This is a genomic window from Mesorhizobium sp. P2_C4, assembly GCF_056404575.1.
Genome location: NZ_JBFUDT010000004.1, coordinates 509449 through 564827, shown reverse-complemented (window position 1 = coordinate 564827; position 55379 = coordinate 509449). Strand labels below are relative to the sequence as shown.

54 protein-coding genes and 1 tRNA gene (2 of these 55 only partly in view) are annotated in these 55379 nt (G+C 62.9%); 19 read left to right on the top strand and 36 right to left on the bottom strand.

The window, feature by feature from the left end:
* Positions 1 to 861, top strand: the 3' portion of a protein-coding gene (locus AC1DX6_RS19095; RefSeq protein ID WP_477316074.1) for an MBL fold metallo-hydrolase. Its footprint begins 48 nt before the window's first position; the window shows 861 of its 909 coding nt (coding positions 49–909); its start codon lies beyond the left edge, outside the window; it ends in the stop codon at positions 859 to 861.
* A gap of 35 nt (positions 862 to 896) precedes the next feature.
* On the opposite strand, the gene AC1DX6_RS19090 is transcribed toward AC1DX6_RS19095, so the two are convergent.
* Genes AC1DX6_RS19090 through AC1DX6_RS19070 form a run of 5 tightly spaced genes read right to left on the bottom strand, consistent with a single transcriptional unit; the run spans position 897 to position 5617 of the window.
* Positions 897 to 1817, bottom strand: coding sequence for a phosphorylase family protein (locus AC1DX6_RS19090; protein ID WP_477316072.1), 921 nt, complete (start codon positions 1815 to 1817; stop codon positions 897 to 899).
* A gap of 14 nt (positions 1818 to 1831) precedes the next feature.
* Entirely contained in the window at positions 1832 to 2623 is a 792-nt protein-coding gene (locus AC1DX6_RS19085; protein WP_477316070.1) for an ABC transporter permease, read from the bottom strand.
* On the bottom strand, positions 2616 to 3503 hold the full coding sequence (locus AC1DX6_RS19080) for an ABC transporter permease (protein WP_477316068.1): 888 nt from the start codon (positions 3501 to 3503) through the stop codon (positions 2616 to 2618). The genes AC1DX6_RS19085 and AC1DX6_RS19080 overlap by 8 nt, the downstream gene beginning before the upstream one ends.
* Positions 3500 to 4537 (bottom strand): ABC transporter ATP-binding protein, encoded by a 1038-nt coding sequence (locus AC1DX6_RS19075; RefSeq protein ID WP_477316472.1) that lies wholly within the window; start codon positions 4535 to 4537, stop codon positions 3500 to 3502. Before AC1DX6_RS19075 ends, AC1DX6_RS19080 begins: the two co-directional genes overlap by 4 nt.
* A 36-nt stretch (positions 4538 to 4573) precedes the next feature.
* Positions 4574 to 5617, bottom strand: a complete 1044-nt coding sequence (locus AC1DX6_RS19070) for an ABC transporter substrate-binding protein (protein ID WP_477316066.1) — start codon at positions 5615 to 5617, stop codon at positions 4574 to 4576.
* A gap of 200 nt (positions 5618 to 5817) precedes the next feature.
* Between AC1DX6_RS19070 and AC1DX6_RS19065 the strand changes: the two genes are divergently transcribed.
* Complete coding sequence (locus AC1DX6_RS19065; protein ID WP_477316064.1) at positions 5818 to 6831, top strand: LacI family DNA-binding transcriptional regulator; 1014 nt, start codon at positions 5818 to 5820, stop codon at positions 6829 to 6831.
* Between the two features lie 72 nt (positions 6832 to 6903).
* On the opposite strand, the gene AC1DX6_RS19060 is transcribed toward AC1DX6_RS19065, so the two are convergent.
* Positions 6904 to 7686: a DUF1499 domain-containing protein gene (locus tag AC1DX6_RS19060; RefSeq protein WP_477316062.1), complete on the bottom strand. Its 783-nt coding sequence runs from the start codon at positions 7684 to 7686 to the stop codon at positions 6904 to 6906.
* Between the two features lie 182 nt (positions 7687 to 7868).
* A complete protein-coding gene (locus AC1DX6_RS19055) occupies positions 7869 to 9497 on the bottom strand; it encodes a fatty-acid--CoA ligase (protein ID WP_477316060.1) in 1629 nt (542 codons plus the stop codon).
* 195 nt (positions 9498 to 9692) lie between these two features.
* Here AC1DX6_RS19055 and AC1DX6_RS19050 point away from each other — a divergent pair, with 195 nt between their 5' ends.
* Entirely contained in the window at positions 9693 to 10049 is a 357-nt protein-coding gene (locus AC1DX6_RS19050) for a hypothetical protein (protein WP_477316058.1), read from the top strand.
* Positions 10050 to 10161: 112 nt separating this feature from the next.
* Positions 10162 to 10551, top strand: a complete 390-nt coding sequence (locus AC1DX6_RS19045) for a DUF427 domain-containing protein (RefSeq protein WP_477316056.1) — start codon at positions 10162 to 10164, stop codon at positions 10549 to 10551.
* 215 nt (positions 10552 to 10766) lie between these two features.
* Here the strand turns inward: AC1DX6_RS19045 and AC1DX6_RS19040 are convergent, their stop codons facing one another.
* The 3 genes from AC1DX6_RS19040 to ppdK all read right to left on the bottom strand — a co-directional run bounded on the left by AC1DX6_RS19040 (position 10767) and on the right by ppdK (position 15661).
* Positions 10767 to 11507, bottom strand: a complete 741-nt coding sequence (locus AC1DX6_RS19040) for a polysaccharide deacetylase family protein (RefSeq protein WP_477316054.1) — start codon at positions 11505 to 11507, stop codon at positions 10767 to 10769.
* 113 nt (positions 11508 to 11620) lie between these two features.
* Complete coding sequence (locus AC1DX6_RS19035) at positions 11621 to 12724, bottom strand: glycosyltransferase family 9 protein (RefSeq protein ID WP_477316052.1); 1104 nt, start codon at positions 12722 to 12724, stop codon at positions 11621 to 11623.
* A gap of 258 nt (positions 12725 to 12982) precedes the next feature.
* Complete coding sequence (ppdK, locus tag AC1DX6_RS19030; protein WP_477316050.1) at positions 12983 to 15661, bottom strand: pyruvate, phosphate dikinase; 2679 nt, start codon at positions 15659 to 15661, stop codon at positions 12983 to 12985.
* A gap of 207 nt (positions 15662 to 15868) precedes the next feature.
* Here ppdK and AC1DX6_RS19025 point away from each other — a divergent pair, with 207 nt between their 5' ends.
* Positions 15869 to 16213, top strand: a complete 345-nt coding sequence (locus tag AC1DX6_RS19025) for a VOC family protein (protein ID WP_477316048.1) — start codon at positions 15869 to 15871, stop codon at positions 16211 to 16213.
* 123 nt (positions 16214 to 16336) lie between these two features.
* A tRNA-Gln gene (locus tag AC1DX6_RS19020) sits at positions 16337 to 16411 on the top strand.
* Between the two features lie 125 nt (positions 16412 to 16536).
* Here AC1DX6_RS19020 and AC1DX6_RS19015 read toward each other — a convergent pair.
* The 6 genes from AC1DX6_RS19015 to AC1DX6_RS18990 form a co-directional block, all read right to left on the bottom strand.
* Positions 16537 to 16827, bottom strand: coding sequence for a hypothetical protein (locus tag AC1DX6_RS19015; RefSeq protein WP_477316046.1), 291 nt, complete (start codon positions 16825 to 16827; stop codon positions 16537 to 16539).
* 279 nt (positions 16828 to 17106) lie between these two features.
* A complete protein-coding gene (locus AC1DX6_RS19010; RefSeq protein WP_477316044.1) occupies positions 17107 to 17445 on the bottom strand; it encodes a hypothetical protein in 339 nt (112 codons plus the stop codon).
* 755 nt (positions 17446 to 18200) lie between these two features.
* Positions 18201 to 19175 (bottom strand): NAD-dependent epimerase/dehydratase family protein, encoded by a 975-nt coding sequence (locus AC1DX6_RS19005; RefSeq protein ID WP_477316042.1) that lies wholly within the window; start codon positions 19173 to 19175, stop codon positions 18201 to 18203.
* Positions 19176 to 19359: 184 nt separating this feature from the next.
* Positions 19360 to 22818, bottom strand: coding sequence for a chromosome segregation protein SMC (gene smc / locus AC1DX6_RS19000; RefSeq protein ID WP_477316040.1), 3459 nt, complete (start codon positions 22816 to 22818; stop codon positions 19360 to 19362).
* A gap of 60 nt (positions 22819 to 22878) precedes the next feature.
* The gene (locus tag AC1DX6_RS18995; protein ID WP_477316038.1) at positions 22879 to 23631 is read right to left on the bottom strand and encodes a DsbA family protein; all 753 of its coding nucleotides are present in this window, start codon (positions 23629 to 23631) and stop codon (positions 22879 to 22881) included.
* A gap of 133 nt (positions 23632 to 23764) precedes the next feature.
* Positions 23765 to 24262: a DUF721 domain-containing protein gene (locus tag AC1DX6_RS18990; protein WP_477316036.1), complete on the bottom strand. Its 498-nt coding sequence runs from the start codon at positions 24260 to 24262 to the stop codon at positions 23765 to 23767.
* 51 nt (positions 24263 to 24313) lie between these two features.
* Here AC1DX6_RS18990 and mutY point away from each other — a divergent pair, with 51 nt between their 5' ends.
* On the top strand, positions 24314 to 25444 hold the full coding sequence (gene mutY, locus AC1DX6_RS18985) for an A/G-specific adenine glycosylase (RefSeq protein WP_477316034.1): 1131 nt from the start codon (positions 24314 to 24316) through the stop codon (positions 25442 to 25444).
* Positions 25441 to 26052, top strand: coding sequence for an HAD family hydrolase (locus AC1DX6_RS18980; RefSeq protein WP_477316030.1), 612 nt, complete (start codon positions 25441 to 25443; stop codon positions 26050 to 26052). Before mutY ends, AC1DX6_RS18980 begins: the two co-directional genes overlap by 4 nt.
* A 25-nt stretch (positions 26053 to 26077) precedes the next feature.
* On the opposite strand, the gene AC1DX6_RS18975 is transcribed toward AC1DX6_RS18980, so the two are convergent.
* Positions 26078 to 27211: a DNA methyltransferase gene (locus AC1DX6_RS18975; RefSeq protein WP_477316028.1), complete on the bottom strand. Its 1134-nt coding sequence runs from the start codon at positions 27209 to 27211 to the stop codon at positions 26078 to 26080.
* A gap of 196 nt (positions 27212 to 27407) precedes the next feature.
* Here AC1DX6_RS18975 and AC1DX6_RS18970 point away from each other — a divergent pair, with 196 nt between their 5' ends.
* The gene (locus AC1DX6_RS18970) at positions 27408 to 28097 is read left to right on the top strand and encodes an HAD family hydrolase (protein ID WP_477316026.1); all 690 of its coding nucleotides are present in this window, start codon (positions 27408 to 27410) and stop codon (positions 28095 to 28097) included.
* Positions 28098 to 28132: 35 nt separating this feature from the next.
* On the opposite strand, the gene AC1DX6_RS18965 is transcribed toward AC1DX6_RS18970, so the two are convergent.
* Positions 28133 to 28903 (bottom strand): hypothetical protein, encoded by a 771-nt coding sequence (locus AC1DX6_RS18965; RefSeq protein ID WP_477316024.1) that lies wholly within the window; start codon positions 28901 to 28903, stop codon positions 28133 to 28135.
* A 128-nt stretch (positions 28904 to 29031) separates the two neighbouring features.
* On the opposite strand from AC1DX6_RS18965, the gene thrC reads away from it, so the two are divergent.
* The 4 genes from thrC to AC1DX6_RS18945 are packed head-to-tail and all read left to right on the top strand — an operon-like array spanning position 29032 to position 35240.
* Entirely contained in the window at positions 29032 to 30429 is a 1398-nt protein-coding gene (gene thrC, locus AC1DX6_RS18960; protein ID WP_477316022.1) for a threonine synthase, read from the top strand.
* 14 nt (positions 30430 to 30443) lie between these two features.
* The gene (locus tag AC1DX6_RS18955) at positions 30444 to 31736 is read left to right on the top strand and encodes a M16 family metallopeptidase (protein ID WP_477243579.1); all 1293 of its coding nucleotides are present in this window, start codon (positions 30444 to 30446) and stop codon (positions 31734 to 31736) included.
* Between the two features lie 15 nt (positions 31737 to 31751).
* Positions 31752 to 32348, top strand: coding sequence for a GNAT family N-acetyltransferase (locus tag AC1DX6_RS18950; protein ID WP_477316020.1), 597 nt, complete (start codon positions 31752 to 31754; stop codon positions 32346 to 32348).
* A 3-nt stretch (positions 32349 to 32351) separates the two neighbouring features.
* Positions 32352 to 35240: an EAL domain-containing protein gene (locus tag AC1DX6_RS18945; protein ID WP_477316018.1), complete on the top strand. Its 2889-nt coding sequence runs from the start codon at positions 32352 to 32354 to the stop codon at positions 35238 to 35240.
* Positions 35241 to 35243: 3 nt separating this feature from the next.
* Here the strand turns inward: AC1DX6_RS18945 and AC1DX6_RS18940 are convergent, their stop codons facing one another.
* Entirely contained in the window at positions 35244 to 35852 is a 609-nt protein-coding gene (locus AC1DX6_RS18940) for a YqgE/AlgH family protein (protein ID WP_477243574.1), read from the bottom strand.
* 149 nt (positions 35853 to 36001) lie between these two features.
* On the opposite strand from AC1DX6_RS18940, the gene AC1DX6_RS18935 reads away from it, so the two are divergent.
* The 3 genes from AC1DX6_RS18935 (at position 36002) to AC1DX6_RS18925 (ending at position 37858) form a co-directional block, all read left to right on the top strand.
* Positions 36002 to 36808, top strand: coding sequence for a protein-disulfide reductase DsbD domain-containing protein (locus tag AC1DX6_RS18935; protein WP_477316016.1), 807 nt, complete (start codon positions 36002 to 36004; stop codon positions 36806 to 36808).
* A gap of 86 nt (positions 36809 to 36894) precedes the next feature.
* Positions 36895 to 37371 carry a redoxin family protein gene (locus AC1DX6_RS18930; RefSeq protein WP_477316014.1) on the top strand — a complete coding sequence of 159 codons (477 nt, stop codon included), beginning with the start codon at positions 36895 to 36897 and terminating at the stop codon, positions 37369 to 37371.
* Positions 37372 to 37381: 10 nt separating this feature from the next.
* A complete protein-coding gene (locus tag AC1DX6_RS18925; protein WP_477316012.1) occupies positions 37382 to 37858 on the top strand; it encodes a DUF2938 domain-containing protein in 477 nt (158 codons plus the stop codon).
* Positions 37859 to 37866: 8 nt separating this feature from the next.
* Here AC1DX6_RS18925 and AC1DX6_RS18920 read toward each other — a convergent pair whose 3' ends face one another.
* The 13 genes from AC1DX6_RS18920 to coxB all read right to left on the bottom strand — a co-directional run bounded on the left by AC1DX6_RS18920 (position 37867) and on the right by coxB (position 48383).
* Positions 37867 to 38469: a hypothetical protein gene (locus AC1DX6_RS18920; RefSeq protein WP_477316010.1), complete on the bottom strand. Its 603-nt coding sequence runs from the start codon at positions 38467 to 38469 to the stop codon at positions 37867 to 37869.
* Between the two features lie 186 nt (positions 38470 to 38655).
* Entirely contained in the window at positions 38656 to 39210 is a 555-nt protein-coding gene (gene rnhA, locus AC1DX6_RS18915; RefSeq protein WP_477316008.1) for a ribonuclease HI, read from the bottom strand.
* Positions 39207 to 40169: a homoserine kinase gene (locus AC1DX6_RS18910; RefSeq protein ID WP_477316006.1), complete on the bottom strand. Its 963-nt coding sequence runs from the start codon at positions 40167 to 40169 to the stop codon at positions 39207 to 39209. Before AC1DX6_RS18910 ends, rnhA begins: the two co-directional genes overlap by 4 nt.
* Positions 40170 to 40176: 7 nt before the next feature.
* On the bottom strand, positions 40177 to 41187 hold the full coding sequence (gene ispH / locus AC1DX6_RS18905; protein WP_477316004.1) for a 4-hydroxy-3-methylbut-2-enyl diphosphate reductase: 1011 nt from the start codon (positions 41185 to 41187) through the stop codon (positions 40177 to 40179).
* Between the two features lie 156 nt (positions 41188 to 41343).
* Positions 41344 to 42099 (bottom strand): SURF1 family protein, encoded by a 756-nt coding sequence (locus AC1DX6_RS18900; RefSeq protein WP_477316002.1) that lies wholly within the window; start codon positions 42097 to 42099, stop codon positions 41344 to 41346.
* Entirely contained in the window at positions 42096 to 42482 is a 387-nt protein-coding gene (locus tag AC1DX6_RS18895) for a DUF983 domain-containing protein (protein WP_477316000.1), read from the bottom strand. The genes AC1DX6_RS18900 and AC1DX6_RS18895 overlap by 4 nt, the downstream gene beginning before the upstream one ends.
* A gap of 22 nt (positions 42483 to 42504) precedes the next feature.
* Complete coding sequence (locus AC1DX6_RS18890) at positions 42505 to 42996, bottom strand: L,D-transpeptidase family protein (RefSeq protein WP_477315998.1); 492 nt, start codon at positions 42994 to 42996, stop codon at positions 42505 to 42507.
* A 115-nt stretch (positions 42997 to 43111) separates the two neighbouring features.
* Complete coding sequence (locus AC1DX6_RS18885; RefSeq protein ID WP_477315996.1) at positions 43112 to 43993, bottom strand: cytochrome c oxidase subunit 3; 882 nt, start codon at positions 43991 to 43993, stop codon at positions 43112 to 43114.
* 1 nt (position 43994) lies between these two features.
* Positions 43995 to 44627, bottom strand: a complete 633-nt coding sequence (locus AC1DX6_RS18880) for a cytochrome c oxidase assembly protein (RefSeq protein WP_477315994.1) — start codon at positions 44625 to 44627, stop codon at positions 43995 to 43997.
* 9 nt (positions 44628 to 44636) lie between these two features.
* Positions 44637 to 44792 (bottom strand): hypothetical protein, encoded by a 156-nt coding sequence (locus AC1DX6_RS18875; protein ID WP_477316500.1) that lies wholly within the window; start codon positions 44790 to 44792, stop codon positions 44637 to 44639.
* 2 nt (positions 44793 to 44794) lie between these two features.
* Positions 44795 to 45739 carry a heme o synthase gene (locus AC1DX6_RS18870; RefSeq protein ID WP_477315992.1) on the bottom strand — a complete coding sequence of 315 codons (945 nt, stop codon included), beginning with the start codon at positions 45737 to 45739 and terminating at the stop codon, positions 44795 to 44797.
* A gap of 71 nt (positions 45740 to 45810) precedes the next feature.
* Positions 45811 to 47463: a cytochrome c oxidase subunit I gene (gene ctaD, locus AC1DX6_RS18865; protein ID WP_477315990.1), complete on the bottom strand. Its 1653-nt coding sequence runs from the start codon at positions 47461 to 47463 to the stop codon at positions 45811 to 45813.
* A gap of 38 nt (positions 47464 to 47501) precedes the next feature.
* On the bottom strand, positions 47502 to 48383 hold the full coding sequence (coxB, locus tag AC1DX6_RS18860) for a cytochrome c oxidase subunit II (protein WP_477315988.1): 882 nt from the start codon (positions 48381 to 48383) through the stop codon (positions 47502 to 47504).
* Positions 48384 to 48747: 364 nt separating this feature from the next.
* Here coxB and AC1DX6_RS18855 point away from each other — a divergent pair, with 364 nt between their 5' ends.
* The 3 genes from AC1DX6_RS18855 to tldD all read left to right on the top strand — a co-directional run bounded on the left by AC1DX6_RS18855 (position 48748) and on the right by tldD (position 51326).
* Complete coding sequence (locus AC1DX6_RS18855) at positions 48748 to 49314, top strand: invasion associated locus B family protein (RefSeq protein ID WP_477315986.1); 567 nt, start codon at positions 48748 to 48750, stop codon at positions 49312 to 49314.
* Positions 49315 to 49338: 24 nt separating this feature from the next.
* On the top strand, positions 49339 to 49830 hold the full coding sequence (locus AC1DX6_RS18850; protein WP_477315984.1) for an N-acetyltransferase family protein: 492 nt from the start codon (positions 49339 to 49341) through the stop codon (positions 49828 to 49830).
* 83 nt (positions 49831 to 49913) lie between these two features.
* Positions 49914 to 51326, top strand: coding sequence for a metalloprotease TldD (gene tldD / locus AC1DX6_RS18845; protein ID WP_477315982.1), 1413 nt, complete (start codon positions 49914 to 49916; stop codon positions 51324 to 51326).
* Positions 51327 to 51428: 102 nt separating this feature from the next.
* Here tldD and AC1DX6_RS18840 read toward each other — a convergent pair whose 3' ends face one another.
* From AC1DX6_RS18840 to dxs, 4 genes are all read right to left on the bottom strand, one after another.
* The gene (locus tag AC1DX6_RS18840; protein ID WP_477315980.1) at positions 51429 to 52670 is read right to left on the bottom strand and encodes a class I SAM-dependent RNA methyltransferase; all 1242 of its coding nucleotides are present in this window, start codon (positions 52668 to 52670) and stop codon (positions 51429 to 51431) included.
* On the bottom strand, positions 52667 to 53461 hold the full coding sequence (locus tag AC1DX6_RS18835) for a TlyA family RNA methyltransferase (protein ID WP_477315978.1): 795 nt from the start codon (positions 53459 to 53461) through the stop codon (positions 52667 to 52669). Before AC1DX6_RS18835 ends, AC1DX6_RS18840 begins: the two co-directional genes overlap by 4 nt.
* A gap of 86 nt (positions 53462 to 53547) precedes the next feature.
* Entirely contained in the window at positions 53548 to 53841 is a 294-nt protein-coding gene (locus tag AC1DX6_RS18830) for a hypothetical protein (RefSeq protein ID WP_477315977.1), read from the bottom strand.
* A gap of 149 nt (positions 53842 to 53990) precedes the next feature.
* Positions 53991 to 55379, bottom strand: the 3' portion of a protein-coding gene (dxs, locus tag AC1DX6_RS18825; protein ID WP_477315975.1) for a 1-deoxy-D-xylulose-5-phosphate synthase. 558 nt of this gene lie beyond the right edge of the window; 1389 of the gene's 1947 nt are visible here — the last part of the coding sequence; its start codon lies off the right edge, out of view — the gene reads right to left on this strand; it ends in the stop codon at positions 53991 to 53993.

The following is a 55379-nucleotide window of genomic DNA, read 5'->3' as shown; positions in this document are numbered from 1 at the left end:
GTCGCCGTTGCGCCTGACGTCCAGCGCATCACCGCCAAAAATCCGAGCCCTTTCACCTTTCACGGCACCAACAGCTACGTCGTCGGACGCGAAACGCTGGCCGTGATCGATCCGGGTCCCGATGACGACGCGCATCTTCGGACCCTGATCGAGGTGATCGCAAACCGGCCGGTCAGCCATATTTTCGTCAGCCACACGCATCGCGACCATTCTCCGCTGGCAGCGCGGCTGAAGCAGCACACCGGCGCCATTGTGCTGGCCGAAGGCCCGCATCGCCCGGCAAGACCGTTGCGCATCGGCGAGCTCAATCCGCTCGACGCCAGCGCCGACACCGCTTTTGTTCCGGATGTCGCACTCGCCGACGATACGGTGGTTGACGGCGACGGCTGGGCGCTGAGAACGGTGCTGACGCCAGGTCATACCGCCAATCATGCAGCCTTTGCGCTGGAAGGAACCGGTATCCTGTTCCCGGCCGATCATGTGATGGCGTGGGCGACCTCGATCGTCGCGCCGCCGGACGGCGCCATGGCCGACTATATGGCTTCTCTGGACCGGCTGATCGAGCGCGGCGACCGCCTGCTCTTGCCCGGCCATGGCGGGCCGGTCGGCGCGCCTCGCAGCTTCATGCGCGGCCTGAAAACCCATCGCAAGATGCGCGAGCGAGCCATCCTGGAGCGGATCCGGGGCGGCGATCGGACGATCAAGGACATGGTCGAGGCGATCTATCGCGACACCGACCCGCGCCTGCATGGCGCCGCCGGCCTGTCGGTGCTTGCCCATCTGGAGGATCTGGTGGCGCGCGGCCTGGTCATCACCGACGGCGACCCGGCCATCGACGGCATTTTCGTGCCGGTGGGTTAAGACCTCAGCACAAGTCGCACTACACTCCTGACAACTCAGAACCGGCTGGAACGTTCTTCCGGTTGAGGCGACTTCAAGCCATGGCAGGAGCATTCCGGATTGGCCGGAAGTCGTGCCGCTGTCTCCAGCGCGACCCGCGAGGCTGTCATGGAGAGGTTCGGCAACACATCCTCCTGCAGCAATGCCTGGCGATTGCGGTCCATATAGTCGTTGAAGCCAGCCGTTACGAACGCAAGAGGGACGAAACACGCGCCGATCTCGCGCGACAAAGTGGCCTCGGGGGCGATCGAATGGTTGAGCACATCCGCTCCCAGGTTTCGAAACGCCAAGGCTTCGGCCGGAGTGGTCAGCCGCGGCCCGTAACAGTGGCCAGCGACCAACTGCTGCTCGATGCCATGAACGCGGAATTCGGCTGGCCAATGACGGCGGGCGGTTTCGACCAGAACCGCCGCACATCTTGGACACACGATCTGCTTGCCCGAGCAGTCGAAGCTCTGGCGGCCGGGAAGCAATGAAAACGGGGTCTGCGTCAGTTCGATGATATCGGCGTTCACCACCATGTCGCCGGGCTTGATCGCCTTGTTGACGGCGCCAATGGTCGAGCAGGACAGGACTTGCCGTACACCCGCGCGCATCAACACCCAGAACGCGCGGCGATGGCAGGAATGGTCGATATGGTCGCGGGGATTGCCGTGCGAATACATGCACAAGGCACGTTTCGGTTTGCCTTCGGCGGTAATCGACGCATCGAATTCGAGCAGCTTCCAGTTGTCGGTGCGACCGAAGGGCGTTTCAAAACTCATATCCCGCTGCAAGGTGCGCACGCCGTCGACTTCGACATCCTCCGGGAAGGCAAGCCCCCAGTTTGCCGAGCCGGTGATGATCGCCAACCCTACCCGAGGGATCTCCGTTGAATGATCCGTCAGATCGTCGGCTGCGTGATGATTGGCAGGCATGTTTCCAGTCTCGGTCAGGATTTTTGGCGAAGGGTCACGATCAGGACGGCGACCACGACGATGGCGGTCCACAATGTCGAGATCGCCGCAATGGTCGGATCGATCTGGTCTCGCAGCGACAGGAACATAAGCTTCGGCAGCGTGCTGTTTTGACCGCTGGCGACGAAGATCGAAATCACAGACTCGTCGAGCGAGGTTAGGAAGGCCATCAGCGTGGCCGACAACAGACTGATCTGAAGCTGCGGGACAATTATTCCGCCAATGGCTCTCGCCCAGTTTGCGCCGAGGCTGCGCGCCGCCTGAACCTGGTTCCAGTCAAAGCGGGCCAGTGCGGGCAACAACACAATGCACGCGACCGGAATGGCCAGCACCACATGTCCCACCAGTACACCGAACAGCGTTCCGACCAGATGTTGCGCTGCCAGAACAAAGAAGAGACCGATCGCAAGCAGTATGCCCGGCACAATGGACGGGGTAAGCAGAACGCCCTGAATGGTCGCGGCGGCCTTTCCGCCGAGCCTGTTCATCGAGATGCAGGCCAGCAGCCCCAGCGGCACTGCGACCACCGCCGTCAACGTCCCAAGGATCAGGCTCGTCCTGAGTGCGGCCATCCATGTCGCCGAACCGAAGAAAGTCTCGTACCAGCGCAACGAGTATGCGCGCGGCGGGAACTCGAGAAGATTGGACGCCGAAAAGGAGAGCGGGACGACGACGAGCGTCGGCAGCATCAGAAACGCCATTACGAGCGCGCAGAAGCTCCACAGAAGGATGCGGGCCAGCCTGTTGTCCGGATAGGCTTCAAGCATGGGCTGCACCGATTTTGTGCCCTGCAATCAGCCGCCGCGCCGCCAGGAACATCACACCGATCAGCGCCATAAGGACGAGGAGCAGAATACCCAGGACGCTCGCCGACCCCCAATCCTGAAAGGTCGATAGCGTGCGCTCGATCCGGATGGAGAGCGGATTTACCTTGCCGCCGCCAAGCACCGCCGGCGTGATGAAGAAACCTATTGTGTAGATGAAGACGATGATCGAACCCGAGAAGATGCCGCCGGCCGAAAGCGGCAGAATAACCGTGCGGATCGCTTGCCCGAGCGTGGCTCCCATGCTGGCCGAAGCGCGAACGAGGTTGGCGTCGATATCGCGCATCGCGGCATAAACGGGCAGCAGAAAGAGCGGCAGCATGTAGTGAACCATGCCGATGAGCGTTCCGGTGAAGTTATAGACCAGCGGCAATGGCTCCGCTGTCAGGCCTGAGCCTGTCAAAGCCGCGTTGATCAGCCCATCGCGCCGCAAGAGCACGAGCCAGCCATAGGTACGCACCAGAATGGAAGTCCACAACGGCAGCATGACGAAGGCCATCAGCAGATTGGCGACCCTCGGTCTGGCGCTGGCCAGGGCGAGCGCCAGGGGGGTACCGAGAAGAATGCAGATCGCCAGCGTGCCAAGGGACAGCTCAAGGGTCGTGACGAGCGCCGACCATGTCAGTCCGCTCGAAAGCACCTTCTCGTAGTTGCCGACGGTGTATTCGCTCCCTGTGGTCAGGAAGGATTGCCGGATGATCCAGAGGATGGGCAGGATCGCCGCCAGCCCTACGATGAAAAGCGCAGGCAGTGAAAGCGAGAGGAAGAACCGCCGCTCGCGTCGTGCATCTGCGGTGAGCGCGGGATCGGCGATGACGGTCACGGCACCGCTCCCGGTATCGCATGAACTTTCGCCGCCGGCGCATAGGCGGTCAGTCGCTGACCGGTGGCAAGCTCGGCGCAGCCAGTGGCCAGCGCCGCCGGAATGCAGACAAGTATCTCTTGCCCGCCGTCAAGCGCCAGCGTCAAAAGCCAGTTCTCGCCGCGAAACGCCTTGGCGCGCAGCGTTCCCTCGAGCACCACCCCGTCTCGCCCGCCGAGCTTGGCATCGAGATAAAAGCTTTCCGCGCGGATCATCAGCGCTTCGCTGGACGCGTCGGCGCCGTCTACCCTGCGCACCGCGCCCGGGGCCACGATGTTGGCCTCACCCATGAACTCCGCGACGAAGCGGGTTGATGGACGATCATAAATCCGCTGTGGCGTGTCGATCTGCTGAATGCGGCCGGAATTCATCACCGCAACCCGGTCTGACATAATCAGTGCTTCGCGCTGGTCATGCGTCACATAGATCGTGGTGATCCCCAGATCATCGTGCAGACGCCGGATCTCGTACTGCATGGTCTCGCGCAGATTCTTGTCGAGCGCCGACAACGGCTCGTCCATCAGCATCACGCGTGGCTCGAAGACGATCGCCCGCGCCAGCGCCACCCGCTGGCGCTGGCCGCCGGACAATGCTGCAATGTTGCGTTCCGCCAGACCGTCCAACTTCACGCGGGCCAAGGTGTCAAGCGCCCGCTGACGGGCCTCCGCTTTCGGCGTCTTGCGCAGCGCCAACGGATACTCGACATTTGCCAGAACGTTCATGTGGGGAAACAGGGCGTAGTTCTGGAACACTATGCCGATGTCGCGCTTGTTGGGCGCCAGGCGGGTAATGTCGCGATCGCCCAACAGGAGTTTGCCGGAATCGGGCCGGACAAAACCGGCCAGGGCCATGAGCAGCGTGGTCTTGCCCGACCCGGACGGCCCCAGCAGCGTGAGGAATTCGCCAGCCTGAATGTCAAGCGAGACATCGTCCAACGCGACGTAGGACCCATAGGTCTTGCGCACGCTGTCGATGGTGATCGGGAGCGACTTCATCATGTGCTTCAGCCTTGGAGCTGATGAATTCGAGACTCAGCGGTTCATCATTTCATCGAAGGCCTTTTGGGCGGCCTCGCCGTTCTTGACCCACCAGTCCGCATTCGAGAACACCGAAGTGCCGGCATTTTCAGGCGCGGTCGCCAGGGTCTTCAGACGATCCGCGGGAATAAGGCCACCCGCATAGCCGGCAGGATTGACCGGGCCATAGGCTATGAAGTCGGTCAGCTTCGCCACGCGCGCGGGCTGCGTCATCGCCGCGATGAGCTTCATAGCTGCTTCCTTGTTCGGCGCCCCCTTCGGCACAGCAAGGCAGTCTGTGCCGATGACGGAACCCTTGAACGTGTAGTCAACCGTGCCGCCGTCGGCTTTGACGGTCTGCGCCCGGCCGTTCCAGGTAACGACCAGATCCGCCTCGCCGTCTTTCAGCAACTGCGCGGACTGCGCGCCCGAAGTCCACCAGACCGAGACATTCGGCTTGATCGCTTCAAGCCGCTTGATGGCTCGCTCCAGACCTTCCGGCGTGCTGAGCACGGGATAAACGTCGGCCGGCGCCACGCCATCAGAGAGCAGCGCGATCTCGATCAAGTCCTGCGCATTGGCGCGCAGCGCGCGACGGCCCGGGAATTTTGCAACGTCCCAAAACTCCGCCCAGGTCTTCGGCGGAGCCTCGCCATACGTCTTGGTGCTCCACGACATGACGGTGCCATAGGAGTCGAACGGATAGCAGTAGTCGGACTTTGCGCCGGCCGGCACCGAGTTGGGATCGATGATCTTGTAGTCGAGCGGCTCCAGCAGCGACTGTGCGGCCGCTTGCGCGCCTTCCGGTGAGCCGAGGTGGATGATGTCGGTGGTGACCGCACCCGAAGTGACCTGCATCTTCAGCGCGGCCAGGCCGTCGCTTTGCGTCTCCTCACGAACATCAAAGCCGAGTTCTTTCGCGGCGGGGGCCCACATGGCCTCCTTGATGGCGTTGCCATAGTCGCCGCCCGCGGTGGTGATGGTGACTGTCTGGGCGTAGACGGGCAAGGCAACAGAGACTGCGATCGCTGCCAGGGAAATGCTTAGTAACCGGGACATGGTTTCTCCTCCTCCAGATTCATCAAAATGCCGATAAGGTCGGCTTTTTTGTTAATCGTAACGTTACGATTGCTGAAAATAGCCCCAGAGTCAAGCTGGTGCCGGGCAAGTTCGTTCAGGTTCGCCGAGCCTGGATTTGACCCTAAGGTCGAATCCGGTAACGTTGCGACGCCCAGCAAGACCAGCCGGCGCTTTCGCAAATGAAGTCGGGCGACATGGCCAATCTGAAACAGATCGCGGCGGAACTTTCCCTGTCGGTAACCACGGTGTCGCGCGCTCTGAAGGACGGGCCGGAAGTGCTGCCGTCGACCATAGCCCGTGTCAAGGAAGTGGCGAAGCGGGTCGGTTATGTCCCAAATCAGCATGGTCGCGCGCTTAAGACCGGACAGACCCTGACGCTGACGGCAGTGCTGCCGATGGAGACACGCGACTACCTGTCCGACCTGGCGAAGCTTCCCTTGATCGAAGGCATGACGCTGGCGGCGCGGCAGGCGGGTTATAGCCTGTCCATCTATTCGACCACGCCCGATGACGATCCCGTCGAAAGCGTGCAACGCCTGCTTGAGGCGCGCAGCGCGGATGGCCTGATCATCACGCGCATGGTCGCGGGCGATCCGCGCATCAAGCTGCTGCTGGATCAACGCATCCCGTTCGTCGCGTTTGGAAGAACCGACCTGGACATCGCGTACCCCTATGTCGATATCGACAATGAGCAGATCGCCTACGAAGCGACGCAACGGCTCATGGACAAGGGCTGCCGACGCATCGCGCTGCAACTTCTTGTCCAGAAGGATCAGGCGAGCGCCATGCGCCTCGCCGGCTATCGAAGGGCGATGGCCGAGGCCGGCATTCCGATCGACCAGTCGCTGATCGGTGACGGCACGTTCACGATGGAATCGAGCGCGGCCTGGTTCGATCGCCTGCTGGGGTCGTCAGATCCGCCGACGGGCCTGGCATGCGCCAACGAACTGGGCCTTCTCGGAGCGCTGCACACGCTCGGCAGGCGGGGTCTTGAGCCGGGCCGTGACATCCATATCGTCACCCGTGACAATACACGTCTGGCGCGCTTCCTGCCGGCGAAGATCGGCGTTCATTCGGTGGACATGGCAGACGTCGGGCACAAGCTGATCGAAGTCTTGGAAAGCCGGATCGCCAATCCGCTTGGGCCGGTGGCGACTGTCTTGCTGCAAGGCAAATTCGACCCCGCCGAATAGTCTACCCGCCGACTAAATCAGCATTGTTGCGGCGCCAAGCGATTCCGATTGGCTGCAAGATGCTCTGGGATATCACTCAGCCGGCGCAGCCCCTACCTGGCCTGCAACCTCCTGGTCGAGTTCGGCGAGGAATTCGACGATGCGGGCGGCGTTGTCGCCGAGATCGTAGCGGCCGTAACGCGAGGCCGAGCGCATGTCGACGATGACCGCATCGCCGTCGTCGGTCACCCGCACGGCGACATCGGCGGGAAGACCGAGCACGAAGCCCTTGGCCACGGCGTCGATCGTCACCTCGCTTTGCCCGTCGGTTGCCGGATAGGGTCCGGCAAGCTCCCAGTCTCGCCGGTCGAGCACGGTTTCGACGGCGTCGACGACGGTTTCGAAAGGCAGATTGTAGCTGCGGCCGGTGACCAGCGGATAGGCCTCGGTCTGCAGGCGCTGCTCGCCTGGCGTGGGCGGCGAAAGCACGTTCATGGCCCTGGTGCGCTCAGTCGTGTCGAGCGCCGGCGGGTTGTCGAAATCCGTCGAGATGTCGCGCAGCGGCGGGAATGTCGCCGCCCAGTAGGCGGCAACGCCGTAGGGCGCCAGCGCCAGAAGCGCCAGCAAGGCGCCGATGGTCAGGTCGCGACCGCCGCGATCGCCGAAATTCCACAGCCTGGAGAAGGCCAGCCCGGCCAACAGCAGCGCCAAGGCGGCAAGCAGCGCGACAATCGCCAGCACCCACAGGAAAGCCGGCGTTTCGACAAGGTCGTAGCGATGGCCGACAAGAACGGTAAGCAGCAGGACAACCGCAAAAGCACCTATGCGCCGCGACCAGCCGGCCGCCTTGGCCGTTTGCCGTTCAGGAATTTCCATTGTGTTCCGTGCCACCCCAACCCGGACAGAGACTTAGAGCATGATCCCGAAAAGTGGAATCCGGTTTTCGGAAAAGATCATGCTCAAACAAAAAAAGAGCCCCATCCCGATCCAATCGGGATGGAACAGGCTCGAAAGCCTTTTGCGACTGGCTTGAAGGGCGAAAAGGCACGCCATCCCCGTCAATCCGTTGGCAGGCGATAGTCCTTGAACTGCTGGCGCAAGGTGATCTTCTGGATCTTGCCGGTCGCCGTGTGCGGAATTTCGCCAACGAAGGCGATGTCGTCGGGCATCCACCATTTGGCCACCTTGCCGTCCATGAAAGCCAATATATCGGTTTTGCTCGGCTCCTTGCCTGGCTTGCGCACGATGACCAGCAAGGGCCGCTCGCCCCATTTGGAATGGGCAACGCCGATGGCGGCAGCCTCGGCCACATCAGGATGACCGACGGCAAGATTTTCGAGGTCAATTGTCGAGATCCACTCGCCGCCCGACTTGATGACGTCCTTGGCGCGATCGGTGATCTGCATGTAGCCGCCGGCATCGATGTGGGCGACATCGCCAGTGTCGAACCAGCCGTCGGCGTCGAACTGCTCGGAGCCGACGCCACCATAGTAGGCGCGAGCGATCGCCGGTCCGCGCACCTTCAGCCGCCCGAAGGTCTTGCCGTCCCATGGCAGCGCCTTGTTGTCGTCGTCCGTCACCTTCATTTCGACGCCGAAGGGCGGATAGCCCTGCTTCTGCTGGAGGTCGAGCCGGGTATCGCCCTCGAGCCCGGTATATTCCGGCTTCAAGGTGCACAGCGTGCCGAGCGGCGACATCTCGGTCATGCCCCAGGCATGGATGACATGGACACCGTAATTGTCCTGGAATTTTTTGGTGATGGCACGCGGGCAGGACGAGCCGCCGATAACCACCTTGCCCAGATGGGGGAGCTTCTTGTCGTTCTCCTCCAGATATTGCAGCAGCATCATCCACACCGTCGGCACCGCCGCACTGAAGGTCACCTTCTCGGTGTCGAGCAATTCGTAGATCGAGGCGCCGTCCATCTTGCAGCCGGGCATGACCAGCTTGGCGCCGATCATCGGCGCGCTCTGGCCGAGGCCCCAGGCGTTGGCATGAAACATCGGCACGACGGGGAGGATCGTGTCCCGCGCGGATATGCCCATGGCGTCGGGCATGGCGGCGATCATGGCGTGCAGCACGTTCGAGCGATGGCTGTAGAGGACGCCCTTGGGATCGCCCGTGGTGCCCGAGGTGTAGCACATGCCGGCTGCGGTGTTTTCATCGAAGGTCTTCCAGGCGAAGTCACCATCGGCTTCGTCAAGCCACTCTTCATAGGCGACGACGTTGGGCAGCGCCGTTTGCGGCATGTGCGCCCTGTCGGTCAGCACGATGATTTTTTTCAGCGATTTGACCGCGCTGGCGATCTTTTCAAGCAGCGGCATGAATGTCAGGTCGACGAAGATCGCCTTGTCCTGCGCGTTGTTCATGATCCAGACGATCTGCTCGGGAAACAGCCGCGGATTGAGCGTGTGGTAAATCGCGCCAATGCCCATGATGCCGTACCAGGCCTCGATGTGGCGCGCGCTGTTCCAGGCCAGCGTGGCGATGCGGTCGCCAAGCCCAAACCCGTCACGCTCAAGCCGCTGGGCGACTTTCAGGGCGCGGCGATGGATTTCGGCGTAGGTGGTGCGGACGATCGGACCTTCGATCGATCGCGACACGATCTCGCGTTTGCCATGCTGCCTTTCTGCGTTGTCGATAAGCTTGTGGCAGAGCAGCGGCCATTCCTGCATCAGTCCGAGCATTCTTGTTCCTCCCCTACGCTTTCTGCGTCTGTTGTTTTCGTTCCATTGTGGGACGAACCGGCAGATTGTCCAGCCATACCCTCGTACAAGCGGTGCATTCATCGAAAACACCGGGGAAACCGCCACATTCCGGCCATCGTCGGCGTTAATCTTCATTAACGGGCAGGGTGCGATTGGCGACTGAAAGAGGTTCGCATGGACGCGCAGCTCGACGACAAGATTCTCGAAGATTCGCTTGCCGAAAGCCTGGCCGATTTAACGCCGGATCCCAAAACCGTTTCCGAAGATGAATTCGTCGAGGTTGTCGGTGGCGCCCTAGAGGCGGTCGGCGGCACGCTGCTGTTCAAGATGTGCGTCCAGAACGAAGGCGAAGGCCAGCATGTTGCCGCGGCATCCATCGGCAATGGCGGCAACCGCCAGTTCCTGTTGCTCACTCTGCCGACCGGCGGTGGTGCGCTGAAGGTCGAGACCGCAGCGAGAAGCACCAATCCGGTCGCCGGTATCGCTGCTGCCTATGCCGGCCTCATGGACGTGTTCAAGACTGCCGCCTGACGGTTCACCCGCAAGGTTTGACGAAAGACCAGGCCCCAGCCTGGCTTAACAGGTGGTGCCTTGCACAACGCCCTTGTCTGACACACCTAATGCCGGACAAGGAGAACCCGTCATGGATCAGATTGCAAACCCGGCGCCCGGCTTTCAACGCAACCCGGGCAAGGTCATCACTGTAGAGCCCTACCACGGCACCGTTGTCGTGCGCGCCGGCAACACGGTTGTCGCTTCGTCGACGAAGGCAAAACTGCTGTCAGAGACCCCCTACCCTGAGGTTTTCTACATTCCTTTCGAAGACATCGATTTCAGCCAACTCGGCAAGACCGAACTGTCGACCCACTGCCCCTACAAGGGCGACGCCAGCTATTGGAGCGTGCTGCCCGCCGCCGAGGCAGGCAAGGATGCAATGTGGGCCTATGAGCGGCCTTTCGACGAGATGACGGAAATCCGCAATCACGGCGCGTTCTATGCCAGCAAGGTTGCGATCGAGGCTATGCCAGGTTGAGCAGACGGCTCAGGCGCCCATCGCTTCGTCATCCACGGGCGGAGCAAGGAGCGCAGCGACGCGGCGCAGACCCGAGGATCCATGCCGTGACATCAAAGCGTTGCTACGGTGCAGGTCCTGCTCCGCGGCGCTCTCGGTCGATGTCGCGGCATGGATCCTAGGGTCTCCGCGACGGAGCTTCGCTCCTGCTCCGCCCTAGGATGACGAAGTTGCGGCTAATCAGTCGTTCCGTTGTTGCCGACACCATCGGCGTCGTCGAGCCGCACGAAGGTCAGGCCCTTGTCCTTGAGCGCCAGAAGACCTTGCACCACGCCCTCACCCGCCGCATGGGTCGGCTGGTTGATGTGGGCGATGATGACATCGCCATCCTTGGCGGCGGCAATGCGCCGCGCGGTTTCCCTGGCGCCCAGCAATGAACCGCCGTCGCCGTTTATCGAGAAGCCGGCGATCTTGAAACCAAGCTTGCGGATCATCGCGATGGCCGAGGGGCTGTATTCGGCGGTCGCGCCGCGAAACCATTTTGGCGCCGGCTCGCCGGTGCTGGCGAGGGCAGCCGCACCCGATTCGACTTCGGCCAGCACCGCATCCGGACTGCCGGCGCTGCGGATGCCATAGATCTTTTGCGGCGTGTCGACGGCCGGGATGTGACGGCCGCCATGGTTTTCCAGTTCGAACAGATCGGGATGCGCGCGCATGATCTCGACGGCGGCGGCGTTGCGCTTCAGCCAGATGCCGGTGACGAAAATGGTGGCCGGAATCTTGTTGTCGACAAGCGCCGAAAGAATGCGCGTGTCGGTCTGGCCGCCGCAGGCATCGAGCGTCAGCGCGACACGGCCAGCTCCGCCTGCACCCGGCTTGATGTGCAGCGTCGGCTCGACCAGCGGCACGGCATGGGCTGCGGACGCAGCCCATATCGACAGCGCGATGGCGCAAAAATGTTTTGGGAACAGGCGCATGTTTGGCTTCCGGATCGGCAATGTCTTAGTCGGTCATCCCAAGACCCGCAACAAGGCGGAAATCGGGATGATGGCCAAGGCAGCCGCCGTGACAAATTGACCGGCGCGTGACGTCAATGCGTGTGTTCAGTGGACATCTGTGTTCGCGCCAGGATTTCGCGCATCGCACTGACGACAGGTTCGACGTCCAGGCGCCAGACGCAGCAAGTCTTGCTCGAGTCCCGCGATCGGCACAGGTCGCTCGCCACGCAGACGCAAGGCATGGAAGGCTGCAGCGTGATGCTGGGCACGCCCACCGGACCCCACTTTGACGGGTTGGTGCGGCCGAAAAGGCCGACAACCGGAGTTCCCGCGGCGGCTGCCATATGCATCGGGCCGCTCTCGTTGCCGAGAAACAGCCGCGCCTGTTTCAGCACCGCCAGCAGCGTTTCGAGCGACAAGGCGCCGACGAGATTGACGACCGGCGCCGCGGTCCCGGCAACGATCTGTTCGGTCAGCTCGCGCTCATCGAGACCACCGACAAGCACGAAATCCAACCCGGTCTCGCGCGAAATGGTGTCGATCGCGGCGGCAAACCGTTCCGGCTGCCATCGCCGCCCCTTGAAGCTCGCTCCCGCATGCACCGCGATGAAGGCCCTTGGCCTGAGATGGTATTTGTCCAGCAACGCCAGGGCCCTCGCCGTTTCCAGGGGCAGCGGCCTGATCGACGGCACGCGCACGCGCAGATCGACGCCAAGCGTTTCGAGCGGCGAAAGATAACGGTAGAGAAAATGCCGTTCGCCGAAGCCGAACGGCTTGGCAAACACATTGGCGGGCTGACGCTCCAGCCAGCGCAAGGGCCTTTCGGGCGGATTGTAGCCGATCCGGGTCCTGGCATTGATGAAGCCGACGATGATGCGCGACGTCTTTGAATCGGTCAGGTCGATCGTCAGGTCGAAGCGAAATGCGCGCAGCTTGCGTATCGTTGCGTAGAGCTCGCGCCCCCGCTCCAGCGGGCTGCCACGCATTTTGGCACGGCGGAAGGTCACAACCTCAGAGGCGATGCCGTGCGCGGTGACGAATTTGGCGAGATGGGCCTCGCAAAGAAAAACAATCCTGACGCTGGGATATTCGAGCTGCAGGTTCCTGGCGAGTGCGGAGGCGAGAACGATATCGCCGATGAACTTGGTTTGCAGGATCAGGATCGAGCGGAAGGGTTTGGGCGAAATCTGTAACATCTGTTCTGGGCACCGGGCGGGTTCGGGGCCGTAAAACTGGGCAGAGACGATGTCGAGATTGCGCACCCTCACGCGCAACTTCGCGTGAGGTTCATTACAAATCGGTAAGCCGAGATTCGGACGGCTGGATCGCTAGAGCGGTTCATCGTTTCAGGAAAACGCCGAACCGCTCTATCTGTTTGTTTTAACGCAATTCCCAAGGGAAATCGCAACGCGATTTTCCCGGGAAAACCGTTTCACACTTTTCCTGGAATTGCTCTAGCCGCGGCCAGCCTTTGCAACCTGCACCGCCGCTTGCGCGGCGGCTAGTCTTGCGATCGGCACGCGGTAGGGCGAGCAGGAGACGTAGTCGAGGCCGACCTCTTCGCAGAAGCGGATCGAAGCCGGATCGCCGCCATGTTCGCCGCAAATGCCGAGCTTGATGTCCGGCCGCGTCGCGCGACCTTTTTGCGCCGCCATGCGCACCAACTCGCCGACGCCCTCGATATCGAGCGACACGAACGGATCCTGTTCGATGATGCCCTTCTGGCGATAGGTCTCCAGGAACGAGGCCGCGTCGTCGCGCGAGATGCCGAAAGTGGTCTGGGTCAGGTCGTTGGTGCCGAAGGAGAAGAATTCGGCCGACTCTGCGATGACATGGGCACGGATCGCCGCGCGCGGCAGTTCGATCATCGTACCGGTGAGGTACTCGATCTTGACGCCGGTCTCCTCCATGACGCTCTTGGCGACGGCATCGATGCGCGCCTTGACGTAGTCGAGCTCCTTCTTCAGTCCAACCAGCGGCACCATGATCTCGGGAACCACCAGCGCGCCGGCCTTGTGGCCGGCCTCGACGGCGGCCTCGAAAATGGCGCGCGCCTGCATCTCGGCGATCTCGGGATAGGAAACCGCAAGCCGGCAGCCGCGATGGCCGAGCATCGGGTTGAACTCGTGCAAGGCCTCGGTGCGCTGCCTGAGCTTCTCCGGCGACACCTTCATGGCGGCGGCGACTTCGGCCACCTCTTCCTCGGTCTTGGGCAGGAATTCGTGCAGCGGCGGATCGAGCAGACGGATCGTCACCGGCAGGCCGGCCATGATCTCGAACAGTTCGAGGAAATCCGAGCGCTGCATCGGCAACAGCTTGGCGAGCGCTGTGCGCCGCTCCTTCTCGGTGTCGGCCAGGATCATCTCGCGCATGGCAACGATGCGCTCGCCGTCGAAGAACATGTGCTCGGTGCGGCAAAGCCCGATGCCTTCGGCGCCGAAAGAACGCGCCATGCGTGCGTCAAGCGGCGTTTCGGCATTGGTGCGCACCTTCATGCGGCGCACCGCGTCGGCCCATTCCATGATGGCGGCGAAATCGCCTGAAAGTTCTGGCTGCAGCATCGACACGGCGCCTTTCAGCACCTGGCCATTGCTGCCGTCGATGGTGATGATATCGCCCTTGCGGAAGGTCGAGCCCATCGCCATCAGCGTGCCGGCCTTGTAGTCGACGCGCAGCGAGCCGGCGCCGGATACGCAAGGCTTGCCCATGCCGCGCGCCACCACCGCCGCGTGGCTGGTCATGCCGCCGCGCGTGGTCAGGATGCCTTCCGAGGCATGCATGCCATGGATGTCTTCGGGACTGGTTTCGATGCGCACCAGGATCGCCTTGCGGCCTTGTGTCTTCAGCTCCTCGGCATCGCCGGAGGAAAAGACAATCTCGCCGGTGGCGGCACCCGGAGAGGCCGGCAGGCCGATGCCGATGACATCGCGCGCGGCCTTCGGGTCGATGGTCGGGTGCAGCAGCTGGTCGAGCGAGGCGGGATCGATGCGGGCAACCGCCTCCTCCTTGGTGATCAGTCCGTCGCGCGCCATTTCGACAGCGATCTTGAGAGCCGCCTTGGCGGTGCGCTTGCCAGAGCGGGTCTGCAGCATCCAGAGCTTGCCGCGCTCGATGGTGAATTCGAGATCCTGCATGTCCCGGTAATGCTGTTCCAGCCGGTCGGAGATGGCGACAAAGGACTGGAACGCTTCCGGCATCAGTTTCTGCAGCGACGGCTTGTCGGAACCGGCGGCGATGCGCGCGGCCTCGGTGATGTTTTGCGGCGTGCGGATGCCGGCGACGACGTCCTCGCCCTGCGCGTTCACCAGGAACTCGCCATAGAGCATCTTTTCGCCGGTCGACGGATTGCGGGTGAAGGCGACGCCGGTGGCCGAGGTCTCGCCCATGTTGCCGAACACCATGGCCTGGACGTTGACCGCCGTGCCCCAGCTCTCGGGAATGTCGTGCAGGCGCCGGTAGGTGATGGCGCGGTTGTTCATCCAGCTCGAGAACACGGCGCCGATGGCGCCCCACAGCTGCTCGTGCGGATCTTGCGGGAACGGCTTGCCGAGTTCCTCCTCGACCTTGGCCTTGTAGAGCGCGATGACGCCTTGCCATTCGATGGCCGTCAGTTCCGTGTCGAGCTCATGGCCGAGCCCGCCCTTCTGGTCTTCGAGGATCTCCTCGAACACCTCGTGGTCGAGACCCATGACGACATCGGAATACATCTGGATGAAGCGGCGATAGCTGTCATAGGCAAAGCGGGCATCGCCGGAATCGGCAGCCAACGCCTCGACCGTCTCGTCGTTGAGGCCAAGATTGAGCACGGTGTCCATCATGCCCGGCATCGACGCGCGGGCGCCGGAGCGCACCGAGACCAGCAGCAGTTTCGCCGGATCGCCGAAGCGGCGCCCGGTCAGCCGGCCGATGTGGTCGAGAGCAACCGCCACATCCGCTTCCAACGAGCCGGGATAGGTGCGGGCATTGGCGTAATAGGCGTTGCAGACCTCTGAGGTGATGGTGAAACCGGGCGGCACCGGCAGGCCCAGGCTACACATTTCGGCCAGGTTGGCGCCTTTGCCGCCCAGCAGATTCTTGTCGCCGGCGCGACCTTCCGCCGCTCCATCGCCAAAGGTGTAAACCCACTTGGTCATGCCTGCTCTCCGGTTGCGGGAGATTTAGAGATTGGCGAGGTCCGCCCGTGTCCAGACCGAGCGATATGATGCTGCACTGCGAAAGGCAAGGCGTCGACAAAGCCGGCTGCCTTCTACAATCGATTAAGCAAAAGCTGCGTCAAAAAGACTTGCGAGATCGCAGGCAACGGAATAGAACATAACAAGAACATTGTATGGAGTGATGTCATGAAACTGACCGGAAAGCTCGATTATCTCGAATTGCCGGCCACCGGCGGCACGCTGGACAGGTTGAAAGCTTTCTACAGCGCCGCCTTCTCCTGGTCGTTCACCGATTATGGACCAACCTATTCGGCCTTTGCCGAAGGTCTCGACGGCGGTTTTCAGGCCGATGCCGCGGAAGCGCCCGCCAAACCGGTGCCGGTGCTCTATTCCCAGGATCTGGAAGAAACGGTGAGCGCCGTCGAAAGCGCCGGCGGCACCATCGTCAAGCCGATCTTTTCATTTCCTGGCGGCCGGCGGTTCCATTTCGTCGACCCGGCCGGCAATGAAATGGCGGTCTGGGGCGAGTAGAACGCCCCCTTGACCGGGCCGAGCCGACCGCGAAATCAGGCGGCCAAAAACCGCCCTCCATTGCCATTGTGCTTTTTGGCTGCTCTGCTAATAACGCGCCGCGCAAGCGACTCTTATGGCTATTGGGGCGTCGCCAAGTGGTAAGGCATCGGTTTTTGGTACCGACATTCCCAGGTTCGAATCCTGGCGCCCCAGCCAATCCCGTATGCCCTTTGAAATCCATGATTTACTGACGCCATGAATGGCTGCGTCAGGGCTATCTGACTCATTTCTAGCAGCGCGCGACCCGACTCCATCCGCAGAGCCGGGTCGTGCGAAGAGGATCAGTAATCGCTGTCTTCCCGGATGACGATGGGATGATGCCGATGATGGCGACGTTCGATCGAGCCGGTCACGATAACAGTATCCGGGCGGTGATGGCGGCGGCCGTGGTCGTAGAAGGCAACCGTGCCGTGTCTACGGTGATGAAGGCGTTGACCTTGGTCATTGATGATCTTGACGTTGTTGTGATGGTGCCGATGGTGGGTTGTGATGATTATGTCAGCTTCGGCTGCCGAAGCTATCGCCGGCATAGCCATGAACAGCGCCAAAGCGCTCACGATCATTGTTTTCATTGCAATATCTCCATCTGCTAATTATCCCTTCGCGGGGATAACCTCGTCCCATCCCTTTGGTTCCGACTGGCGTCGTCAGTTCACGCGGCGCGATCAGTGACGGCCGCTCCCGCGCAACGAGGCATGTGTCGAAAGAGGGAAATTACGACACGAGGTCTGTGTCTTGCTGGCAACTTCCGGTGAAGACACGCCCTTCAAAGTGAAGCATCTGTCTTGCGAGGAAGACCGTCCGTACGTCCTCTAAGGATTTCCGAGAGGACGACCAATCACTCAGATCCCCTAGATGAGTGCGAGGTAGACCACCGGTGCCAAGATCAGGAAAATAGCCATTCCGATAACCACTGCGATTGCCTGGCGCTCTGTTCGCCTGACAATGTCAGCGACCTTGTCATCGTCAGCCGACGATATGAGGTCAATGGCCGAAGAAACTTCCGGAGTTCGACCATCGTTGTCGTTTGCGGGTCGGGTTGCGCCGTCATGCACTGGTCTCTGGACAAAGGTCACCGTTAGCCTCGCTGTCGAAAACGCCCCGCCGTCTGGCGGTGCCAATAAAATCGGGTGCCCGCCGGTCTCTGCAGAATGGCGGGCACCCGACTGACCGCCGATGAAGGGACTCATGCTCGGCAGTCCGGCTCCAATGTATTGGGAGGGCATAGGTTGCCAGCCTTCAGACCAATGGCTGTGATGCCAGGGCTTCAGTCGTACCCTGTTCGGACCTTAGTCCGCCGGCCGACGAAAGGCGTGGGCGAGCCATTCTTTCGACAGCAGAAAATTTGGGAACATTAGTCGGCTCTAACGGTTCATTCCCAGCAACAGATTTTTGGGAGAGATATCATGAACAGCATAATTTGGCTCGTCGGAGCGGTCGTCATCGTGGTTGCGATACTGAGCTTCCTTGGCCTCCGATAAACGCGGCCTCTGTGGGAATCGGCAAGTGTGGGTTGGGGCGCCATGCGTCCCATAGTATTCAACTCCAACGTTGCGCGTTGACGCAGATGGAGACGTTCAGACATGGATGCCGCAGCCGCAGCAGTGATGATCTTGCTTTCGTGCAGCCCGGGACCTGCTTCGGTATGCCAGCCGATCCATACGGCGCCCACAGTCTATTCTTCGGTTGAAGAGTGCCGATCGTCACTGATGAATCGTCTTTCGACATCTGCCGACGAGGATGTCGTCGGCCGGTGCAGAAAGGTTGATCCGTCGGTGACGGGGTCATTGCCGGCCGGCCATACGGTGGTGATCGTAACACGCGGCGTGGGAAGCGATGCCGCTGCGACTTACGTCGTGCCGCGTGCGGCTGATCACTGTCGTGCCGCGTGCGGCTGATCACTAGCGAAACGGAGGTTCGCGCAAGCAGCAGCCATCACATGTGCTTATCCCGCCGTCCATTCCGACCGGTACCAGTCGACAAATTTCTTCAACCCGTCTTCGATCGAGACGCTCGGCCTGAAGCCGAAATCGCGTTCCAGCGCGGTCATGTCGGCAAAGGTGCGCTCGACATCGCTGTCCTGCATCGGTTCATATTGGCGGATCGCCTTTACATCGAGCAGCCTTTCCAGCGTGTCGATGAAGTCGGCGAGCCGCACCGGGCTGTTGTTGCCGACATTGTAGAGCCGGCTCGGCGGAACCTCGGTCACAGGAGGCTTGTCGAGCACGGCAACCACCGCTCGCACCACATCGTCGACATAGGTGAAATCGCGCCACATCTCGCCATCGTTGAACACCCGGATCGGCTTGCCTTCGAGCATCGCCTTGGTGAACATCCAATAGGCCATGTCGGGCCGGCCCCAGGGACCGTAGACGGTGAAAAACCGCAGGCCGGTCTGCGGCACGCCGAACAGATGAGCGTAGGTATGGCTCATCAGTTCATCGGCCTTCTTGGTCGCGGCGTAGAGCGAAACAGGGTGATCGACCTGATCTGTCTCCGAGAACGGCACCTTGGTGTTGCCGCCATAGACCGAGCTCGACGAGGCGTAGACCAGATGCTCGAAGCCGACTGTTGCGCGGCAGTATTCGAGCACTTCGAGATGGCCGACGACATTGGAGCGGACATAGAGCCGGGGATTGTCGAGCGAATGACGCACCCCTGCCTGCGCCGCCAGATGGATAACTTTGGTGATGCCCTGTCCGGCCAAGGCCATGCTCAGCGCGCCCTGTTCGGCGATGTCGAGCTGATGGAACGAGAAGCCCCTTTTGGGCTGAAGACGGGCGAGCCGCCCCTGCTTCAGCGCCAAATCGTAATAGTCGTTCATGTTGTCGACGCCGACGACCGCTTCTCCCCTGTCGAGGAGGTGATGGCAGACATGGCTTCCGATGAACCCCGCGGCTCCGGTGACGAGTACAGGCAACAGGGTTCTCCAAGCGCATAGCCAAGCCATTCCTAGGGGATTGGCCGTTTTCTGTTGGTGCTATAGTCGAAAGCCTGAATTGAGGCCACTGCCGGCCAAATCAATAGAGCATGATGTCTGGACAAACGGTGCCCGTTTTGTCCGAGAAAACCACTTCACACTTTTCGGCATCATGCTTTGCGCGTCAGCTCGCCTCGCGCATCGCCTCGGCCGCCTGCAGGTCGACCGACACCAGCTGGCTGACACCTTGCTCGGCCATGGTCACGCCGAACAGCCGGTTCATGCGCGCCATGGTGATGGGATTGTGGGTGATGATGACGAAGCGCGTCTCGGTGGTGGCGGCCATTTCGTCCATCAGATTGCAGAAGCGCTCGACATTGTGGTCGTCGAGCGGCGCGTCGACTTCGTCGAGCACGCAGATCGGCGCCGGATTGGTCAGGAACACGGCAAAGATCAGCGACATCGCCGTCAGTGCCTGCTCGCCACCGGACAGCAGCGTCATGGTCTGCGGCTTCTTGCCGGGCGGGCGGGCGAGGATTTCGAGGCCGGCCTCCAAGGGATCGTCGGATTCGATCAGCTGCAGTTCCGCCGTGCCGCCGCCGAACAGATGCGAGAACAGCCGCTGGAAATGGCCGTTGACGACGTCGAAGGCGGCCAGAAGCCGCTCGCGGCCTTCGCGGTTCAGGCTCTGGATCGCTTGCCTGAGCTTGCGGATGGCCTCGATGATATCCTCACGCTCGGAAACGATGGTCTCCAACCGGTCGGACAGTTCCTTCTGCTCTTCCTCGGCGCGCAGATTGACGGCACCGAGCCGCTCGCGCTCGATCTTCAGCCGGTCGAGCTGGCGCTCGATCTCGGCCATTTCCGGCATCGGGCTGTCGACTTCCAGCCCGGTATGGCGAATGACCAGATGCGGCGGCGTGTTCAGTGTTTCCTGGATGCGCGCCTCGACCTCCAGCCGGCGCTCGTCGGCGGCGGTCAGCCGCTCTTCGGCGCGAACGCGGGTTTCGCGGGCCTCGGCCAGCGACTGGATGGCGCCGGTAGCGGCCTTGTCCAATTCGGACTGGCGGTTTTCTGCTTCCTGCAGGCGGTCGGCCGCTGTCTGGCGCAGGCTTTCCGCCTCGGCAAGCTGCGAGAGCAAAGCGCGCCGCCTGGCATCGATCTCGTCGGGCGCGTCGGCCAGCCTTTCGCGCTCGGCCTCGGCCTCGGCCTTGCGTTCGCCAAGCGAGGCGATCTGGGTGGAAGCGTTTTCGGCCCGCTGCAGCCAGTTGCTGCGCTCGGCGCCGATGGCGTCGAGGCGACGCACGCGTGCCTCGGCTTCACGGCGCAGGCCCTCATGGACGGCGCGGGCGTCGGCCAAGGTGGCGCGGTCCCTGCCGACATTGGCGGCGGACTGTTCGAGCTGCAATTGCAGGTCGCCGAGATCGGGCGCGTCCTGCAGCAGCATTTCGGCTTCGGCAAAGGCGGCAGCCGTCTCTTCATGGCTGTCGACGACGCGCGCACGCGCTTCGTCCAAAGCGGCGCGCCGGCTTGCCAGCTCACCGCCGGCCTTTTCGGCCTCGGCCAGCGCGTTGCGGGCGGCGTCCAGGCCATGCTGGGCATCGCGGCCGGCCTGGCGGGCATTACGTTCGGCTTCGCTCGCCTGGCGCAGCGCCTGTTCGGCCTGAGCAAGGGCGGCTTCCGCCTCGCGCACGATCTGTGTTGCCTGCACCGCCTCGGCATCGAGCTCGGCCAATCGGTTTTTCTGCGCCAGCCGCTGCGCTGCCGCCGTCGGTGCGTCAGCGCTTGCCGTCAGACCGTCCCAGCGCCAAAGCGCACCGTCGCGGCTGACCAGCCGCTGGCCGGGTGCTAGCAGCGCCTGCAGGCGGCGGCCATCGGCGGCGTCGACAATGCCGATCTGCGCCAGCCTGCGGGCAAGCTGCGAAGGCGCGCTGACCACGCTAGCAAGGCTCTTGATGCCTGCAGGCAAAGCCGCATCGCCCGGCTGAACCTGGCTTTCGCCCCAATGCACCGGCGCGCTGCGGTCGAGCGGCACGTCAAGGTCTTCGCCGAGCGCCGCACCAAGGGCTGTTTCATAGCCGCGCTCGACGCTGAGCTGTTCCAGCACTGATGGGAAAAGATCGCCGCTGGCGGCATTCAAGATCTTGGTCAGCGTGCGGGCTTCAGTCTCGATCCCGGCGAGTTCTGACCGGGCGTCCTGCAGCGGCGGACGGGCGGCGCTTTCCGCCGCGCGCGCCTCAATGACCGCCTGTTCGGCCGATATCGCGCCGGCTTCGCTTTCCTCCAGTCGGGCGAGCGCATCCTCGACCAAAGCACGCTTCTCGGCGGGGTCGGGCAGGCCGGCAACCTTGGAGACGATCTCGGACAATTCGCGGTCGACATCGGCCAGTTGGCGGGCAAAGCGGTCGCGACGCTCGGCGGTGTCGCGCAGCGTGCGTTCGATCTGGTTGCGCGAGGCGGCGGCCTCCGCCCGTTCGGCGGTCAGCGCGGCGAGTTTTGCTTCACTCTGGGCGAGTGTCGCACCAGCCTGCTCGAAGGCCGCGCGCGTGGTGGCCTCGCGCTCGGCGGCGCCGGCATTTTCGGAATTGAGTGTGGCTTCTTCCGTGCGCAGGCGCTCGAGAATATCCGCATTGTCGCGGACCATGCGTTCCTCACGGGCGATGTCGCCGTCGAGCTGCTGCAGTCGGCGGTCGAGTTCGGCCTGGCGGGCGCGGATGCGGCCGGCTTCCTCCTCGATCTGCGCCTTGGCGATCGACAGCCGCTGGAAGGCGGCAGCGGCGGCGGCTTCGGCGTCGCGCAAATCCGGCAGCCGGTGCGCGCCGATGCCTTGCTCCTTGGCGGCATTCATCTGCGATGCGGCGCGGTCGCCGACCAAAGCGGTGGCGACGGCCAGCGCCGAGCGTGCCTCGCCTTCCTGCGTCTTGGCCAGCGTCCAGCGCAGATGCAGCAGTGTGGCTTCCGCCTTGCGGATGTCGGCCGACAGGTTCTTGAAGCGTGAGGCCTGGCGCGCCTGGCGCTTCAGGCTTTCGATCTGGCTTTCCAGCTCGCCGACAACGTCGTCCAGCCGTTCGAGATTCTGTTCGGCCGCCTTCAGCCGCAGTTCGGCTTCATGGCGGCGTGTGTGCAGGCCGGAAATACCGGCGGCTTCTTCCAGCAGCGCACGGCGCGCCTGCGGCTTGGCCTGGATCAGTTCGCCGATGCGGCCCTGGCCGACCATCGACGGCGAGCGCGCGCCGGTCGACTGGTCGGCGAACAGCAGCTGCACGTCCTTGGCACGGGCTTCCTTGCCGTTGATGCGGTAGAGCGAGCCGGCCTCGCGCTCGATGCGGCGCGACACCTGCAATTCATCGGCATCGTTGAAGGCGGAGGGCGCCGTGCGGTCGCTGTTGTCGAGGAACAGCGTGACTTCGGCGGTGTTGCGGGCCGGACGTGTTCCCGAACCGGAAAAGATGACGTCGTCCATGCCGGACGCGCGCATGTTCTTGTAGGAGCTTTCGCCCATCACCCAGCGCAGCGCCTCGACCAGGTTCGACTTGCCACAGCCATTGGGCCCGACAATGCCCGTCAGCCCGCGCTCGATGACGAACTCGCCGGGTTCGACGAAGGACTTAAAACCGAGGAGGCGAAGGCGCGAAAACTTCATTCGCGCCGCCCCATAGAAACAGGCACGCCGAAGCGCAGGCGCCTCGGTGCTGCCGGGACGTCAGAGCAGAGGGTCGAGGATGGCCGACATTTCCTCAATCGACATCGCCCCTTTGTAGGTCTTTCCATTGATGAAGAAGGTCGGCGTCGAGTCGACCTTGAATTCGTCGGCGCCGCGTTTCTGGACCGATCTCACATCGTCCAGAAGTTTCTGGTCCGTCAAGCAGGCCTCGAAGGACTCCTGTGTAAAACCGGCAAGCTTCGAGATCTGCAGCAGCGCGTCCTTGGTGTTGTTGACGCCCACCCAGTTCGGCTGCTGCTTGAACAGCACGTCCACCATCGGGAAATAGTTGTCCTTGGCGCAGCGCGCCAGCATGAAACCGGCCTCGGCGCTGGGATCGAACGGGAATTCGCGCAGGATGTAGCGAGCCTTGCCGGTGTCGATGTATTTCGTCTTCAACTCAGGGAAGGTGGTCGCGGCAAAATGCGCGCAATGCGGGCAAGTCATCGAGGCATATTCGACGATGGTGATCTTGGCGTCGTCCTTGCCCAACTGCTTGTCGGGCAGCGCACCCGGCTTCAGCAATGTCGCCATATCCACCGCGCCCGTGGATTCCGGCGCCTTCACGGCGGCCGGCGTGGCCGGATTTGCAGGGGCCGCAGGTGTTGCCGGGGCCGCGGGCTTTACATCCGCCGCCTTGGCTTCCTCGCCGGAATCGCTGCAGGCAGCGAGCAGAGCCACCACCGGGACGGCGGCCAGCGACGACAGGATTGTTCTGCGAGACAAGCTTTTGTCAAACGGGGGACGGTTCATGCGAATCACCTGACTATGGTTGGATTTTGCAATGCAAAGGCTAGAAAAGGCGAGAGTTGGCGCGAATTAAGGCATCGCCGTCCCCATTCCAATCGCCAAACTTGATGCGCATGATCACGAATGCGCGAGATTGTCACTTCTTTTCGCCAAGAATGGTGGCGCCGAGCCGCTCCAGCGAGGCGCGCAAACCGTCGTCCTCGATCAGCCCGACGGTATCAGACAGCTTTGTTTTCTCGGCCGCACTCAGCGGCCGGAAGCTTGGTTTGGGTCGGCCCCTGTCCTTCGTCACCGGCTTCTGCACAATCCTGATACGGCCAACGGCGTTGAAGCCGAGGAAAGCATTGACCCGGTTGATGATCTCGCCGGTCTCGTGCTGCAGATGCAGTGCCGCCATGCCCTCGCAAGCGATGACCAGCACCGCCGGCTCGAACGGATCATCCTCATGCATACGGCGCGGCCACTGGATCTTTTCAGGGCGCGAATGGCCGGCAAGCCTGGGCCCGGCGATCTCTTCCCAGGACTGGACCAGCCCGATCGAAATGCCGGCTCGCTTGCGCAGCACCGGATCGAGGATCGCGGTCGCCAGATCGCTCACCGGAACGGGATTGCCGTAGGGCCTTTTCCCTGCCATGTGCGTTCTCCAGCCACGCCCCTCACCAAGCTTAGGGCCAGTTCTCGATCAATGGCACTGCACGACCAGACCCGCAAGGCTGCATCACCGGATGATGGCGCCATCGCGTCCCGGCTCCTCGCCTGGTACGATGTGCATCACCGCGAATTGCCGTGGCGTATCACGCCCAGCGAGCATGCAGGCGGGGCACGGCCCGACCCCTACCGCATCTGGCTTTCCGAAGTCATGCTGCAGCAGACCACGGTCGAAGCGGTAAAGGCCTATTTCCGCGCCTTTGTCGCGAAATGGGCCGATGTAAACGCCCTTGCGGCGGCTGAGACCGAAGACGTCATGAAGGCTTGGGCCGGGCTCGGCTACTATTCCCGGGCGCGCAATCTCAAGGCCTGCGCCGATCTCGTGGCACTCCGAGGCGGCCGATTTCCAGACACCGAAGCCGGGCTGCGGGAACTGCCAGGCATCGGCGCCTACACGGCGGCGGCGATCGCGGCGATCGCCTTCGACCATCCTGCCGCGGTCGTCGACGGCAATGTCGAGCGCGTCATTTCCAGGCTGTTTTCGATCGCCACGCCACTGAGCGAGGCCAAGGCCGAAATACGCGCCCATGTCGAACGCATGGTTCCCCCGACAAGACCGGGCGATTTTGCCCAGGCGATGATGGATTTGGGTGCGGCGATCTGCACGCCGCGGCGGCCGCGCTGCATGCTTTGCCCGTTGCGCGAGGATTGCAGCGCGACTGTCTCGGGCGATCCCGAGCACTTCCCGGTGCGCTTGCCGAAGGCCGATAAACCCTTGCGGCGCGGCGCCGCTTTCGTCGCGGTGAGAGCCGACGGCGCCATTCTTTTGCGCAAGCGCCAGGACAAAGGCCTGCTTGGCGGCATGACCGAGGTGCCGACGACCGGCTGGACCGCGCGGATCGACGGTGCAACCACCGACGCAGCCGCCCCCTTCCCCGCCAATTGGCGGCGTGCCGGCCAGATCGCTCATGTCTTCACCCATTTCGCGCTTGAGCTCGAGGTTTTTCGTGCCGAGGCGAGCGGCGCCGCGCCAGTGGGGCATTTCTGGTCGCTGGCCCATGAAATTTCCGGGGAAGCGCTGCCAACTGTCATGAAAAAGGCAATTGAAGCAGCGATACCCGGCGCGACGAAAAAGCCGTCGCCACACAGTGCAAAGAGGCCTGCATGACTGAAGTCCGCCATATCGTTTTCGACATCGGCCGCGTGCTGATCCACTATGATCCGAACATTCCGTTCAGCCGCCTCATTCCCGATGCCGACGAGCGCAAGTGGTTCTTCGACAATGTCTGCACGCATGACTGGAACATCGAACAGGACCGTGGCCGCAAATGGCAAGAGGCTGAGGCGCTATTGATCGCCGAGCATCCCGATCACGCTGAAAACATTCGCAATTTCCGCCGCCACTGGCACGAAATGGTGCCGCATGCCTATGACGACAGCGTCGCCATCATGGTCGGCCTGATCGAGACCGGCCACGATGTGACGATGCTGACCAACTTTGCCGCTGACACGCTGGCCGAGGCGAGGCTGCGCTTCGACTTTCTCGACCGCCCGCGCGGGGTGACGGTGTCAGGCGACATCGGCCAGATCAAGCCGGACCGCGCCATCTACGATCATCACGTCGCCGCGTTCGGCCTCGAACCCGCGGCCACTTTGTTCATCGACGACAGCCAGAAGAACGTTGACGGCGCCAAGGCGGCCGGCTGGCAGGCGGTGCTGTTCACCGACGCCAAAACGCTCGAGGCGGACCTCGAGCGTCGGGGGATCAAAGTCTGATTTGAGACGCTCGCGGAGGGCCCGATCAGGCCCCTGCCCGCTCCATGCCGAGCCGCGCGATGCGGCGCAGCTCGTCGATCGGGGTCAGGCCGCCCGAGCGCTCATAGTGCCAGAAGGTCCAGCCGTTGCAGGCATCCAGCCCCTGCACCTCGGCGCCGATCTTGTGGATCGAGCCGGCGCTGTCGCCGATCGCCACCGTGCCGTCGGCGCGCACCTTGGCGGCCCAGCGCTTCTTGGCATCGTAGAGCGTGGCGCCGGGCTGCATCAGCCCGGTGTCGAGAAGACTGACAAAGGCGACGCGCGGTTCGGCGCGCTTGCCGGTTAGCACCGTCAGGTCGGCCTCGTCCAGCGGCCGCACCGCATCGATGCGCTCATTGGCGGCGTCGATATAGGCCTGCTCGCGCTCGATGCCGACGAAATGGCGGCCGAGGCGCTTGGCCACCGCGCCGGTGGTGCCGGAACCGAAGAAGGGATCGAGCACGATATCGCCGGGCTTGGTCGAGGCCATCATGATGCGGGCGAGCAGCGCTTCCGGCTTCTGCGTCGGATGCAATTTGTCGCCATTGTCGTTCTTCAACCGTTCGCCGCCGGTGCAGATCGGAAACAGCCAGTCGGACCGCATCTGAATGTCGTCGTTCGATGCCTTCATCGCCTCGTAGTTGAAGGTGTAGCCCTTGCCCTTCTGGTCGCGCGAGGCCCAGATCATTGTCTCATGGGCGTTCTGGAAACGGCGGCCGCGGAAATTCGGCATCGGATTGGTCTTGCGCCAGACGACATCGTTGAGGATCCAGAAGCCGAGATCCTGCATCTTGGCGCCGACCCTGAAGATGTTGTGATAGGAGCCGATGACCCAGATGGTGCCGTTGGGCTTGAGCACCCGGCGCGCCGCCAGCAGCCAGGCGCGGGTGAAGGCGTCATAGGCCTCGAAACTCTCGAACTGATCCCAGTCGTCGTCGACGGCATCGACCTTGGACTGGTCGGGCCGGTGCAGATCACCGTCGAGCTGCAGATTGTAAGGCGGATCGGCAAAGATCACGTCGATGGACTTTTCGGGCAGCCGGTCAAGTGCTGCCACGCAATCGCCCTTGAGGATCGTGTCCAGCCATTCGGATTGCTGGGGAGCGTGGGAAAGGTCGTCGAGAAGACGCACGGCAGACATTGATACACCCAAAGCACGCGTTACTGTTTACTCCCCGTTATGGTTACCGATCAGCGTAAATATTCAGTGAAGGGGATCGTTGCGACGATCGAAACCCTCGCAATTTGCGCAGCCCGGCCTGTTGGTGTATGCCGCGCCGCCTGAGCCTTACCTGGGTCCCCCCTAGGGCCCTTCCCCTCCCTTGTTGCGGATCACCATGCCCCAGCCTGACCTTGTCATCTTCGATTGCGACGGCGTGCTCGTCGATTCCGAAATCATCGCCGCGCGCATCGAAGCCGAGCTTTTGACCTCGGCCGGGTTTGAAATATCGGCCGAGGAACTCGCCGGAACCTATGCCGGGCTGACCTTCAAGGACATCATGATGCGGGTCGAGGCGAAGTCGGCGATCCCGTTCCAGGCCTCGCTGATCGACCGCGCCGAAGAACTGGTCGACCGCAAATTGCGCAGCGACGTCCGCGCCATAGACGGCGTGCGCGAGGCGGTCGCCGCGGTAACGGTGCCGCGCTGCATCTGTTCGAATTCGCGCTCCGAGCGGATCGAATTCATGCTGGAGAAGGTGCAATTGCTGCCGTTCTTCGCCGGCCGGATCTTTTCGGCGCTGGAAATACCGGGCAAGAAAACCAAACCGGCCCCCGACGTCTTCCTGCTTGCGGCGGAAAAGCTCAACGCCGATCCGGCCAACACCTTCGTCATCGAGGATTCCGTGCACGGCGTTGCCGGCGCCAGGGCGGCAGGCATGCGGGTGATCGGCTTTACCGGCGCATCGCACAGCTATCCCGGCCACGCCGACACGCTGACCGAGGCCGGCGCCGAAACCGTCATCCGGCGCTGGGCCGAGCTGAAAAGCGTGATTGCGGCCCTGTCGGAATGGTCGGCGGACGCCTGAGGAGCCGCGCGCCCAACCGGCGCGCGACACGAAATTTAGCCTCGTGGGATCAGGGTCGTGTTGTCGTCAGCAGGAGCAGCAGGAGGAGGAGCGGCTTTGACTTTCTTCCTGCCCGGCTTCTTCTTAGGCTTGTCCGTCACCGCTTTCGGGGTGACTTCGTCATAACCGGCAAAGGCCTGGTAGTCCTGCGCGGTGGGCTCAGGGACGACGACATTGGAATCCGTGAAGACGAACTGCGTGGCCGTCGAGGGGTCACTGACCTGGATCTGATACGGGTGGATCTGCGAGTAAAGAACCTCGGTGCCGTGCATGACGGCGACACGGATCGGCATGGTGATGGTGCCGGGGGCAAACATCGGTCCCGGCACGACCTTGCCGGCGACGGCAATCTTCATCGACAGCTGGCCGTTGGCGCGGCTGCAGTCGCGGGTCACATCGGTGATCGAGGCCTGGTAGATGATCTTCGTCGGATCCTTGTTTGGGTCAACGATGGTCCCGTCCGGTGCCGGCTGGGCGGCTTGCGCATCCGCAGCGGCAGCGTCGGCTTTCTTCTTCGGCTTCTGGCTACCCTTGCCATAGGTGTTGAAGAAGGCCGTACCGTCGCGCAACGTCACTTTCGGGCAGTAGGCTTGCAGCTGGCTGGAGAGAACCTTGGGATCCTGCGGCGGAGGTGGCGTCGTGTCCTTCTTGCCGAAGCCGAGGTTGAGAACGCCATTGTCGCTCGATTGGCAGCCGGCGGCGGCAAGCATAAAGCCGGTGAGCGCCAGACCCGCGACAAAGCGGTTGTTTAACGAATAAAACGCCATGAAACTGCACTTCCCTCTCGCAAAGCTGGTGCCCTATATCAGCGGCGCGGCAAAAATGCGACTGAGCCGGAACAGAAATTAACCACCTTGCCGTGAACGAAACCGCGCGGCAGCAATGGAATGTGACGATGCAATATGTGAGTACCCGCGGGGAAGCGCCCGTGCTTGGATTTTCCGACGCGGTGCTGGCTGGACTGGCGCGTGATGGCGGACTTTACGTACCCGGCACCTGGCCGCAGTTCTCGGCCGCCGAAATCCGCGCCATGCGCGGCCTGGCCTATCCCGATCTCGCCATCCGCGTGCTGTCGCCGTTTCTCGGCGGCGAGATCGAGATGCCGGTGTTCGAGCGCCTCGTACGCGAAGCCTACGCAACCTTTCGTCATGATGCCGTCTGTCCGCTGGTGCAGACCGGCCCGAACATTTTTGTCCTGGAGCTCTTCCACGGCCCGACGCTGGCCTTCAAGGACGTGGCGATGCAGCTTCTGGCACGGCTGCTGGACCATGTGCTGGCCGAGCGCGACCAGCGCGCCACAATCGTCGGCGCCACATCGGGCGATACCGGCGGGGCGGCCATCGACGCCTTCGCCGGGCGCAACCGCACCGACATCTTCGTGCTTTTCCCGGATGGCCGCGTCTCGCCGGTGCAGCAGCGGCAGATGACGACGTCGGCTGCCGCAAACGTCCATGCGCTGGCGATCGAGGGCAATTTCGACGATTGCCAGGGCCTGTTGAAGGACATGTTCAACGATCACGGCTTTCGCGACCGAGTGGCGCTGTCCGGCGTCAATTCGATCAACTGGGCCCGCATCATGGCGCAGATCGTCTATTATTTCTCGTCGGCGCTGTCGCTCGGCTCTCCCGACCGGCCGGCCTCCTTCACCGTGCCGACCGGCAATTTCGGCGATATCTTCGCTGGCTACGCCGCCAAGCAGATGGGCCTGCCGATCGAGCGGCTGATCATCGCCACCAATGACAACGACATATTGGCGCGCACGCTTGCGACCGGCGAATACCGCATGAAAGGCGTGTTCCCGACCACGTCGCCATCGATGGACATCCAGGTCTCGTCGAATTTCGAGCGGCTGCTGTTCGAGGCCGCCGGCCGCGATGCGGCGACGGTGCGGCGTTATATGAACGGCCTCAAGCAATCCGGCGCCTTCACCATCGAAGATGGCGAGATCGCAAAGATCCGCGCCGAATTCGACGCCGGCCGCTCGACCATGGACGAAGTCGCCGCCACCATCCGCTCGACGCTTGGCGCCAGCAACTATCTGCTCGACCCGCACACGGCCGCAGCCATGCATGTTGCCGCCGGCAAGGCCGACGGCGCGGTGCCGATGGTGGTGCTGGGCACCGCCCATCCGGCCAAGTTCCCGGCCGCCGTCGAAGCCGCCTGCGGTGTATCGCCCGCCCTGCCCGCATGGCTAGGCGGGTTGATGACAGCGGAGGAAAAATACACGGTACTTCCATCCGACCTGAAAATGGTGGAAGATTATGTCGGCCGCCACACGCGGGCGGCGCGTTAGGGAGTACTAGCCATATGGGTGTTGAGGTAAGCCGTCTGTCGAACGGCCTGACAGTCGCCACCGAAACCCTTCCAAGTCTCGAATCCGTTGCCCTTGGTGCCTGGGTCAAGTCAGGCGCACGCAATGAGCGTGACGACGAGCACGGAATGGCCCATCTGCTCGAGCACATGGCGTTCAAGGGAACGAAGCGGCGAACCGCCTTCGAGATCGCCTCGGAAATCGAGGATGTCGGCGGCGAGATCAATGCCGCGACCAGCGTCGAGACCACCTCCTACTATGCCAGGGTGCTCTCCGACGACGTGCCGCTGGCGGTCGATATCCTCTCCGACATCCTGCAGGAGTCCGAGTTCGACCCGCAGGAGCTGGAACGCGAGCAGCATGTGATCCTGCAGGAGATCGGCGCCGCGCACGACACGCCCGACGACATCGTCTTCGACCGCTTCACCGAGACCGCCTTCCGCCACCAGACGATCGGCCGCTCCATCCTCGGCACACCGGAAACCGTCAAATCCTTCACGTCCAAGCAGTTGCACGACTTCATCGAGCGGCAATACGGCGCCGAGCGCATGGTGGTCGTCGCTGCCGGCGACATCAAGCACGACAACTTCGTGCGCGAGGTCGAGAAGCATCTCGGCGGCTTCCGCAGCAAGGCCGACAGCACGATGCCGCAATATGCGCAGTATGTCGGTGGCGATTTCCGCGAGGACCGCGACCTGATGGACGCACAGATCGTGCTCGGCTTCGAGGGCCGCGCTTATCATGTGCGCGATTTCTACGCCTCGCAGGTTCTGTCGATGATCCTTGGCGGCGGCATGTCGTCCAGGCTTTTCCAGGAAGTCCGCGAAAAACGCGGCCTGTGCTATTCGGTTTATGCCTTCCATTGGGGCTTTTCTGATACCGGCATATTCGGCGTCCACGCCGCGACCGGGCAGAGCGACATCGCCGAACTGGTGCCTGTCATCATCGACGAATTGCAGAAGGCCGGTGAAAACATCTTGCAGGAGGAACTCGACCGGGCACGCGCGCAATACCGCGCCGGGCTGATCATGTCCGCCGAAAGTCCGGCCAGCCGTGCCTCGCAGATCGCCCGGCAACTGCTTTTGTTCGGCCGGCCGATCGCCAAGGAGGAACTGATGGAGCGGCTGTCGGCGCTGACCATCGAGCGGCTGACCGACCTGTCTTCGCGGCTGTTTTCGACGAAGCCGACGCTTACCGCTGTCGGACCGGTTGGTACGCTTGCACCCTACGAGTCGATACTCGACTCGCTCTCGGGCACGCAGACCACGGCCCGCAAGCTCGCCGTCTAAATCAGTCCAGGCGTTGTGTTCGCGCTCCCTTTCTTTCGCCGTGATCTGCCGGCGCTGAAAGGCGACCACGTCACGCTGCGCGTGCCGTTCACCAACGACTATCGCGAGTGGTCGGCGCTGCGCGGCGAAAGCCGCGGCTTCCTCGAGCCGTGGGAGCCGCGCTGGACGCCTGACGAGCTCGATCGCACGGCATGGCGGCTTCGCATCAGCCGCTACCGCGAAGACTATGCGCAGGGAACGGCCATCGCCTTCTTCATCTTCGAGAAGAGCAGCGGCAAGCTGGCCGGCGGCATCACCCTCGGCAACATCCGCCACGGCGTCTCGCAAAGCGGCCATGTCGGCTACTGGATCGGCGAGCGCTTTGGCGGCCGCGGCCTGATGACCGATGCGGTCAAGGTGGTGTCGCGCTTCGCCTTCGATACGCTGAGGTTGCACCGGATCGAAGCTGCCTGTATTCCCGACAACGCCCGGTCGATCCGCGTGCTTGAAAAAGCCGGATTCCGGCGCGAAGGACTTCTTCGATCCTATCTCAGGATCAACGGCATCTGGCAGGACCACTACCTCTACGCCCGGATCGCGGACGATCCGCCGGGCGCTGGAACGAAGGGCTGATTTTTGACGAATATCCTGCGAAACAGGTCGCTGTTGGCCTTCGCCCTGGCGGCAATCGTCACGCTCTGCGCGGCGGCCTCGGCCTTCGCCGTCGAACCGATCAAGATTGCCCGCGACGACGTGGCGCTCGACCTCTCCGGAGCCGTCGAAATCTACCGCAACCAGGGCGAGAACTTCCAAGTCTCGACCGCGCCCGGGCCGGACGGCATCGTGCGGCGCATCGAGGTCGAGGCCAATGACGCACGCTCGACCGGCGACTGGGCGGTGTTCGCGCTGGCCAACACCACCGACCAGCAGCTCGACCGACTGATCGTCGCGCCGCATTTCCGGCTGGTGAATTCCGGTATCTTCTGGCCGGACCTCGGCTCGACCCGCATCGCCGCGATCACGCCGAGCGAAGGCTTCGCGCTCGACCGCCAGACCAGCCCCGACGCCGACGTGTTCCGGGTGACGCTGAACCCCGGAACGGTGATCACCTTCATTGCCGAACTCGCCTCCCCCAAGCTGCCGCAGGTCTATTTGTGGGATCCGGAAAAGTACAAGGACTCGGTCAATTCCTACACGCTGTTTCGCGGTATCGTCATCGGCATCGCCGGTCTGCTGGCGCTGTTCCTGACCATCCTTTTCGTCGTCAAGGGAACCTCGATGTTCCCGGCCACCGCTGCCCTTGCCTGGGCGGTTCTGGCCTATATCTGCGTCGATTTCGGCTTTCTAAACAAGATCATAGAGATATCGCCCGGAAATGAGCAGATGTGGCGGGCCGGCACCGAAGTGGCGCTGGCGGCGACCTTTGTGGTGTTCCTGTTTGCCTATCTCAACCTCAACCGATGGCACGGCCATTTCAGCTACGGCGCGCTGGTCTGGATCCTCGGACTGGTGCTGATCGCCGGCGTCGCCATCGTCGATCCGGCGGTTGCCGCCGGCATCGCACGGATTTCCTTCGCCGCCACCGCGCTGACCGGGCTTGGCCTGATCATCTTCCTCGGTATACGCGGCTATGACCGCGCTATCATGCTGGTGCCGAGCTGGGTCATGGTGCTGCTCTGGCTGTGCGGATCGTGGATGGCGATCACCGGCATGCTCGACAACGACATCGCGCAGCCGGCGCTGGGCGGCGGGCTGATCCTGATCATCCTGTTGATCGGCTTCACCGTCATGCAGCACGCCTTTGCCGGCGGCGCGCTGCATCAGGGCCTGTTCTCCGACCTCGAACGGCAGGCGCTGGCCGTTGCCGGCTCGGGCGACACGGTGTGGGACTGGGACGTGCTGCGCGACCGCGTCGTCACCAAGCCCGACGTCAGCATCCAGCTTGGCCTGGCGCCCAACAGCCTTGGCGGTGCCGCCCGCAACTGGCTGCCGGTGCTGCATGCCGACGACCGCGACACGTTCCGCACCACGCTCGACGTCGTGCTCGAACACCGGCGCGGCCGGGTGTCACAGAATTTCCGCCTGCGTGGCGCCGACGGCCACTATCACTGGTTTTCGCTGCGCGCCCGGCCGGTGATCGGCTCCGACGGCGAGGTGATTCGCTGCGTCGGCACCATGATCGACGTGACCGAGCAGAAGAAGTCCGAGGAAAGGCTTCTGCACGACGCCGTGCACGACAATCTGACCGGCCTGCCCAACCGCGAACTTTTGATGAACCGGCTGGAGGCGATCATCTCGATCGCCCGCACCGAAGAGAAGGTGCGGCCGACCGTCTTCGTCATCGACATCGACCGCTTCAAGCAGGTCAATGACGGGCTCGGCATCTCGGCCGGCGACACCATCCTTTTGACCATTGCGCGCCGTTTGCACCGGCTGCTCAAGCCCAAGGATTCGCTCTCGCGCTTTGCCGGCGACCAGTTCGCGCTGATGCTGCTGTCCGAACAGGATCCTGCCCGCATCGCCGGCGTTGCCGACGCCATCAAGCATGCGATCAACAACCCGATCACCTTCGCCAAGCGCGAGATCGTGCTGACCGCCTCGATCGGCCTGATCAGCTGGACCTCGGCGCAGACTTCGGCCGAGGACATGGTCAAGGACGCCGAGCTTGCCATGCACCAGGCCAAGCGGTTCGGCGGCGACCGCATCGAGCCGTTCCGGCCGGCCTTCCGCACCGTCGGCACCGACCGGCTGCAATTCGAGTCCGATCTGCGCCGCGCCATCGAGCGGCGCGAATTCACGCTCGCCTACCAGCCGATCGTGCGGCTGGAGGACGGCAGCACGGCCGGCTTCGAGGCGCTGTTGCGCTGGGACCACCCGCGCCGCGGCATGATCCCGCCGGGCGATTTCATTCCGGTCGCCGAGAGCTGCGGCCTGATAGTTCAGCTTGGCCTGTTCGCCATGCAGCAGGCGGCGGAAGACCTCGCCGGCTGGCAGAAACAGATCGGCGACACGCCGCTGTCGGTTTCGGTCAATCTGTCTAGCCGCCAACTCATCCGCCGTGACCTGGTCAGCGACGTGCGCTCGGTCATCGCGCGCGCCAATCTGAAACCGCGCTGCTTCCGCCTCGAGCTCACCGAATCGCTGGTGATGGACAATCCCGAGCAGACCTCGCATGTGCTGACCAAACTCAAGCAGCTCGGCATCGGCCTGTCGCTGGACGATTTCGGCACCGGCTATTCGTCGCTGGCCTATCTGACGCGTTTCCCCTTCGACACCATCAAGATCGACAAGAGCTTTGTCGACGACGCGACGCCGAAGCGCGCGGTGCTGCTCAAATCCATGGTCAACATGGCACATGAGCTGGGTCTGTCGGTGGTGGCCGAGGGCATCTCGGACGAAAGCGATGCGCTGGAGCTGCGCCAGATGGGCTGTGAGTACGTGCAGAGCTTCATGTTCGGCGCGCCAATGCCCGCCGACCAGGTGCTGAAGACGCTGAAAGAACAGTATCCGATGACGCAGGCCTAAGGGTCACGCGTGACCGGCAGCCAGGCTGAGATGCGCCAGATCGATGCCGATCGAGGCGAGGATGCGGTCGTATTTGCGCTCGATATCGGTATCGAACAAAAGCTCGGCATTTGCCGGGCAGGTCAGCCAGCCATTCTCGGCGATCTCGGTTTCCAGTTGGCCGGCGCCCCAGCCTGAATAGCCAAGCGCCATCAGCGCATGCCGGGGACCGCGGCCCGACGAGATGGCACGCAATATGTCGACGGTCGCCGTCAGGCAGATATCGTCGGAGACGGTCAGCGACGATTCCACCCGGTAGTCGCCCGAATGCAGGACGAAGCCGCGGCTGCGGTCCACCGGGCCGCCATTGCGGACGACGAAATCGCGGGCCTGCGCCGGCAGGCGGATCGCCTCCTGCTCGTTCATGATGCCGAGCTGCACCAGGAGATCCGGAAACAGCATCTGCTGCGTCTGATTGATGATCAGGCCCATCGCGCCTTCGTCGCTGTGCGCGCAGATGTAGATGACGGAACGCGTGAAGCGGTCGTCCTTCATGCCGGGCATGGCAATCAGGAACTGGTCGTCGAGAAAGCCGCGCTGGGCCGCTGTCTTCTTGTGCCGCAACAAGTCCATGGACAGGAGCGTAACGCGTTTCCAAAGCGCCGAAAAGATGCGACACGCGCGATTCGGATTTGGCCGCCCTGCCGGAGGTCACGCAAATATGATACCGGCGATCCCATGAAGCCATTGCGCAGACACGAACGGACGCTCAAATCACCGCCATGCAACGCTTGAAGATCACGCTGCTCGCTGCTGTCATCGGATGCGGAACCGGCTTGCCCGCCGTTGCCTCCTCGTCGGCCTGGTACGACAGCGAAGGCGGCAAGGTGCGGCTGGTGACCAGCGGCAAACCCGACGAAGCCGGGCGCATCCATGGCGTGCTCGACATCGCGCTGAAGCCCGGCTGGAAGACCTATTGGCGCGATCCCGGCGACGCCGGCGTACCACCGCAGCTCGACATCTCGGCCAGCACCAACATTGCCGACGCTACGCTGTCGTTCCCGCCGCCGCAACGCCACGATGACGGCTATGGCAAATGGGCCGGCTACGACCATCCGGTTTCGTTGCCGGTGACGTTCACGCTGTCGGCGCCAAAAGAGGCGACCGTCATCGATGCCGATATTTTTCTCGGCATTTGCGAGACGATCTGCATTCCGGTGCAGACCAGGCTGAGCGTCGATCCGGCCTCCGATCCGGACAATGCCGAGGATGTGGCGCTGGTGGCGGCGGCGTTCGCAGCCCTGCCCGGTCAGGCAAAGCCCGATTTCGGCATCAATGTTCTGCCGGGCGACCATGAGACGCTGGTTGTCGAGGCGAGTTTTCCGGGCAATCCAGACGCTGCCGATTTCTTCGTCGCCGGCGAACGCGACTATATGTTCGGCGCCCCGGTGCGCAGCGAAAAGGACGGCAGGCTGGTGTTCACGGTGCCGATCCTCGACCGGCCGTCGACGACGCCGACGGATGGCGGCCTTCACTACACGCTGACAAGCGCCGAGGGTGCTGTCGAAGGACTCTTGCCTTTCCCTTGATCCAGACCTTCTGCGCGGTTGCGGGAAACGCTCGAGTTCGCTATCTCGAAGACCAAGTCCTTCCAGCTTTTCGAACGAGGAATTTCATGACGATTGCCGTTGGAGACAAACTGCCCGAAGCGACTTTCAAGGAAATGACCGCCGACGGCGCCAAGGTCATCACCAGCGCCGAAATTTTCTCCGGCAAGAAGGTCGTGCTGTTCGGCGTCCCCGGCGCTTTCACGCCGACCTGCAGCAACAACCATCTGCCTGGCTATCTCGAAAACCATGATGCCATCCTGGCGCGTGGCGTCGACACCATCGCCGTCGTCTCGGTCAATGATGTGCATGTCATGGGCGCCTGGGCGCGCTTTTCCGGTGGCGAAGGCAAGATCCTCTACCTCGCCGACGGCACCGGCGATTTCGCCAAGGCGATCGGCCTCGACTACATCAGCGCCGATATGGGGCTGCGTTCGAAGCGCTTCTCGATGATCGTCGACAACGGCAAGGTCACGGCGGTCAATGTCGAGACCAAGCCCGGCGTCGACGAGTCCGGTGCGGCCCACATTCTCGGGCAGCTCTAGGGATCAAACCATGGTCGATGGGCTTTGGCGCGCGATAGCGATCGGCATCGGCGCCACGGCGCTGATGGACATCTGGGCGATGTTCCTGCACCTGGCGTTCGCGCAGCCGCGGCCGAACTGGGGACCGGTGGGACGCTGGGTCTGGCATCTCAGGAGCAAGGTTTTTCACGACGACATCGGTGACGCCGCGCCTTACGCGCATGAATCGGCGCTGGGCTGGGCCTTCCACTATCTCGTCGGCATCGTCTACGGCATTATCCTGGTGGCGCTGGCCGGGTCGGCGTGGCTGGACGCGCCGACCTTCCTGCCCGCCTTCATCCTCGGCATGGTCACCGTCGGCGCCGGCTGGTTCCTGCTGGCACCCGGCATGGGCGCCGGCTGGGCCGCCTCGAAGCGTCCCAATCCGATGCAGGTCCGCGCGCTCAACCTGGTGTCGCACACGGTGTTTGCGCTCGGCCTCTACGGCACGGCCCTGCTGATCCGCTGAGGACAACTCTATTCGCTGATCGTGCGTGGCTTCATCGAGGCGACAGTGTCGATGATTTCCTGACGCAGAGCGTCTTCCTCCGCCTGGAATTGCTCCCGCGTTATGCTCCGCCCGCCGGTGGCGGTGACGCCGAATTCCTCGAGCGCGGATTCGTAGCGCGCCTTCCAGCGGATCACGTGCCCGGTCATCGCCTGCGTGAGCGCCGGCACCGAGCCCGGATGGGCCGGCAGGCCGCATGATTGCGTGGTCCGCGCATCCGCCGCCAACATGACGACATTCCAGTCGTCGTAGCTGACGAGATCCATCTGGGCATAAAGGAACGCGCCATGCTCGCCGTCCCAGATCGTGCCGTCGATGACCAGGAAGGGGGCAGCGCGGCAATAGCCGTGGCGCGCCGTCATCTCGCTGTTGAAGGCCTCGGTGCGCTGCTGAAGCCGGTACTTGGCCGCGGCGAAAAGAGCAATGTAGTCGTCCGCCGTTCGCATGATGTCGCGCGCATCGTCCGGCGCAAAGCCGACTTCACGCAGGAAGGAGCCGATCTTCGGATCGTCCCAGAGTTCCTTCGAGAAAACGCGCGTCACGCCATCGGCATCCGGGGTCGGACGCATCATTTGCTTCAGTTCAGCAAAGCTCTGCTGCTTCTTGCCGAAAGTCCTGCGTCCGAAAATCGCCGCAATACCTCATATCGGGTCGATCGCGGCGGTCTATCACGCAGGGTGTAAGATTGATTTAAGCCAAAGCCTAGACTTGCATGCTTCTCAGCAAGATGACGCTACGCAAAAGCCGGCATGATCGACTTAGTAACTCTGGGTGGAGCGCCGGGGCGAGGGCTTGCGGGCCGGAGCGCCATCCTGACGCGGCGCAGCCGACTTCGGCGCACCAGCAGGCTTCGCCGTTGCAGGTGTGGCCGAGCCTTTCTTGAACGGCGCCATGCCTTCGCGCGCCAACTCGTCGGCGCGTTCGTTCTCGGGATGGCCGGCATGGCCCTTGACCCAATTCCAGGTCACCTGATGGCGCCTGTTGGCCTCATCCAGTGCCTGCCACAGCTCGCCGTTCTTGACCGGCTTTTTGTCGGCGGTTTTCCAGCCGTTCTTCTTCCAGCCGTGGATCCACTTGGAAATGCCATCCATGACGTATTTGCTGTCGGTATGAAGGTCGACCGCGCAAGGCTCCTTCAGCGCATTCAGCGCCGAGATGGCGGCGAGCAATTCCATGCGGTTGTTGGTGGTCTCGGCCTCGCCGCCCGACAGTTCCTTGGTCTTGCCGTTGAAGCGCAGGATCGCGCCCCAGCCGCCGGGACCCGGATTGCCCGAACAGGCACCGTCGGTGAAGATTTCAACGCGCTTGCTCATGTCAGTCCATATTCGGAAGGAGATTGGATCGCCCGGTGGAATCGCATCCTGCGGATATATTCGGTCGGATCGCGCTTCATCACCAGCCCGCCATCGGGAACGTTCAGCCAGTCGTAAAGCCGGGTCAGCATGAAGCGCAGTGCCGAGCCGCGCGCCAGCATCGGCAGCGCCGCTTTCTCGTCGCCGCTCAAGGGACGCACGCTCTGATAGCCGGCCAGCAGCGCCGTGCCCTTGGTCAGGTTGAAGGAAAAGTCCTTCTCGAAACACCAGGCGTTGAGGCAGGTGGCGACATCGTAGGCGTAGAGATCGTCGCAGGCGAAATAGAAGTCGATCAACCCCGACAGTTTCTCACCAAGGAAGAAGACATTGTCGGGGAAAAGGTCGGCGTGGATGATGCCTTCCGGCAGGCCCGTCGGCCAGTTCCGCTCGAAATCGGCGAAATCGGCATCGACCTCAGCCGCCAGGCCCGGCTCGACCTCGTCGGCACGGTCGCGGGCCGCGTTCCACAGCTTGCGCCAGCCATCGATGGCCAACGCGTTGGGACGGGTCATGGAAAAGTCCTGGCCGGCAAGATGCAGTGCGGCCAGCGCCTTGCCGACCTCGCCGCAATGCCCTGATGTCGGCCGCCGCAGCGAAAGGCCTTCAAGGAAGGTGATGATGACCGCGGGACGGCCAGCCAGCTCGCCGATGACGGTGCCGTCATGCGCGGTCACCGGCAACGGGCACGAGATGCCCTTCCTGGCGAGATGGCCCATCAGACCGAGGAAGAACGGCAGATCCGCCTTGTCGACGCGCTTTTCGTAGAGCGTCAGAATGTAGGCGCCGCTCGTCGTGTGCAGCAAAAAGTTCGAATTCTCGGTGCCTTCGGCAATGCCCTTGTAGGACAGCAATTCGCCGACCGGATAAGCCCTAAGGAACGCGCCGAGCTCGCCTTCGCTGACATCGGTGTAGACCGCCATGGGCTGTTCACGCGGCTCCGTTGACGAAGGCCATGTCGGCTGCCGTCAGTTCGACGTCGCGCAGAACCCGCATGACTGGAAAATCCTCCGTTTCGGTCGCTGTGATCGCCAGATCGATCGTCACCTCGAAGCGCTGCCGGAACGCATCGATGATCTCGTCGACAATGATTTCCGGCGCCGACGCGCCGGCGGACAGGCCGAGCGTCGAGATGCCGGCGATGTCATTCCATGGAATCTCGGAGGCGCGCTGTACGAGAAGCGACATGGTCGCGCCGGCACGCTCCGCCACTTCGACAAGACGGCGCGAATTGGAGGAATTGGGCGCGCCGACGATCAGGAAGAGATCGGCACCGGCGGCGGTCTCCTTGACCGCCTCCTGGCGGTTGGTGGTGGCATAGCAGATCGATTCCGCGGCAGCTGCATGCAACTCGGGAAAACGATCCTGCAAGGCGCGGATGATGCCGGCGGTGTCCTCGACCGACAGCGTCGTCTGGGTGACGAAGCCCAGCGCCCGCGGGTCGGCCGGCACAAAGGTTGCGGCGTCGGCCTCGGTCTCGATCAGGGTGACGGCGCCCTCCGGCAACTGGCCCATGGTGCCGATCACCTCGGGGTGCCCGGCATGACCGATGAGCAGCACATGGCGGCCAAGGCGCTGATGGCGCATCGCCTGCTTGTGGACCTTCGACACCAGCGGGCAGGTGGCGTCGAGATAAAACAGTTCGCGCGCCTGAGCGTCAGCCGGCACCGATTTCGGCACGCCGTGGGCGGAGAAGACCACCGGCGACTTGCGATGCTCGGGCGGGATCTCCGACAGTTCTTCGATGAACACCGCGCCGAGGCTTTGCAGTCCCTCGACGACATAGCGGTTGTGCACAATCTCATGGCGGACATAGACCGGGGCGCCGTATTTCTTCAGCGCCAGCACGACGATCTGGATGGCGCGATCGACGCCGGCACAAAAGCCGCGCGGCTGGCAGAGCCGGATCGTCAGGGGAGGTTTGGTCTTGGTGTGAAGCATGAATCCGGGGCCGTTGTTCAGAGCCGAAATGAGGTGTGCACCCCTGCCCTGTCAAGGGCAGGTAGATCAGGTTGAACGGTCAACCTGATCTAACTCTCTGTTGGAGCATGATCTTGTCCGAAAACCGGTTCCCACTTTTCGGGATCATGCTCTGGATCATTCGGCTTTTGCCGGGCGGCGCAGCCGGATGACCAGAACCGCGGCAAGGGCGGCGGCCAGGCCATACCAGGTGAAGGCATATTGCAGATGAGAGTTCGGCAGATCGATGATGGTAACGCCGCCGACCGGCAGCCCGCCGGGGTTCGGCGTCTTGTCGGCGTCGATGAAGATCGGCACCAGCACGGCACCGGCCGGCAGGCCGGCGCTTGCCGCCATGGCATCGCGGTCTTTCCAGTAGAAGATGTTCTTGGCCACATCATTGTCGGGCAGCATGATCGACGGCTTGGCCGGCAGCGGATTGCGGGCCAGCCCGGTGACCGTCACTCTCCCCGCAACCTGGCCTCGCAGGCGCTTGGCGACGTCCTTGAGATCATAAGGCACGAAGCCGCGATTGATCAGGACGACGCGGCCATCGTCGAGGGCCAGCGGCGTGTAGACATTGAAGCCGGCGTCACCGTCCCACGTGGCGTAGAAATGGCGCTCGCCGGAATGCAGGAACGTCCCGCTGACCGTGACCGGCGTGTAGTCGACATCGCCGCTTGCGTCGAATTCCTTCTCGACATCGGCCAGCTGCCGCGGCGCTGAATGGGTGCGCTGGTCGATGGTCTGCAGCAGGCCTTCCTTCCAGTGCAGGCGCTGCATCTGCCAGGTGCCGAGCCCCAGCAGGATGACGAACAGCACCAGGCCAAGGCCGAGCAGCAATGCCGTCTTTGGCCGCGAACGGCCGGCGACCAAACCGGAAGCTTCGCTCATTGCCCGCGGTCCAGCCGGCCCTCGGCCGCCTTGTTGGCGTATTGCAGCGTCAACAGCACGCCCTTGATCAGCCTCAGCGCCGTCAGGCACAGAACCAGCGCCAGCGGTATCCACAACAGGAAATGCAGCCAGAGCGGCGGGTTCAGCGTCACTTCCATCCACAGCGCCAGCCCGACGACGATGAAGCCGATGATCAGGATGACGAACACCGCCGGCCCATCGCCGGCATCGGCATAGGAATAGTCGAGGCCGCAATTGCTGCAGCGCTTGCCGACGGTCAGGAATCCGGAAAACAGCTTTCCCTCACCGCAGCGCGGACAGCGGCCGTGCAGGCCGGCCGAAATCGGATCGATCGGTGGCCAGATGGCCCTGTCTTCACTCATGGATAGTGTCTTCGCTCATGCTTTACGGCTCGATTTCGATCGGCGTTCCATCCGGCACCCTAGTCCAGATTTCATCCATGTCCGAGTCGGTAACCCCAATGCAGCCGTCGGTCCAGTCGACCAATTGAAGCAGCCAGCCCCACCAGCCATAGCCGTTGGGCTGGCCGTGGATCATGATCATGCCGCCGGGATCGACGCCGGCGGCCTTCGCGGCCTCCATTTGCGCTGCGTTGGGATAGGAGATGTGGATCGACTTGTAGGCGACGCTGTCAGGGTTGCGCCAGTCGAGGATGTAGCGCCCCTCGGGCGTGCGCTCGTCGCCTTCCCGGTGTTTTTGCCCGACGGGATCGCCACCCAGTGCAATGCCGTAGCTGTGGAGGACCTTACCTCCTCCGATCAGATGGAGCCGCCGTTCCGACTTGTCGACGCGCACGAGGTCGATGCGTTCGATGGCAAAGGCCGGCAAGACGGCAAACAGAAATGTGCAGATCGTCCAGAAAATCGTCAGCCGCATTGGCTACCGATCGGCGATCATTGCGCCGGAAAGAAGATGGCGCCGAAAAGAAGAAAGGCGGCTGCGTTGTCGCAACCGCCTTTCTGATTTCTCGGGTTTTCCCCGACGAAGTCGATCAGTGGCCTTCGATCATCGCGCCGGACGATCCCCAGACATAGATCGCGCTGAACAGGAACAACCAGACCACGTCGACGAAGTGCCAGTACCAGGCGGCGGCCTCGAAGCCGAAATGCTGCTTGGGGGTGAAATCGCCCTTCATGGCGCGGATCAGGCAGACCAGCAGGAAAATGGTGCCGATGATGACGTGGAAACCGTGGAAGCCGGTCGCCATGAAGAAGGTGGCGCCATAGATGGAGTCCTTGAAGCCGAATGGCGCGTGTATGTACTCGTAGGCCTGCACCATGGTGAACAACATGCCGAGACCAACGGTCAGCACCAGGCCGTTGATCAGACCCTTGCGGTCGCCATGGATGAGCGAATGGTGCGCCCAGGTGACCGTGGTGCCCGACAGAAGCAGGATGATGGTGTTGTAGAGCGGCAGGTGGAAGGGATCGAGCACTTCGAGGCCCTTCGGCGGCCAGACGCCACCGGTAAAGGCTGTGCGCGCGTAATTCTGCACCTCGCCCGGAAACAGGCTGGCGTCGAAATAGGCCCAGAACCAGGCGACGAAGAACATCACTTCGGAAGCGATGAACATGATCATGCCGTAGCGCAGATGCAGCGACACGACGCGGGTGTGGTGCCCCTCATGCGCTTCCTTGATGGTGTCCGACCACCAGGCGAACATGGTGTAGAGGACGATCGTCAGGCCGATGAAGAACAGCCACGGATTGGCAATGTTGTGGCCGAAAAGTGGAAAATCGCCGCCCTTGAGATACTGCATCCAGGCGACGCCGCCGACCGCGGTCACCAGCGCGCCGATGGAACCCAGGAAAGGCCACGGGCTTGGGTCGACGAGATGGTAGTCATGTTGTGGTTTTGCGTGCGCGTCTGCCATATCAACCCCCGAGATTTGCTTCGGTATCTGAAACTTTGTTGCTGCTGCCTTCGATCGGCGCCGACGACGCAACCGGCTTGCTCTTTTCGACCGGGAACATCGTGTAGGATAGAGTGATCGTCTTCAAGTCCTTCAGTTCCGGCACGTTGACGATGTCGGGATCGACATAGAACATGACCGGCATGTCCAGCGTCTCGCCGGGCTTCAGCGTCGTGTCGGTGAAGCAGAAACACTCGACCTTGTTGAAGTACGGGCCGGCCAGTTCCGGCTGCACGTTGAAGGTGGCGCGGCCGGTGACGGCGCGGTCGAACTTGTTGGTCGCGCTATAGTGCGCCTGGACCGTCTCGCCGATCTTGATGACGATGGAGCGGGCCACGGGCTCGAACTGCCACGGAACGCCGGCGGTGTTGGCGTCGAAGCGGATGGTGACGTCGCGGTCGAGCACACGATCGGCATATTGCTGCGTGGCGCGCCTTGTGGTGCCGCCATAGCCGGTCGCCTTGCAGAACATCGCATAGAGCGGCACGGCGGCATAAGCCATGCCGATCATGCCGCCGAAAAACGCGATGCAGACGCCGGCGACGATGCGGTTGGTGTTCTTCTTCCTGGGGTCGGTGACTGTCTGGCGGTTCATCGTCAGCCCTCACATCGATCCGGAATGACCGAACTTCACGATGGTCGCGACGTAGAAGATGATGACAAGCACCGCCAGCGCCAGGCCGATGGCGGCCGAACGGTTGCGCCGGGCTTTCTGCTGGCGATCCGTCAACGTGACCAGGTCAAGCTTCTTGTCGACCATGGTCATGCTCCACCGATGGCAAGCGCGCGACCGACGACGCAGTCGGCAAGGTAGATGGCGAAGATGGCGAACAGATAGAGCAGCGAGTAGCCGAACAAGGCCTTGGCCGGCTTCATGACGCGGTCGTCGTCGGTCATCTGCAGCACCTTCCAAGCATACCAGACGAAGCCGGCGCCAAGCAGCAGTGCGGCTATGCCATAGGCCGATGTGGTGAAGCCGAGGATCCATGGCAGCACGCCAACCGGTGCAAGGATCAGCGCGTAGGCGAAGATCTGGCGCCGGGTCGATGCCTGGCCGGCCACGTTCGGCATCATCGGGATGCCGGCTTTCGCATAGTCCTCGGACTTGAACAGCGCGAGCGCCCAGAAATGCGGCGGCGTCCACAGGAAGATGATCAGGAACAGGATGAAGCTTTCGAGGCTGACCGCTCCGGTCGCAGCGGCCCAGCCGATCACCGGCGGAATAGCGCCTGCGGCGCCGCCGATGACGATGTTCTGCGGCGTCGAGCGCTTCAGCCACATCGTGTAGACGACGGCGTAAAAGAAGATGGTGAAGGCCAGCAGCGTCGCCGACAGCCAGTTGACCAGGACACCGAGCGTCATCACCGACAGAACCGAAAGCACCAGGCCGAAACTCAGGGCTTCGCCGGGCCGGATGCGGCCGGCGGGGACCGGACGACCGGCGGTTCTGGTCATCACCGCGTCGATATCGGCGTCGTACCACATGTTGAGCGCGCCCGAGGCGCCGGCGCCGATGGCAATGGCCAGGATGGCGATCACCGCCAGCAACGGATTGATGGTCACCGGCGCGGCGACCAGGCCGACAAAGGCGGTGAACACCACCAGCGACATGACGCGCGGCTTCAGCAGGGCGAAGAAATCGCCCGCCGTGGCTTCCGACATGCGAAAGCCCGCTTCGTCAATCATTGGGTCGTCGACTAGGGCCATGCGTACTTAAGTCCATCATTCCGTTGGCCAAAACCGCCGGACGCGCCGGCGGTTTCGTATTCGCAGCCGCCTTACTTGATCTTCGGCAGCTGTTCCCACTGGTGGAAAGGCGGCGGCGAAGGCAACTGCCATTCAAGCGTCGTTGCACCCTCGCCCCATGGGTTGGCGCCGGCGACCCGCTTCTTCTGGAAGGCCTCGAACACGCCGTAGAGGAAGATCGCGACGCCGACGGCCGAGATGTACGAGCCGTAGGACGACACCATGTTCCAGCCGGCAAATGCATCAGGGTAGTCGATGGTGCGGCGCGGCATGCCGGCCAGGCCGAGGAAATGCTGCGGGAAGAAGATCAGGTTGACGCCGATGAAGGTGACCCAGAAGTGGGTGTTGGCGATGGCAAAGGAATACATGTAGCCGGTCATCTTCGGGAACCAGTAGTACCAGCCGGCGAAGATGGCGAACACCGCGCCGAGCGACAGCACGTAGTGGAAGTGAGCGATGACGAAATAGGTGTCGTGCAGCGACCGGTCGAGGCCGGCATTGGCCAGCTGGACGCCGGTGACGCCACCAATCGTGAACAGGAAGATGAAGCCGAGCGCCCACAGCATCGGCGGCTTCAGCGAGATCGACCCGCCCCACATCGTCGCGATCCACGAGAAGATCTTCACGCCTGTCGGCACGGCGATGACCATGGTGGCGAAGACGAAATAGCGCTGCGTGTCGAGCGACAGGCCGGTCGTGTACATATGGTGGGCCCAGACGATGAAGCCGACCGCGCCGATCGCCACCATGGCATAGGCCATGCCGAGATAGCCGAACACCGGCTTCTTCGAGAAGGTGGAAACGATGTGGCTGATGATGCCGAAGCCCGGCAGGATCAGGATGTAGACTTCCGGGTGACCGAAGAACCAGAACAGATGCTGGAACAGGATCGGGTCACCACCGCCATCCGGGGCAAAGAAGGTGGTGCCGAAATTGCGGTCGGTGAGCAGCATGGTGATGCCGCCGGCCAGAACCGGCAGCGACAAAAGCAGCAGGAAGGCGGTGATCAGCACCGACCAGGCAAACAGCGGCATCTTGTGCATGGTCATGCCAGGCGCGCGCATGTTGAAGATGGTGGTGATGAAGTTGATCGCGCCGAGGATCGACGACGCGCCGGCAATGTGGATCGACAGGATCGCCAGATCCATCGCCGGTCCGGGCTGACCGGAGGTCGACAGCGGCGGATAAAGCGTCCAGCCGCCGCCAACGCCGTAGGCGCCTGGCGCGCTCGGCATGAAGGCCGAGGTGATCAGCAGGATGAAGGCCGGCGGCAGCAGCCAGAACGAGATGTTGTTCATGCGCGGGAACGCCATGTCCGGCGCGCCGATCATGATCGGCACCATCCAGTTGGCAAAGCCGCCGATCAGCGCCGGCATGACCATGAAGAAGATCATGATCAGGGCATGTGCGGTGCCGAAGGCATTGTACATGCTCTTGCCGCCATCAATGGCGGCATCGCCGTTCATGCCGTAGACCATCTGCGCCAGGCCGGTGAATATCTGGATGCCCGGCTCCTGCAGTTCCATGCGGATGACGACCGAGAGGGCGCCGCCGACGATGCCTGCGAAGATCGCAAAGATCAGATAGAGCGTACCGATATCCTTGTGGTTGGTCGAATACACCCACCGGACCCAGCCGTGATACGGCTTGTGGCCGTGATCGTCGTGAGCTGCAGCGTCTGCCATGTTCCGCTCCGTTCCCTGATCTCTTTATGGTCGCGGCGTCAGTTGCCGGCGGCCGCTACTTTGTTTGTGCCATCGACCTCGGCCATCAACGCCTTGTTGGCGCCGGGCAGATCGGTCTTGGCTGCTGCCAGCCAGGTCGTGTACTGCGCATCGGAGACGACGCGGATCGCGATCGGCATGAAGGCATGGTCCTTGCCGCAGAGCTGCGAGCACTGGCCGTAATAGAGGCCTTCCTTTTCCGCCTTGAACCAGGTCTCGTTGGTGCGTCCGGGAACCGCGTCCATCTTGATGCCAAACGCAGGCATGGCAAAGGAGTGGATGACGTCGGTTGCGGTGACGAGCACGCGGGTCATGGTGTTGACCGGCACCACCATCTCATTGTCGACGGCGAGCAGGCGCGGGTAGACCTTGCGATCGTCCTTGCCGGCGGCGGCGCGGTCAGCATCCTGGAGGATCGCCGAGTTGAAGGTAAGCGCCTTGTCGACCTGGTATTCGTAATCCCAGTTCCACTGGTTTCCCGTCGCCTTGATGGTCAGCTTGGCTTCTTCCGGCGGCGTGTATTGCGCGGTCAGCAGCTGGAAAGACGGTATGGCGATCAAAAGCAGGACGATGACAGGCCCGATGGTCCAGATCACTTCGATCAGCGTGTTGTGGCTGGTCTTGGAAGGGATTGGGTTCACGCTCGCACGGAACTTCCAGATGCAATAGGCAAGGAGGAAAAGCACCACAGCGGTGATCACGACGATGAACCAAAGCGTGTAGTTCCCGAACCACTCAATCTGCCGCATCATGTCGGTCGCCGGAGGCTGAAAACCGGTCTCCCACGGCTGGGGCTGGGCCGCATGGGCGGACGCACCGGCGAAGGCGGTGGCGGCGCCCGTGCTTGCTAGAAAATTGGCGCTAGCTAGGAATTTTCTCATCGCCCTCATCATCTCCCGGTTCCTCGCGATCGGAGCGCAAGAATATCGAACAAAGCCGGGATGGGAATCCCGGCAGTCCCAAGGCTGGTTCAAACCATACTCTATTTGCCTCCGCAAGAAAGGAGCGGAGGAAACCGTGCGGCATTTTTGCGCGCAGATGCGATAGCGGCTTTTTTGCCTCGCGCGGATCGGGGACGGACGGGCGGTGCGGGCATGCGGGCAGAATGCGCCGGACGGTCGCAATTCGGGCGAAATTGCTAGGGAAAAGCGGATTGTGGCCGCTATCGGGGCAGACCAGCGGCGGTCTCATCCTTTACTTGGCTTTGGCGCGGCTTAAAGTGCCGTGATTCGCAATGGAGCCGTCATGAACGCTTGGCTTTCGGCAAACTTCGGGCTTTCGAGAAACTCTCGGCTTTCGAGAACCTGGCCGAAGGTCATCGTTCTCGCCGCCCTCTCTTGCGTTGGCTTGTCCGGCATCAGCCAGGTCAATGCCGCGCAGCCAAGCGGCACGGTGCGGTCGACACACGGGGCGTGGTCGATCATCTGCGACACACCGGCCGGCGCCACGTCGGAACAATGCGTGATGATGCAGAACGTCGTCGCCGAGGACCGTCCCGAGATGGGGCTTTCCGTCGTCGTGCTGCGCACCGCCGACAACAAGGCCGAGATCCTGCGCGTGCTGGCGCCGCTCGGCGTGCTTTTGCCCAACGGTCTTGGCCTCAATGTCGACGGCAAGGACATCGGTCGCGCCTATTTCGTGCGCTGCTTCCAGGATGGCTGCTATGCCGAGGTCATTCTCGAAAAGCCGCTGCTCGACACGCTGAAGACCGGCACGTCGGCCACCTTCATCGTCTTCCAGACGCCGGAAGAAGGCATCGGCATTCCCGTCGATCTCAAGGGTTTCGCCGACGGTTTTGCCGCCCTACCCTGAGACTGCTTTGGCCCTGAAACTGTTTTGGCCCTGAAACTGCTCGATCCCAACGATTTCGAGATCTTCAAGCGAATTCGCCTGGAGGCGTTGCGCGTTGCTCCCGAAGCCTTCGCCAGCAGCCTCGCGGATTGGGAAAGTCTGCCGGACGAGGAGTGGCGACGGCGCCTGACGAACAACCCGGTTGTCGTCAGCTTTAGCGGCGATGAACCTGTGGGTATAATGGGCCTGATGCGGCAGCAAGCCAGCAAGATGGCGCACCGCGCCACCATCATCATGGTTTACTTGCGCGACACCGAGCGCGGCGACGGACGCGCCGTCGCGATGCTCAATCTTTTGCTCGAACACGCCCGCGCATTGGGGATCAGGCAGGTCGAACTGGCCGTAAGCGCAGAAAATCCGGCCGCCATACGATTTTATCAACGCGAAGGTTTTCATGAAATCGGTCGCATCCCTGCCGGCTTTCTTCACGAGGGCCGGGAGATCGACGAAATCGTGATGGCGCGCAGCCTGATTTAGGGGCTTCTGTATTCGGCCGCGAAGATTGCCGAACGGCGCCCTGGCGCCTACATGCCGTAAAACCGTTGTTGAAGGACCCCACCATGAACAGCCTGATCGGCCAATTCGACATTTCCGACGATCGCATCAAACAGATCGTCGCTGAGACCCTTAACGGCGCCAACGACGGCGAGCTGTTCCTCGAATACAGCGAAAGCGAAGCGCTGATGTTCGACAATGGCCGGCTGAAGACCGCCAATTTCAACACCGACCAGGGTTTTGGCCTGCGCGCCGTCGCCGGCGAGGCCAGCGGCTACGCGCATTCCAGCGATCTTTCGGAAGCCTCGCTGCTGCGCGCCGCCGACGCCGTTTCAACGGTCAAGGGCGGCTATTCCGGCACGCTTGCCGCGGCACCCGCGCGCACCAACCGCCATCTCTACGGCGATGAAAACCCGATCCCCTCGCCTTCCTTCGAGGTCAAGGCAAAGCTCTTGCAGGAAATCGACGCCTGGCTGCGCGCCGAGGACCCGCGCGTGCGCCAGGTGACGGCCTCGCTCGCCGCTTCCTGGCAGCATGTCGAGATCGTGCGTGCCGACGGCCAGATGGTGCGTGATATCCGGCCGCTGGTCCGCATCAACGTGTCTGTCGTTGTCGGCGATGGCGACCGCCAGGAGAGCGGCTCCTACGGCATGGGCGGACGCAAGGCCTTTGGCGAATTCCTGGTCGAGGACAGCTGGAAGCACGCGGCCAAGGAGGCACTGCGGCAAGCGCTGGTCAATCTCGAAGCCATTCCGGCGCCCGCCGGAACCTTCGACATCGTGCTGTCGAGCGGCTGGCCTGGGGTCATGTTGCACGAGGCCGTCGGCCACGGGCTGGAAGGCGACTTCAACCGCAAGAAGACATCGGCCTTCGCCGGCCTGCTGGGCCAACAGGTAGCCGCCAAAGGCGTCACCGTCGTCGACGACGGCACCATGCCCGAGCGGCGCGGCTCGCTGACTGTCGACGACGAAGGCACGCCTTCGGCCCGCAACGTGCTGATCGATGACGGCAAGCTCGTCGGCTACATGCAGGACCGCCAGAATGCCCGGCTGATGGGCATGAAGGCGACCGGCAATGGAAGGCGCGAAGGCTATGCGCACCAGCCGATGCCGCGCATGACCAACACCTACATGACCTCCGGCGACATGGAGCCGGACGAGATCATCGCCTCGGTCAAGAACGGCATCTATGCCGTTTCCTTCGGCGGTGGCCAGGTCGACATCACCTCGGGCAAATTCGTGTTCGGCTGCACCGAGGCCTACATGATCGAGAACGGCAAGGTGACGCAGCCGATCAAGGGCGCCATGCTGATCGGCAACGGGCCTGACGCCATGCATCGCGTGTCGATGATCGGCAACGACATGAAGCTCGACAACGGCATCGGCATGTGCGGCAAGGCTGGACAGGGCGTGCCGGTCGGCGTCGGCCAGCCGCATCTCAGGATGAACCAGATGACGGTCGGTGGCACCAGGGTTTGAGGCGATGGCCGTCGGGGACAAAATCGTGGACACCAGTTCGACCGAAAGACATGGAAACGGGCGTGCTCACCGAAGCACGCCGTCGTCAGACTCGCGACTGATCTAACGCCGCCGTTTCGGCTTCTCCAGCAGCGCAACCGCCTCGACATGCGACGACCACAGGAACTGGTCGATCGGGGTGACGCTCTTGAGTGTATAGCCGCCGTCGATGAGGATGCGCAGATCGCGCGCCAGCGTCACCGGATTGCAGGAGACAGCGACGACCAGCGGCACGTCGGAACGGGCGATCTGCTTCGACTGATCCTCGGCGCCGGCGCGCGGCGGATCGAAGACCAGACCGTCGAAGGCGTTCAGCTCCTTGAAGGTGAGCGGCCGGCGGAACAGGTCGCGGCGCTCCGCGGTCACCCGCTTCAGGCCGGAGGCGAAACGAAATCCCCGGTCGAGCGCCGCAAGCGCTGCGGCATCGCCTTCCACCGCATGGACTTCCGATTTCGCCGCCAGGCGCAGCGCAAAACTGCCGCAGCCGGCGAAAAGATCAGCGACTTTTTTGGCACGTTTCAGATGTCCGCCAACGATATCCGCCATCGCCTGCTCGGCGGCCTGCGTTGCCTGAAGGAAGGCACCTGGCGGCACCGCGACGGCGATATCGCCAAACATGACCACGGGCTTCTTCGGCTCGACGACAATCTCGTCCTCGACCGAAAGCCGGGCCAGCCCTTGCGCAATGACAAAGTTGGAGGCGACGCGGCGCTTGTTCTCGCCGAGCTTGCCGGACTCGTGAACCGCGACATCGAGGCCGGAGCCGGTCACCGTCACCGTCATGCGGAACGATTTGGTCGTGGCGCACACGAGTTCCGCGAGTGCCCTCAGACGATCGAGCGCGGCGACGATCTCGGGCAATGAGATCGGACATTCCTCGATGGGAATGATTTCCGACGACAGCGCGCGAACGAAACCCAGCTTCATGCCGGCCTCGCCGCGGCGAGCCGTGAAGACGACGCGGCGGCGCGTGTGCGGCGCGCACGGCACCAACGCGCCTACATCGCTGGCAATGCCCTTGCTCTTCAGCGCCTGCACGACCTTTTCGCGCTTCCACTGGTGATAGGCTTCGGCTTCCAGATGCTGGAGGGCGCAGCCGCCGCATTCGGTGAAATGCCGGCAGGCGGGATCGATCCGCAGCGGCGACGTCTCCAGCACCGCCATCAGCGTGGCGCGATCTTTTTCGCGGGCGGCGGTGACGGTCTCACCGGGCAGCGCAAACGGAATGAACACCTCGCCGGTTTCGGCCTCGGCGACGCCGTCGCCCTGGGAGCCCAGTCTTGCGATGGTGAAGCGCGCGCTCATCGAGCGCCGCCCTTGGGATCGCTGCCCTTGGCGTCCTTGATGCCGGCAAGCAGGAACTCGCGATTGCCGTCTCCGCCTTCGATCGGCGACAGGTGCAGCCCCAGCGTGCGCCAGCCAGGGACGCCTTCGAGCCACTCCTGCAACAGGCCGGCAACGCGCGCGGCATCGTAGGGGTCTTTCAGCAGGCCACCCTTGCCGATTGCCTCGCGGCCGGCCTCAAATTGCGGCTTCACCAGAAACACGGCTTTCGCGCCACTTGTGGCCAGAGCGAGCGCCGGCGGCAGCGCCAGTTTCAGCGAGATGAAGCTGACATCGGAAACGATGAAATCCGGAATGCAACCGGCCAGATCGCCGACGGAAAGTTCGCGAGCATTCAGCCCTTCGATCGCTGTCACGCGCGGATCGCCTGAGATGTCGGGATGCATCTGGCCATGTCCGACATCGATCGCGGTGACATGGGCCGCACCGCGTTCGAGCAGCACCTGGGTGAAGCCGCCGGTCGAGGCGCCGATGTCGAGCGCTTCGCTGCCGGCGGGGTCCAGACCGAAATGATCGAGCCCGGCGATCAGCTTCAGCGCCGCGCGCGATACATAGCCCTGCGCCGGATCGTCGATGGCGATCAGGCATTGCGGCAAGACGGTTTGTCCGGGCTTGCGGGCAATGACGCCGTCGACCGTCACCGTGCCGCGCTCGACCGCATCACGGGCGCGCGAGCGGCTGGCGAACAGGCCGCGCGTGACGAGCAGTTCGTCGAGGCGCTGGCGTGTGCTGGCTGGCAGAGGGGAATTCATCGGCCTTCATGGCGAAAGCCGGCGATGATGGCAAGCACCTTGGGGCGGATCGGCAATCATCGACCCGTTGTAGCTGTCGAAGAGTGTTAGAAGATGGTGCGCGAAACCTGCCGGTCGACGGCCGGCGTCAGACCATCATTGCTGTCGCCGGAAGCCTGCTTGCGCGGGCGCTCAGTGGGGACGGATGCCGCCGATATGGCGTCCGGCACAACGACGAATTGTGGTCTTTGCTTGTAGGAGAAGCCGCCGCGGATGTCGCCGATCTTGCTGGCAACGATGCCCATCACCGCCTTTTCGAGATTGCGGTCATAGCGCGTTTCGGCCATGGCCGGCGCGGCGATAGCGGCCGAAAGGGCCACGCCGCACAGAAGCGTTCTCATTGTTTTTAACTCCCTGCCTTGGGCACGTTCTAGCAGGGCGCCGTTGAAAAACGGCCAAGAGACAGGGTAAGCAAAACAACAAACGGCAACGTAAACAGCGCGTTACGATCGCTAGCCGACAAAGTGATTCAGAGGTTTGAGATTCTGATTCAGGCGCGCTGGGCGCGCGCTGTATGTCCAAGCGCGACGAAGACGGTGCGCACGATGCCGGCCGCGTCCAGCCCGGCGTCGGCATACATTTTTTCGGGCTTGGCGTGATCGGTGAACGCGTCGGGCAGCACCAGCGGGCGCACCTTCAGGCCGCTTTCCAGCAACCCTTCATGGGCGAGGAACTGCAGCACGTGGCTGGCAAAGCCGCCGACCGCGCCCTCTTCCACCGTCACCAGAACTTCGTGCGAGCGGGCCAGCCGCCGGATCAGATCCTCGTCGAGCGGCTTGGCGAAACGGGCGTCGGCAACAGTGGTCGAAAGCCCGGCCGCGCCGAGCTCCTCGGCCGCAGCCAAGCAATCCTGAAGGCGCGTGCCGAAGGACAGCAGCGCAACCTTGGTGCCTTCCCTGACGATGCGGCCCTTGCCGATTTCGAGCACCGAGCCGCGTTCCGGCATGTCGACACCGACGCCGTTGCCGCGCGGATAGCGGAAGGCGATGGGGCCATCATCGTAGCTTGCCGCCGTGCGAACCATGTGGCGCAGTTCCGCCTCATCGGCCGCCGCCATGACGACAAAGCCGGGCAGCGTCGCCAGGAAGGTGGTGTCGAAAGCGCCGCAATGGGTGGCGCCATCGGCGCCGACGAATCCGGCGCGATCGATGGGAAAGCGCACCGGCAATTTCTGGATCGCCACGTCGTGGACGACCTGGTCGTAGGCGCGCTGCAGGAAGGTCGAATAGATGGCGGCGAAGGGCTTGAAGCCTTCGGTGGCGAGGCCGGCAGCGAAGGTCACCGCATGCTGCTCGGCGATGCCGACATCGAAGACCCGCGTCGGAAACGCCTCGCCGAACAGGTCGAGGCCGGTGCCGTTCGGCATGGCGGCGGTGACGGCGACGATGCGGTCGTCCTCGCGGGCCTCCTGGACCAGGCTTTCGGCAAAGACCTTGGTGTAGCTCGGGGCGTTGGCCGGCGCCTTGGCCTGCGCGCCGGTGATGACATCGAACTTATTGACGCCGTGATATTTGTCGGCGGCAGCCTCGGCCGGCCCGTAACCCTTGCCCTTCTGGGTCACGACATGGATCAGCACCGGGCCGTCGCCATTGTCGCGAACATTCTTCAAGACCGGGATCAGATGCTCGAGATTGTGCCCGTCGATTGGGCCGATGTGATAGAAGCCCAGCTCCTCGAACAGCGTGCCACCGGTGACGTAGCCGCGCGCATGCTCGACCGCCCGGGTGATGGCGCGATCGGCGCGCTTGCCGAGATAAGACGTCAGCTTCTTGCCGAAATCGCGCAGACCGAGATAGGTCTTGCCGGAAGCCAGGCGCGCCAGATAGGCGCTCATCGCGCCGGTCGGCGGGGCGATCGACATATCGTTGTCGTTGAGGAT

What these genes read in the sequence shown, in the direction of transcription:
- AC1DX6_RS18880 (WP_477315994.1), bottom strand. Translation starts at nt 44,627, where the DNA reads ATGAACCGCCAGACAGTCACCGACCCCAGGAAGAAGAACACCAACCGC.
- AC1DX6_RS19035 (WP_477316052.1), bottom strand. Translation starts at nt 12,724, where the DNA reads ATGTTACAGATTTCGCCCAAACCCTTCCGCTCGATCCTGATCCTGCAA.
- thrC (WP_477316022.1), top strand. Translation starts at nt 29,032, where the DNA reads ATGCAATATGTGAGTACCCGCGGGGAAGCGCCCGTGCTTGGATTTTCC.
- AC1DX6_RS18995 (WP_477316038.1), bottom strand. Translation starts at nt 23,631, where the DNA reads ATGAACCGTCCCCCGTTTGACAAAAGCTTGTCTCGCAGAACAATCCTG.
- ppdK (WP_477316050.1), bottom strand. Translation starts at nt 15,661, where the DNA reads ATGACCAAGTGGGTTTACACCTTTGGCGATGGAGCGGCGGAAGGTCGC.
- AC1DX6_RS19060 (WP_477316062.1), bottom strand. Translation starts at nt 7,686, where the DNA reads ATGGAAATTCCTGAACGGCAAACGGCCAAGGCGGCCGGCTGGTCGCGG.
- AC1DX6_RS18875 (WP_477316500.1), bottom strand. Translation starts at nt 44,792, where the DNA reads ATGGTCGACAAGAAGCTTGACCTGGTCACGTTGACGGATCGCCAGCAG.
- mutY (WP_477316034.1), top strand. Translation starts at nt 24,314, where the DNA reads ATGGCACTGCACGACCAGACCCGCAAGGCTGCATCACCGGATGATGGC.
- AC1DX6_RS18990 (WP_477316036.1), bottom strand. Translation starts at nt 24,262, where the DNA reads ATGGCAGGGAAAAGGCCCTACGGCAATCCCGTTCCGGTGAGCGATCTG.
- AC1DX6_RS19090 (WP_477316072.1), bottom strand. Translation starts at nt 1,817, where the DNA reads ATGCCTGCCAATCATCACGCAGCCGACGATCTGACGGATCATTCAACG.
- AC1DX6_RS18930 (WP_477316014.1), top strand. Translation starts at nt 36,895, where the DNA reads ATGACGATTGCCGTTGGAGACAAACTGCCCGAAGCGACTTTCAAGGAA.
- AC1DX6_RS19055 (WP_477316060.1), bottom strand. Translation starts at nt 9,497, where the DNA reads ATGCTCGGACTGATGCAGGAATGGCCGCTGCTCTGCCACAAGCTTATC.
- AC1DX6_RS19025 (WP_477316048.1), top strand. Translation starts at nt 15,869, where the DNA reads ATGAAACTGACCGGAAAGCTCGATTATCTCGAATTGCCGGCCACCGGC.
- AC1DX6_RS18965 (WP_477316024.1), bottom strand. Translation starts at nt 28,903, where the DNA reads ATGGCGTTTTATTCGTTAAACAACCGCTTTGTCGCGGGTCTGGCGCTC.
- ctaD (WP_477315990.1), bottom strand. Translation starts at nt 47,463, where the DNA reads ATGGCAGACGCTGCAGCTCACGACGATCACGGCCACAAGCCGTATCAC.
- AC1DX6_RS19050 (WP_477316058.1), top strand. Translation starts at nt 9,693, where the DNA reads ATGGACGCGCAGCTCGACGACAAGATTCTCGAAGATTCGCTTGCCGAA.
- AC1DX6_RS18975 (WP_477316028.1), bottom strand. Translation starts at nt 27,211, where the DNA reads ATGTCTGCCGTGCGTCTTCTCGACGACCTTTCCCACGCTCCCCAGCAA.
- AC1DX6_RS18910 (WP_477316006.1), bottom strand. Translation starts at nt 40,169, where the DNA reads ATGGCGGTCTACACCGATGTCAGCGAAGGCGAGCTCGGCGCGTTCCTT.
- AC1DX6_RS18840 (WP_477315980.1), bottom strand. Translation starts at nt 52,670, where the DNA reads ATGAGCGCGCGCTTCACCATCGCAAGACTGGGCTCCCAGGGCGACGGC.
- AC1DX6_RS18830 (WP_477315977.1), bottom strand. Translation starts at nt 53,841, where the DNA reads ATGAGAACGCTTCTGTGCGGCGTGGCCCTTTCGGCCGCTATCGCCGCG.
- smc (WP_477316040.1), bottom strand. Translation starts at nt 22,818, where the DNA reads ATGAAGTTTTCGCGCCTTCGCCTCCTCGGTTTTAAGTCCTTCGTCGAA.
- coxB (WP_477315988.1), bottom strand. Translation starts at nt 48,383, where the DNA reads ATGAGAAAATTCCTAGCTAGCGCCAATTTTCTAGCAAGCACGGGCGCC.
- AC1DX6_RS19040 (WP_477316054.1), bottom strand. Translation starts at nt 11,507, where the DNA reads ATGCGCCTGTTCCCAAAACATTTTTGCGCCATCGCGCTGTCGATATGG.
- AC1DX6_RS18835 (WP_477315978.1), bottom strand. Translation starts at nt 53,461, where the DNA reads ATGAATTCCCCTCTGCCAGCCAGCACACGCCAGCGCCTCGACGAACTG.
- AC1DX6_RS18970 (WP_477316026.1), top strand. Translation starts at nt 27,408, where the DNA reads ATGCCCCAGCCTGACCTTGTCATCTTCGATTGCGACGGCGTGCTCGTC.
- tldD (WP_477315982.1), top strand. Translation starts at nt 49,914, where the DNA reads ATGAACAGCCTGATCGGCCAATTCGACATTTCCGACGATCGCATCAAA.
- AC1DX6_RS18895 (WP_477316000.1), bottom strand. Translation starts at nt 42,482, where the DNA reads ATGAGTGAAGACAGGGCCATCTGGCCACCGATCGATCCGATTTCGGCC.
- AC1DX6_RS19085 (WP_477316070.1), bottom strand. Translation starts at nt 2,623, where the DNA reads ATGCTTGAAGCCTATCCGGACAACAGGCTGGCCCGCATCCTTCTGTGG.
- AC1DX6_RS19015 (WP_477316046.1), bottom strand. Translation starts at nt 16,827, where the DNA reads ATGAAAACAATGATCGTGAGCGCTTTGGCGCTGTTCATGGCTATGCCG.
- AC1DX6_RS19010 (WP_477316044.1), bottom strand. Translation starts at nt 17,445, where the DNA reads ATGAGTCCCTTCATCGGCGGTCAGTCGGGTGCCCGCCATTCTGCAGAG.
- AC1DX6_RS18885 (WP_477315996.1), bottom strand. Translation starts at nt 43,993, where the DNA reads ATGGCAGACGCGCACGCAAAACCACAACATGACTACCATCTCGTCGAC.
- AC1DX6_RS18935 (WP_477316016.1), top strand. Translation starts at nt 36,002, where the DNA reads ATGCAACGCTTGAAGATCACGCTGCTCGCTGCTGTCATCGGATGCGGA.
- rnhA (WP_477316008.1), bottom strand. Translation starts at nt 39,210, where the DNA reads ATGAGCAAGCGCGTTGAAATCTTCACCGACGGTGCCTGTTCGGGCAAT.
- AC1DX6_RS18890 (WP_477315998.1), bottom strand. Translation starts at nt 42,996, where the DNA reads ATGCGGCTGACGATTTTCTGGACGATCTGCACATTTCTGTTTGCCGTC.
- AC1DX6_RS19075 (WP_477316472.1), bottom strand. Translation starts at nt 4,537, where the DNA reads ATGAAGTCGCTCCCGATCACCATCGACAGCGTGCGCAAGACCTATGGG.
- AC1DX6_RS19065 (WP_477316064.1), top strand. Translation starts at nt 5,818, where the DNA reads ATGAAGTCGGGCGACATGGCCAATCTGAAACAGATCGCGGCGGAACTT.
- AC1DX6_RS18925 (WP_477316012.1), top strand. Translation starts at nt 37,382, where the DNA reads ATGGTCGATGGGCTTTGGCGCGCGATAGCGATCGGCATCGGCGCCACG.
- AC1DX6_RS18940 (WP_477243574.1), bottom strand. Translation starts at nt 35,852, where the DNA reads ATGGACTTGTTGCGGCACAAGAAGACAGCGGCCCAGCGCGGCTTTCTC.
- AC1DX6_RS18900 (WP_477316002.1), bottom strand. Translation starts at nt 42,099, where the DNA reads ATGAGCGAAGCTTCCGGTTTGGTCGCCGGCCGTTCGCGGCCAAAGACG.
- AC1DX6_RS18955 (WP_477243579.1), top strand. Translation starts at nt 30,444, where the DNA reads ATGGGTGTTGAGGTAAGCCGTCTGTCGAACGGCCTGACAGTCGCCACC.
- AC1DX6_RS18920 (WP_477316010.1), bottom strand. Translation starts at nt 38,469, where the DNA reads ATGATGCGTCCGACCCCGGATGCCGATGGCGTGACGCGCGTTTTCTCG.
- AC1DX6_RS18855 (WP_477315986.1), top strand. Translation starts at nt 48,748, where the DNA reads ATGAACGCTTGGCTTTCGGCAAACTTCGGGCTTTCGAGAAACTCTCGG.
- AC1DX6_RS19070 (WP_477316066.1), bottom strand. Translation starts at nt 5,617, where the DNA reads ATGTCCCGGTTACTAAGCATTTCCCTGGCAGCGATCGCAGTCTCTGTT.
- AC1DX6_RS18870 (WP_477315992.1), bottom strand. Translation starts at nt 45,739, where the DNA reads ATGGCCCTAGTCGACGACCCAATGATTGACGAAGCGGGCTTTCGCATG.
- AC1DX6_RS18980 (WP_477316030.1), top strand. Translation starts at nt 25,441, where the DNA reads ATGACTGAAGTCCGCCATATCGTTTTCGACATCGGCCGCGTGCTGATC.
- AC1DX6_RS19045 (WP_477316056.1), top strand. Translation starts at nt 10,162, where the DNA reads ATGGATCAGATTGCAAACCCGGCGCCCGGCTTTCAACGCAACCCGGGC.
- ispH (WP_477316004.1), bottom strand. Translation starts at nt 41,187, where the DNA reads ATGCTTCACACCAAGACCAAACCTCCCCTGACGATCCGGCTCTGCCAG.